Origin of the sequence: Sphingomonas crocodyli, assembly GCF_004005865.1 — a bacterium.
Taxonomy (GTDB): Bacteria; Pseudomonadota; Alphaproteobacteria; order Sphingomonadales; family Sphingomonadaceae; genus Rhizorhabdus; species Rhizorhabdus crocodyli.
In genome coordinates this window covers 448,707-506,377 of the sequence record NZ_SACN01000002.1, presented here as the reverse complement: position 1 = coordinate 506,377, position 57,671 = coordinate 448,707, and the positions used below count along the sequence as shown (strand labels likewise).

Annotated in this window: 53 protein-coding genes and 1 tRNA gene (1 of these 54 only partly in view); 24 read left to right on the top strand and 30 right to left on the bottom strand. The window is 65.6% G+C overall.

The genetic code is table 11. The annotated features are described in order from the left end of the window. On the bottom strand, positions 1–1,989 hold the 5' portion of the coding sequence (locus EOD43_RS17045) for a TonB-dependent receptor (RefSeq protein WP_164857288.1). 969 nt of this gene lie to the left of the window's left edge; the window shows 1,989 of its 2,958 coding nt (coding positions 1–1,989); the start codon lies at positions 1,987–1,989; the stop codon falls past the left edge of the window. 259 nt (positions 1,990–2,248) lie between these two features. On the opposite strand from EOD43_RS17045, the gene EOD43_RS17040 reads away from it, so the two are divergent. The 4 genes from EOD43_RS17040 (at position 2,249) to EOD43_RS17025 (ending at position 6,181) form a co-directional block, all read left to right on the top strand. Further along, entirely contained in the window at positions 2,249–3,391 is a 1,143-nt protein-coding gene (locus tag EOD43_RS17040) for a sensor histidine kinase (protein WP_164857287.1), read from the top strand. Continuing rightward, positions 3,391–4,188, top strand: coding sequence for a LytR/AlgR family response regulator transcription factor (locus EOD43_RS17035; protein ID WP_127745224.1), 798 nt, complete (start codon positions 3,391–3,393; stop codon positions 4,186–4,188). Before EOD43_RS17040 ends, EOD43_RS17035 begins: the two co-directional genes overlap by 1 nt. Positions 4,189–4,256: 68 nt before the next feature. Continuing rightward, positions 4,257–5,087: an SDR family NAD(P)-dependent oxidoreductase gene (locus tag EOD43_RS17030; protein WP_164857286.1), complete on the top strand. Its 831-nt coding sequence runs from the start codon at positions 4,257–4,259 to the stop codon at positions 5,085–5,087. A gap of 98 nt (positions 5,088–5,185) precedes the next feature. Further along, positions 5,186–6,181: a potassium channel family protein gene (locus EOD43_RS17025; RefSeq protein WP_127745222.1), complete on the top strand. Its 996-nt coding sequence runs from the start codon at positions 5,186–5,188 to the stop codon at positions 6,179–6,181. 15 nt (positions 6,182–6,196) lie between these two features. Here the strand turns inward: EOD43_RS17025 and EOD43_RS17020 are convergent, their stop codons facing one another. Then, positions 6,197–6,583, bottom strand: coding sequence for a MerR family transcriptional regulator (locus EOD43_RS17020; protein ID WP_240653288.1), 387 nt, complete (start codon positions 6,581–6,583; stop codon positions 6,197–6,199). 75 nt (positions 6,584–6,658) lie between these two features. On the opposite strand from EOD43_RS17020, the gene EOD43_RS17015 reads away from it, so the two are divergent. From EOD43_RS17015 to EOD43_RS16990, 6 genes are read left to right on the top strand one after another with little or no spacing between them, the layout of a single operon-like run. Further along, entirely contained in the window at positions 6,659–7,402 is a 744-nt protein-coding gene (locus tag EOD43_RS17015) for a MauE/DoxX family redox-associated membrane protein (protein WP_127745220.1), read from the top strand. Then, complete coding sequence (locus tag EOD43_RS17010; RefSeq protein ID WP_240653287.1) at positions 7,399–9,216, top strand: copper resistance system multicopper oxidase; 1,818 nt, start codon at positions 7,399–7,401, stop codon at positions 9,214–9,216. The genes EOD43_RS17015 and EOD43_RS17010 overlap by 4 nt, the downstream gene beginning before the upstream one ends. After that, entirely contained in the window at positions 9,213–10,184 is a 972-nt protein-coding gene (locus EOD43_RS17005; RefSeq protein WP_127745218.1) for a copper resistance protein B, read from the top strand. Before EOD43_RS17010 ends, EOD43_RS17005 begins: the two co-directional genes overlap by 4 nt. A 59-nt stretch (positions 10,185–10,243) precedes the next feature. Further along, positions 10,244–10,675, top strand: coding sequence for a hypothetical protein (locus EOD43_RS17000; RefSeq protein WP_240653286.1), 432 nt, complete (start codon positions 10,244–10,246; stop codon positions 10,673–10,675). Between the two features lie 42 nt (positions 10,676–10,717). Then, a complete protein-coding gene (locus tag EOD43_RS16995; protein ID WP_127745217.1) occupies positions 10,718–11,236 on the top strand; it encodes a hypothetical protein in 519 nt (172 codons plus the stop codon). Next, positions 11,233–11,553: a hypothetical protein gene (locus tag EOD43_RS16990; protein ID WP_127745216.1), complete on the top strand. Its 321-nt coding sequence runs from the start codon at positions 11,233–11,235 to the stop codon at positions 11,551–11,553. Before EOD43_RS16995 ends, EOD43_RS16990 begins: the two co-directional genes overlap by 4 nt. On the opposite strand, the gene EOD43_RS16985 is transcribed toward EOD43_RS16990, so the two are convergent. Together EOD43_RS16985 and EOD43_RS16980 are read right to left on the bottom strand one after the other, a co-directional pair. Continuing rightward, positions 11,525–12,130: a phosphatase PAP2 family protein gene (locus EOD43_RS16985; RefSeq protein ID WP_127745215.1), complete on the bottom strand. Its 606-nt coding sequence runs from the start codon at positions 12,128–12,130 to the stop codon at positions 11,525–11,527. The genes EOD43_RS16990 and EOD43_RS16985 overlap by 29 nt on opposite strands. 10 nt (positions 12,131–12,140) lie before the next feature. Next, positions 12,141–12,473 carry a DUF2322 family protein gene (locus EOD43_RS16980; protein ID WP_127745214.1) on the bottom strand — a complete coding sequence of 111 codons (333 nt, stop codon included), beginning with the start codon at positions 12,471–12,473 and terminating at the stop codon, positions 12,141–12,143. A gap of 207 nt (positions 12,474–12,680) precedes the next feature. Between EOD43_RS16980 and EOD43_RS16975 the strand changes: the two genes are divergently transcribed. Then, positions 12,681–13,601, top strand: coding sequence for a DUF808 domain-containing protein (locus tag EOD43_RS16975; RefSeq protein WP_127745213.1), 921 nt, complete (start codon positions 12,681–12,683; stop codon positions 13,599–13,601). A gap of 80 nt (positions 13,602–13,681) precedes the next feature. Continuing rightward, entirely contained in the window at positions 13,682–14,101 is a 420-nt protein-coding gene (locus tag EOD43_RS16970; RefSeq protein WP_127745212.1) for a hypothetical protein, read from the top strand. Between the two features lie 11 nt (positions 14,102–14,112). On the opposite strand, the gene EOD43_RS16965 is transcribed toward EOD43_RS16970, so the two are convergent. Further along, positions 14,113–14,703, bottom strand: coding sequence for a TetR/AcrR family transcriptional regulator (locus EOD43_RS16965; protein ID WP_164857285.1), 591 nt, complete (start codon positions 14,701–14,703; stop codon positions 14,113–14,115). 280 nt (positions 14,704–14,983) lie between these two features. On the opposite strand from EOD43_RS16965, the gene EOD43_RS16960 reads away from it, so the two are divergent. Further along, the gene (locus tag EOD43_RS16960) at positions 14,984–17,569 is read left to right on the top strand and encodes a TonB-dependent receptor (protein ID WP_127745210.1); all 2,586 of its coding nucleotides are present in this window, start codon (positions 14,984–14,986) and stop codon (positions 17,567–17,569) included. A 55-nt stretch (positions 17,570–17,624) separates the two neighbouring features. Further along, positions 17,625–18,587: a glycerophosphodiester phosphodiesterase family protein gene (locus EOD43_RS16955; RefSeq protein ID WP_164857284.1), complete on the top strand. Its 963-nt coding sequence runs from the start codon at positions 17,625–17,627 to the stop codon at positions 18,585–18,587. 7 nt (positions 18,588–18,594) lie between these two features. On the opposite strand, the gene EOD43_RS16950 is transcribed toward EOD43_RS16955, so the two are convergent. The 6 genes from EOD43_RS16950 to EOD43_RS16925 all read right to left on the bottom strand — a co-directional run bounded on the left by EOD43_RS16950 (position 18,595) and on the right by EOD43_RS16925 (position 23,928). Beyond that, the gene (locus tag EOD43_RS16950) at positions 18,595–19,938 is read right to left on the bottom strand and encodes an alginate export family protein (RefSeq protein WP_127745208.1); all 1,344 of its coding nucleotides are present in this window, start codon (positions 19,936–19,938) and stop codon (positions 18,595–18,597) included. After that, on the bottom strand, positions 19,935–20,615 hold the full coding sequence (locus EOD43_RS16945) for a YoaK family protein (RefSeq protein WP_127745207.1): 681 nt from the start codon (positions 20,613–20,615) through the stop codon (positions 19,935–19,937). The genes EOD43_RS16950 and EOD43_RS16945 overlap by 4 nt, the downstream gene beginning before the upstream one ends. Continuing rightward, positions 20,612–21,031, bottom strand: a complete 420-nt coding sequence (locus tag EOD43_RS16940) for a DoxX family protein (protein WP_127745206.1) — start codon at positions 21,029–21,031, stop codon at positions 20,612–20,614. The genes EOD43_RS16945 and EOD43_RS16940 overlap by 4 nt, the downstream gene beginning before the upstream one ends. Positions 21,032–21,034: 3 nt before the next feature. After that, entirely contained in the window at positions 21,035–22,969 is a 1,935-nt protein-coding gene (locus EOD43_RS16935; RefSeq protein ID WP_127745363.1) for an amidohydrolase, read from the bottom strand. Between the two features lie 2 nt (positions 22,970–22,971). Next, entirely contained in the window at positions 22,972–23,187 is a 216-nt protein-coding gene (locus EOD43_RS16930) for a DUF1427 family protein (protein WP_127745205.1), read from the bottom strand. 81 nt (positions 23,188–23,268) lie between these two features. Further along, positions 23,269–23,928 (bottom strand): hydrolase, encoded by a 660-nt coding sequence (locus tag EOD43_RS16925; protein WP_127745204.1) that lies wholly within the window; start codon positions 23,926–23,928, stop codon positions 23,269–23,271. 984 nt (positions 23,929–24,912) lie between these two features. Between EOD43_RS16925 and EOD43_RS16920 the strand changes: the two genes are divergently transcribed. After that, on the top strand, positions 24,913–28,725 hold the full coding sequence (locus EOD43_RS16920) for an autotransporter outer membrane beta-barrel domain-containing protein (protein WP_127745203.1): 3,813 nt from the start codon (positions 24,913–24,915) through the stop codon (positions 28,723–28,725). Between the two features lie 81 nt (positions 28,726–28,806). Then, positions 28,807–29,184: a response regulator gene (locus EOD43_RS16915; protein WP_127745202.1), complete on the top strand. Its 378-nt coding sequence runs from the start codon at positions 28,807–28,809 to the stop codon at positions 29,182–29,184. 134 nt (positions 29,185–29,318) lie between these two features. On the opposite strand, the gene EOD43_RS16910 is transcribed toward EOD43_RS16915, so the two are convergent. The 3 genes from EOD43_RS16910 to EOD43_RS16895 form a co-directional block, all read right to left on the bottom strand. Beyond that, positions 29,319–29,395, bottom strand: a tRNA-Pro gene (locus EOD43_RS16910). Between the two features lie 115 nt (positions 29,396–29,510). Next, complete coding sequence (locus EOD43_RS16905; protein ID WP_127745201.1) at positions 29,511–30,767, bottom strand: MFS transporter; 1,257 nt, start codon at positions 30,765–30,767, stop codon at positions 29,511–29,513. A 700-nt stretch (positions 30,768–31,467) separates the two neighbouring features. Continuing rightward, a complete protein-coding gene (locus EOD43_RS16895) occupies positions 31,468–32,874 on the bottom strand; it encodes a M20/M25/M40 family metallo-hydrolase (RefSeq protein WP_127745362.1) in 1,407 nt (468 codons plus the stop codon). 33 nt (positions 32,875–32,907) lie between these two features. Between EOD43_RS16895 and pnuC the strand changes: the two genes are divergently transcribed. Next, a complete protein-coding gene (gene pnuC, locus EOD43_RS16890; RefSeq protein WP_240653284.1) occupies positions 32,908–33,519 on the top strand; it encodes a nicotinamide riboside transporter PnuC in 612 nt (203 codons plus the stop codon). Positions 33,520–33,548: 29 nt separating this feature from the next. Continuing rightward, positions 33,549–34,070 (top strand): AAA family ATPase, encoded by a 522-nt coding sequence (locus EOD43_RS16885; RefSeq protein WP_240653283.1) that lies wholly within the window; start codon positions 33,549–33,551, stop codon positions 34,068–34,070. A 119-nt stretch (positions 34,071–34,189) separates the two neighbouring features. Here the strand turns inward: EOD43_RS16885 and EOD43_RS16880 are convergent, their stop codons facing one another. Then, positions 34,190–34,957: a CsgG/HfaB family protein gene (locus tag EOD43_RS16880; protein ID WP_127745199.1), complete on the bottom strand. Its 768-nt coding sequence runs from the start codon at positions 34,955–34,957 to the stop codon at positions 34,190–34,192. Between the two features lie 202 nt (positions 34,958–35,159). On the opposite strand from EOD43_RS16880, the gene lepA reads away from it, so the two are divergent. Further along, positions 35,160–36,953 (top strand): translation elongation factor 4, encoded by a 1,794-nt coding sequence (gene lepA, locus EOD43_RS16875; protein WP_127745198.1) that lies wholly within the window; start codon positions 35,160–35,162, stop codon positions 36,951–36,953. Between the two features lie 96 nt (positions 36,954–37,049). Here lepA and EOD43_RS16870 read toward each other — a convergent pair whose 3' ends face one another. From EOD43_RS16870 to EOD43_RS16860, 3 genes are read right to left on the bottom strand one after another with little or no spacing between them, the layout of a single operon-like run. Next, positions 37,050–37,451, bottom strand: a complete 402-nt coding sequence (locus EOD43_RS16870) for a DUF2314 domain-containing protein (RefSeq protein ID WP_127745197.1) — start codon at positions 37,449–37,451, stop codon at positions 37,050–37,052. 60 nt (positions 37,452–37,511) lie between these two features. Continuing rightward, positions 37,512–37,901: a type II toxin-antitoxin system death-on-curing family toxin gene (locus EOD43_RS16865; RefSeq protein WP_127745196.1), complete on the bottom strand. Its 390-nt coding sequence runs from the start codon at positions 37,899–37,901 to the stop codon at positions 37,512–37,514. Between the two features lie 4 nt (positions 37,902–37,905). Further along, positions 37,906–38,133, bottom strand: a complete 228-nt coding sequence (locus EOD43_RS16860) for an AbrB/MazE/SpoVT family DNA-binding domain-containing protein (RefSeq protein ID WP_127745195.1) — start codon at positions 38,131–38,133, stop codon at positions 37,906–37,908. A gap of 71 nt (positions 38,134–38,204) precedes the next feature. On the opposite strand from EOD43_RS16860, the gene EOD43_RS16855 reads away from it, so the two are divergent. Then, a complete protein-coding gene (locus EOD43_RS16855; protein WP_127745194.1) occupies positions 38,205–38,387 on the top strand; it encodes a hypothetical protein in 183 nt (60 codons plus the stop codon). Between the two features lie 147 nt (positions 38,388–38,534). Here EOD43_RS16855 and EOD43_RS16850 read toward each other — a convergent pair whose 3' ends face one another. The 3 genes from EOD43_RS16850 to EOD43_RS16840 form a co-directional block, all read right to left on the bottom strand. Next, on the bottom strand, positions 38,535–39,341 hold the full coding sequence (locus EOD43_RS16850; RefSeq protein WP_127745193.1) for a sugar phosphate isomerase/epimerase family protein: 807 nt from the start codon (positions 39,339–39,341) through the stop codon (positions 38,535–38,537). Positions 39,342–39,353: 12 nt separating this feature from the next. Beyond that, positions 39,354–40,307 (bottom strand): alpha/beta hydrolase, encoded by a 954-nt coding sequence (locus EOD43_RS16845; RefSeq protein WP_127745192.1) that lies wholly within the window; start codon positions 40,305–40,307, stop codon positions 39,354–39,356. A 71-nt stretch (positions 40,308–40,378) separates the two neighbouring features. Beyond that, complete coding sequence (locus EOD43_RS16840; RefSeq protein WP_127745191.1) at positions 40,379–41,245, bottom strand: hypothetical protein; 867 nt, start codon at positions 41,243–41,245, stop codon at positions 40,379–40,381. A 136-nt stretch (positions 41,246–41,381) separates the two neighbouring features. Here EOD43_RS16840 and EOD43_RS16835 point away from each other — a divergent pair, with 136 nt between their 5' ends. Together EOD43_RS16835 and EOD43_RS16830 are read left to right on the top strand one after the other, a co-directional pair. Continuing rightward, positions 41,382–42,188, top strand: coding sequence for a hypothetical protein (locus tag EOD43_RS16835; protein ID WP_127745190.1), 807 nt, complete (start codon positions 41,382–41,384; stop codon positions 42,186–42,188). 17 nt (positions 42,189–42,205) lie between these two features. Then, positions 42,206–43,177, top strand: coding sequence for an AraC family transcriptional regulator (locus EOD43_RS16830; protein ID WP_127745189.1), 972 nt, complete (start codon positions 42,206–42,208; stop codon positions 43,175–43,177). 128 nt (positions 43,178–43,305) lie between these two features. Here EOD43_RS16830 and EOD43_RS16825 read toward each other — a convergent pair whose 3' ends face one another. The 5 genes from EOD43_RS16825 to EOD43_RS16805 form a co-directional block, all read right to left on the bottom strand. Continuing rightward, a complete protein-coding gene (locus tag EOD43_RS16825; RefSeq protein ID WP_127745188.1) occupies positions 43,306–44,124 on the bottom strand; it encodes an SDR family NAD(P)-dependent oxidoreductase in 819 nt (272 codons plus the stop codon). 948 nt (positions 44,125–45,072) lie between these two features. Next, on the bottom strand, positions 45,073–46,050 hold the full coding sequence (locus EOD43_RS16820) for an adenosine kinase (protein ID WP_240653282.1): 978 nt from the start codon (positions 46,048–46,050) through the stop codon (positions 45,073–45,075). Positions 46,051–46,109: 59 nt separating this feature from the next. Next, positions 46,110–47,132: a phytanoyl-CoA dioxygenase family protein gene (locus tag EOD43_RS16815; protein ID WP_127745186.1), complete on the bottom strand. Its 1,023-nt coding sequence runs from the start codon at positions 47,130–47,132 to the stop codon at positions 46,110–46,112. Positions 47,133–47,135: 3 nt separating this feature from the next. Then, the gene (locus EOD43_RS16810) at positions 47,136–47,954 is read right to left on the bottom strand and encodes a 3-deoxy-manno-octulosonate cytidylyltransferase family protein (protein WP_127745185.1); all 819 of its coding nucleotides are present in this window, start codon (positions 47,952–47,954) and stop codon (positions 47,136–47,138) included. Positions 47,955–47,963: 9 nt separating this feature from the next. After that, the gene (locus EOD43_RS16805; protein WP_240653281.1) at positions 47,964–48,959 is read right to left on the bottom strand and encodes a KpsF/GutQ family sugar-phosphate isomerase; all 996 of its coding nucleotides are present in this window, start codon (positions 48,957–48,959) and stop codon (positions 47,964–47,966) included. A gap of 356 nt (positions 48,960–49,315) precedes the next feature. Here EOD43_RS16805 and EOD43_RS16800 point away from each other — a divergent pair, with 356 nt between their 5' ends. Together EOD43_RS16800 and EOD43_RS16795 are read left to right on the top strand one after the other, a co-directional pair. Beyond that, entirely contained in the window at positions 49,316–50,194 is an 879-nt protein-coding gene (locus tag EOD43_RS16800) for a metallophosphoesterase family protein (RefSeq protein WP_240653280.1), read from the top strand. A 37-nt stretch (positions 50,195–50,231) separates the two neighbouring features. Beyond that, positions 50,232–52,892 (top strand): EAL domain-containing protein, encoded by a 2,661-nt coding sequence (locus EOD43_RS16795; RefSeq protein ID WP_127745183.1) that lies wholly within the window; start codon positions 50,232–50,234, stop codon positions 52,890–52,892. Here EOD43_RS16795 and EOD43_RS16790 read toward each other — a convergent pair. The 4 genes from EOD43_RS16790 to purL all read right to left on the bottom strand — a co-directional run bounded on the left by EOD43_RS16790 (position 52,889) and on the right by purL (position 57,465). Then, complete coding sequence (locus EOD43_RS16790) at positions 52,889–53,539, bottom strand: hypothetical protein (RefSeq protein WP_127745182.1); 651 nt, start codon at positions 53,537–53,539, stop codon at positions 52,889–52,891. The genes EOD43_RS16795 and EOD43_RS16790 overlap by 4 nt on opposite strands. A 95-nt stretch (positions 53,540–53,634) precedes the next feature. Continuing rightward, positions 53,635–54,030 (bottom strand): GtrA family protein, encoded by a 396-nt coding sequence (locus EOD43_RS16785; protein ID WP_127745181.1) that lies wholly within the window; start codon positions 54,028–54,030, stop codon positions 53,635–53,637. Positions 54,031–54,038: 8 nt separating this feature from the next. Further along, the gene (locus EOD43_RS16780) at positions 54,039–55,070 is read right to left on the bottom strand and encodes a glycosyltransferase family 2 protein (RefSeq protein ID WP_206363579.1); all 1,032 of its coding nucleotides are present in this window, start codon (positions 55,068–55,070) and stop codon (positions 54,039–54,041) included. Between the two features lie 202 nt (positions 55,071–55,272). Beyond that, positions 55,273–57,465, bottom strand: a complete 2,193-nt coding sequence (purL, locus tag EOD43_RS16775) for a phosphoribosylformylglycinamidine synthase subunit PurL (protein ID WP_127745179.1) — start codon at positions 57,463–57,465, stop codon at positions 55,273–55,275. Positions 57,466–57,671 lie beyond the last annotated feature (206 nt).

Here is a 57,671-nt window from a genome sequence, read left to right as displayed (position 1 = left end):
CTGCGAGGTCAACGTGCGCGGATCGGCGCCCGCGCTGTCGGACAGCACCTGGAAGCTCACCTCGCGACCCAGAGTCGGCAGGCGCGTGACCGGATCGACCCCGTTCAGGATGTTGAACGCGCGCGTGAAATATTCGTTGCCCGCCATGCGGATGTTCGTGTTCGCGGCGACCGGCAGGTGGTAGCGCCCGAAGAAGCCCGACAGCTTGGTGCGCTTGTCTCCGAACAGATCATAGGTCGCGCCCAGGCGCGGTGCCCACTGGTTCTTGAGCTTGGTGAACACCTGACCCGAAGCGGTCCGGTTTTCGAACGTCTCGTTGCGGATGCCCAGGCTCAGGTTCACCCGGTCGTTCACGTCCCAATTGTCCTGCAGGTAGAAGGCGGTGTTCTGCGCCTTGAACGCGCCGGCGCGGTCCAGATACTGGACGCGGACATAATCGGTGTTCGCCGGGATCAGCCCGTTGAGCGCCCCCGTCGCCCCCGCCCGCAGATAGCGATAGGAGACGCCGCCCGAATAGGTGGTCGACACGCGCGACGACAGATCCTCCCGATCGAAGCCGAAGCGGATATGATGTTCGCCCATCAGATGCGCGAGCACGTCGACATCGGCGCGATAGAGCTCGCGGCGATCCGCACCGCTGTCGAGCGTCGCATCGGGGTGGCCCGCAATCTGCACCGCGGTGCCCGAACGCTGATCGACGATGTAGGGCTGCGTGCTCGAAGATGTCTGATCGGCATCGGTGCGGCCGTAGAGCGCCGAAATGGTCAGCCAGTCGGTGATGTGGCCGGTATATTTGCCGATATAATTGTCGCCGCCGACCGACACCTTGTACGGCGTCACCAAATCGGGCGCCGCGCCCGAAAGCACGCGCGTCGTGATCGTGCCTTCCTCGGCATTGCTGTTGTTGAAATAGGTGAATTCGAGGCGGTGATCCTCGGTCACGTCAAAATCGATGTTGCCGCCGTAGAACGGCTTCTTCGACTTGGCGAAGGTCTCCGTCACCGAACCGTTGATCGGCTGGGTCGCGTCAAACTCGCTGCGATAGCGCGGGTTGAAGAAGCCGAAGAAGTAGAGCCGATCCTTGATGATCGGACCCGAGGCCCAGAGGTTACCCTCATAATCCTGCCGTTTGTCGCGATCGTTGTTCGAAATGTATGTGTCGCGCGCCCGCGAACGCAGCCCGCTGGGCGACCAATAGGCGTTGAAGCCGCCGGCATATTCGTTGCTGCCCGATCGCGTCAGCGCGATCACCGCGCCGCCGGTCGCGCGGCCGAATTCGGCCTGATAGCCACCGGTCTTCACCTGCACCTGATCGTAGAACTGGAACGGTACCAGCCCGCCGCCCAGGAAGGTGCGGAAGTTGGTGATGTTCATGCCGTTCACATAATAGATGTTCTCGGCCACCGAACCGCCCGACAGCGCGACATTGGTGCCGCCGGTCAGGCTGTTGAACGCGCTGTCGCCCGCCGTCGTCTGCGGCGCGAGCAGCTGAAGCGCGGCCACATCGCGTGCGATCGGCACGCGATCGAACGTCTCCTTCACGTCGATGACGAGGCCGGTCGCCGATTGCGAGAAATCCAGCTCGCGCGCCTTGGCAGCGGTGACGATGATCGGTGCGCCATCGGTCTCGGCCAGCTTCACGACGAAACTCGATCCGCCCAGCGACAGGATCGCGCCGGTCATCTCGACCGCGCCGACGCCCGATTTCTCGGCCTTGATCGTATAGCTGCCGACCGGAAGCTGCACGACCGAGAAGGAGCCGTCCGGCCCGCTGGTGACGGTGCGGTTGAGCGCGCGCGCATCGGCGCTGACGGTGATCGTGGCGCCGCCCACGGGCGCGCCCGACGGATCGACCACCTGGCCGGTGATCGCCGCCGAACTGATATCCTGCGCGTGCGCCGGGCTGATCGGCGCCAGCGCCACGCAGGCGGACAGGACCGAACCGCCGCCCAGCAGCGCGCGGAGGATCACATTGCGAGATAATTTCATCTTCAAGCCCCAATGATGGCTGACGCGGCCCTCCCGGCCCGCGCGCATCCGTTCTGTTGTCGATTGTCCGGCGCACGCATTGTTCGCGATCCGCGCCGATCAAACTGGGGCGTTGCTAAGCTCGCGCCGAAGCAGCGGGTAAGTCGCGCCGCGACGAAAGGCCGCCGCACGCTTTCAACGGCGACGCTGATCGACGAACAGCAAGACGCGTCGACGAACGGCAATCGACTTGAACCGCCGCCAATGAGACATGGCCGGCATGGGCCAAGATGTTGTTCCCAATGTTGGAATCGATCGTATCGGGCGAAGCTTTTCGCCCGACAACGCCCTGCTGTTCGCGCTGATCGCGATCTACTGGGTCGCGTTCCAGTTCGTCTATTGCGTCTATTATCTGCTGTCCTATCCCGAATATCTCGGATTGAAGGCGCTCGAAGACTATACGCCGCTGGGCTTCGCGATCGATTTTGCGATCTTCTTCCTGCAACCGGTCGAGCTGCTGTGTTGCGCGTTCGGCGCGTTGATTTCCTTCGCCATCTACATGGCGATCCGCGCGGGGCGGCGCTGGCGGCTGCGCTGGCAATTGCCGTCCGCGATCGCGGCGATGGCGGCGGGCGCCTGCGCCTTCACTTTGCTCACCAACCTGTCGGTCAACCTGCTGCTCCATCCCGAACCGATGAACTGGCTGCGCTTCATGCGCGGATCGATCGTCTGGCTCGCGCCGATCGGGCTGTGGGCGGGGGCGGCGCTGGCCGTCGTCTATAATCGCGAGACGCGCGAGCGGGAGCGGCAGTTCGCCCTCCTCGAAAGCCAGGCGCATGTCGCGCAGATCCGCGCGCTGCGTTTCCAGGTCAATCCGCACTTCCTGTTCAATACGCTCAACTCGATCTCCGCCCTGATCCTCGACGGGCGCAGCGGCGACGCCGAACGGATGCTCCTCGCGCTCGCCACCTTCTTCCGCACCACATTGGACGGCGATCCGCTGCGCGACGTGCGGCTGGCGGACGAAATGGCGCTGCAGCGGCTCTACCTCCAGATCGAACAGGCGCGGTTCGGCAGCCGGCTGCACGTCGACATCGATCTGCCCGCCGCGCTCGACGAAGCCCGCCTGCCCGGCCTCCTCCTCCAGCCGCTCGTCGAAAATGCGATCCGCCACGGCATGTCGGACGGACGCCGACAGCTTCACCTCCACATCGGCGCACGGGAAAATATGGACGATCTGATCATCGAAGTGCGCGACGACGGCGCCGGCATGGATACGCAGGCGCCCGCCGGCACCGGCGTCGGCCTCGACAATGTCCGCCAGCGGCTGAGCGCGCGTTTCGGCGATCGGGCAAGGGTGCGCGCGATGGCGACGCCTCGCGGCTTCGGGGTCGAACTCACCATGCCGCTGGTGGCCGCCTGATGTCCGCCCCGCTGCGCGTCCTTGCGGTCGATGACGAGCCGCTGGCGCTCCGTCGCCTCGAAATCGCAGTCAATCATATGGACGAAGCGCGCCTGATCGGCACCGCGAGCGACGGGCCGGAGGCGCTCGATGCCATCGCCCGGCTCGATCCGGACGTCGTCCTGCTCGACATCCGCATGAACGGAATGACCGGCTTCGACGTGGTCGGCGCGCTTTCGGGCGATCGCGCGCCGCAGGTCGTGTTCGTCACCGCTTACGATGCCTTCGCCACCCGCGCGTTCGAGGTGAGCGCGGTCGATTATGTCCTCAAGCCCGTCGACTTCGATCGCCTGCGCGCCGCCTTTGCGCGCTGCCGCGAACGGATCAACGCCGCCGATGCCGAGGACCGCGAGGCCGAGTTGCGCGCGCTGATCGAAGCGTTGCGCGCGCCCAGCCGCGCGCTGGAGGTGCAGGATCGCTACGAGCGCGAGATCTGGGTCCAGCGGCGCGGCGAGTTCGTTCGCCTCGCCATCGACGACATCGAATGGGTCGGGGCCGAACGCGATTATGTGCGGCTCAACAGCGGCGATGGCGGCTTCCTGCTGCGCGAGACGATGGCGGGGATGATGGCGCGGCTCGATCCCGAACGCTTCCTGCGCGTCCACCGGTCGACGATCGTCCAGCGGCGGCGGATCGAAAGCCTGCTGCCCGCCGGCTATGGCCGCTTCCGCGTACGGCTGACCTCCGGCGTCGAACTCAATGTCGGCCGGCTCTACACCGCCGATATCAAGGCGATCCTGTCGCCCTCCGGAAAATAGCAATTCGCGCTTTGATGCGCGCAGAGACGGATGCGAAGCTCCCCGCAAAACAGATGAGGAGCAGGACCATGACCGACACCAACCCCACTCTTCTGGCCGGTCAGGTCGCGCTCGTCCTGGGCGCGAGCCGCAGCATCGGCCGGGGCATCGCGATCGAGCTAGGCGCGGCGGGCGCTTACGTGATCGCTGTCTCACGTACCACCGGCGCGAGCGAGGGCGCGCGCGGCGGATCGTCGCAGGAGACAATCGACATGATCCGCGACCTTGGCGGCGATGGTGAGGCGATCGCCTGCGACTGCGCCGATTATGACGCGGTCGGCCGCCTGATCGACGATATCCGCACGCGCCACGGCCGGATCGACATCCTGATCAACAGCGTGTTTCTTGCGGGCGAATTCTTCCCTTCGATCGGCCAGCGCATCTGGGAAACGTCGGCCGATCTGTTCGAACAGGTCGTCACCATCCCCACCCGCGCCGCTTATGCCGCGATCCGCCACGCGACGCCGCTGCTCGCCGATTCCGCCAAGGCCGGTCGCGCCGGGCTGATCGTCAACATCTCCGGCCGCGCGGGCACCGCCTATCGCTACAATGTCGCTTATGGCGTCGGCAAAGCCGCAATCGAGCGGCTGACCCGCGATGCCGCGCTCGATCTGCGCGAGTTGGGCGTGACGATCGCCTCGATCTGGCCCAACGGCCATGCCTTGCCCGGCCAGCCGCCCGAAACCCCGCGCTATACCGGCCGCGCCATCGCCCACCTCGCCGCCAGCCCCGATCGCGCGGCGCTGTCCGGCCAGCACCGCTGGTCCGCCGAACTCGGCGCCGATCATGGCTTCAGCGACGAATTCGGCCACTTCCACCCCGTCCCCCCGCTGATCGACGAATATAGTCTGGAGCGCTAATCCCCGCGTGGATCGATCGGCGTCGCGAGGCGTCTATCAGCGCGCGAGGGACGAAGGGACATCGGTTGACCAGAGGGCGGCTCAAGACATCGGCACCCTTGCGTCGCCGCAGCACCGTGCCCGTCTGGCTGTCGATCCTGTGGCGCATCGGGCTGGCGCTGGCGCTGGTCGGGATCGCGCTCGCAGGCCACTGGTTCGATCGCGACGGGCTGCGCGACAATGTCGATGGATCGGTCAGCTTCGTCGACGTCCTCTATTTCACGATGATCACGGTCACGACCGTCGGCTATGGCGATATCGTACCCGTCACCGAACAGGCGCGCCTGTTCGATACCTTTGTCGTCACCCCGATCCGCCTGTTCGTGTGGCTGATCTTCCTGGGGACGGCCTATGATTTCCTGCTCAAGGGCGTTTGGGAGCGGTGGCGCATGAAGCTGATACAGAACAGGCTCCACGATCATATCGTCGTCGTGGGCTATGGCACCTCGGGCACCGAAGCGGTCGCCGAACTCGTGCGCCGGGGCACCGATCCCGCCACGATCGTGGTCATCGATGCCAATGCCGACGCGATCGACGCGGCGGAGCATTGCGGGGTCAACGTCCTGCTGGGCGATGCGACCCGCAACGCCACGCTCGAAGCCGTGCAGATCGTCCGTGCCCGATCAATCATCATCGCCGCCGGACGCGACGACACCACCATCCTGATCGCGCTCACCGCGCGTGGCGTAGCGCCGGGCGTGCCCGTCAGCGTGATCATCCGGTCGCAGGACAATGAAGGGCTGGCGCGCGAGGCGGGGGCGACCACCGTGATCAATCCAGCGAGCTTCGCCGGGCTGCTGCTCGCCGGCTCGACGCAGAGCGAGCATCTGGCCGACTATCTGGCCGATCTGGCCAACCATAGCGGGCGGGTTTCGCTGCGCGAACGCGCGGTCGCGCCGGCCGAAATCGGCAAGCCGCTGTCGGCGATCGAGACGGGGCTTGGCGTCCGCATCTATCGCGGGCGCAGCGCGATCGGCTTCTGGGAGCCGGGTTCCGCCGCGCTCGAACCGGGCGATCGGATCATCGAGATCCGGCCGATGTCGGAGGCCAGCTGACGAAGCGCCTGCCCCTCAATGATCGAAGGCGGCGATGATCGGGCACGGCCCCGCCCCGCCCTTCGCGCAATCCTTCGCCAACCGCGACAGCGAGGCGCGCGCGGCCTGCAACTCCTCGATCTTCAGATCGATCGCCGCAATCCGCGCCTGCGCCAGTTCGCGCGCGCGTGCGCGATCGTCGATCGCGTCCAGCCCCAGCAGCTCGCCGATTTCCTCCAGCGTGAAGCCCGCCGACTGCGCCGACCGCACGAAACGCAGCCGCCGCACATCCTCATCGCCATAACGCCGCACGCCATCGCCGCGCGCAGGCTCGGTCAGCAGGCCGCGCCGCTGATAATAACGGATCGTCTCGACACCCACGCCGCCCTTCGCCGCCAGCTTTCCGATCGTCAGCCCGTTCACGCCTTGACTCCGTACTATGGTACGGCACCTATATGCGCCGGGTCCGATCCATCGCAAGGCCGACGAGACCCGCATATGACCGCCCAATCGCCCAGGCAGGCGACGCTTCACCGCATGGTGATGCCGACCCACATCTGCCCCTATGGCCTGAAGGCCAAACACCTGCTCGAAAGCCGGGGCTACACGGTCGACGATCGCTGGCTCACCACGCGCGCCGAAACCGACGCATTCAAGGCCGAACATGGGGTGAAGACCACGCCGCAGACCTTCATCGATGGACACCGGATCGGCGGCTATGACGATCTGCGCCGCTTCTTTGGCCTGCGCGTCGCCGATCCCGATGCCACCAGCTACGTCCCCGTCATCGCTTTGTTCGCGATGACCGCACTGATGGCGCTTGCGCTCAGCCAGGCGGTCTATGCGACCCCGCTGACGATGCGCGCGGGCGAATGGTTCATCTCGATCAGCATGTGCGTGCTGGCGCTGCTCAAGCTGCAGGATGTCGAGCGGTTCGCGACGATGTTCCTCAATTACGATCTGCTCGCGCGCCGCTGGGTGCCCTATTCCTATGTCTATCCCTTTGCCGAGGGCGCGGCGGGCGTGCTGATGACGGCGGGCGTGCTGACGTGGTTGTCCGCCCCGCTCGCGCTGCTGATCGGCGGGATCGGCGCGGTTTCGGTGTTCAAGGCGGTCTATATCGACAAACGCGAGATCAAATGCGCGTGCGTCGGCGGATCGAGCAAGGTGCCGCTGGGCTCCGTCTCGCTGACCGAAAATGTGATGATGGTGGCTATGGCAATCTGGATGCTCGCGAAGTGACCCCCTCGACGATCGATCGCCGCACCCTGCTGCGCGGTTCGCTCGCGCTCGGTGGGCTCGCCGCGTGGATGCCCGCCTGGGCGCAGCCGGTGTCCGAAGGGCTGCCCACGGTCTCGGGCGAGGACATCACCCTGCGCATCGCGCGGCAGGTGATGACGGTCGACGGCCGCCGATCGCCGGCAATCGGGATCAATGGCACCGTCCCCGCCCCGCTGATCCGCCTGCGCGAGGGGCAGAACGTTCGCCTCAACGTGATCAACGAACTCGACGAGGACAGCTCGCTCCACTGGCACGGCCTACTGCTGCCGCCCGAACAGGATGGCGTGCCCGGCGTCTCCTTCCCCGGTATCAAGCCGCGATCGAGCTACCTCTACCAATTCCCGGTGCGCCAGAACGGCACCTACTGGTATCACAGCCATTCGGGCTTTCAGGAACAGATCGGTCTCTACGGCCCGATCATCATCGACCCCGCCGGCGCCGATCCGGTCGTCGCCGATCGCGAGCATGTGATCCTGCTGTCCGATCACAGCCAGTTGTCGCCCGAGGCGATCTTCCACCGGATGAAGGTCAATCCCGGCCACTTCAACTTCCAGCGCCAGACCCTGTCCGGCCTGCTGGGCAAGCGCGACCAGACGGCGAAGGACCGCCTGAGCTGGGGCGCGATGCGGATGGACCCGGCGGACATTTCGGACGCGACGGGTGCGGCCTACACCTATCTGATCAACGGCCACGGCCCCGCCGACAACTGGACCGCTTTGTTCACGCCGGGTCAGCGCGTGCGCCTGCGCGTGATCAACGCATCGTCGATGACCAACTTCAACGTCCGTATCCCCGGCCTGCGGCTCACGGTGGTGCAGGCCGATGGGCAGAATGTGATGCCGGTCGAGGTCGACGAGTTTCAGATCGGCGTCGCCGAGACCTATGACGTCATCGTCACCCCGGCCGAGGATCGCGCCTTCACCTTCGTCGGCGAGGCGGTCGATCGCTCTGGCATGGCGCGCGCCACGCTCGCCCCACGCGCCGGCATGGTCGCCCCCGTCCCCGCGCTCCGCCCCCGCCCGCTCGCCACGATGCGGGACATGGGGATGGACATGGGCGGCGAGGCCGCGCCCCGCGCCGTCGATCCCAGCGCCGAACAAAATGCCTCGCGCAAGTTGGCAACGACCACCGAAGCCCCTTCACCCCACGCCGGCATGGATCATGGCGCGATGGGCCATGAAGGCCACGGCGGCCACGACATGGGCGGTATGGACCACGACATGGCGATGCGCGACTTCGCCAACGCCCCGCAGGTGAAGCGCGGGCCGGGCGTGCAGACCATATCGCCGATGCCGGTCGATCGCACCGGCGATCCGGGTCAGGGCCTCGCCGATGTCGGGCACAAGGTGCTGGTCTATCGCGACCTGATGGCGCTCGATCGCAACCCCGACGTCCGCGCGCCTTCGCGCAGCATCGACATCCACCTGACCGGCAATATGGAACGTTTCATGTGGTCGTTCGACGGCGGCAAGATGTCCGACGTCCACGAACCCATCCCCTTCGTCGAGGGGGAGCGGGTGCGCGTGAAGCTGATCAACGACAGCATGATGGCGCATCCCATCCACATTCATGGCCACTTCTTCGAACTGGTCGTCGGCCACGGCGATCATGCCCCGCGCAAGCATACCGTGATCGTCCAGCCGGGCGGGATCGTGACGTGGGATTTCACCGCCGATGCGGTGGGCGACTGGGCCTTCCACTGCCACCTGCTCTACCACATGGCCGCGGGCATGATGCGCGTCGTGAGCGTGCGTCCGAAGGGAGACGCGGCATGAAGCGCCTCCCCGCCCTCCTTTTTATAGCGATCGCTACACCTGCCGCGGCGCAGGATCATTCGAAGCATCACATGCCGGCGCCAGCCCAGCCTGCTCAGCCCGCGACAGGCCATGAAGGCCACGACATGAGCGACATGGATATGGGCGACATGGACATGTCCGCCGATCATGCGGGCCACGACATGTCGGCCATGTCGTCGGGCGCACCCGCCGGCACCGATCTGCCCGCCGGTAATGCCCCCGCCCCGGCCGCGCCGATGGATCATTATGCCGATCGCCAGTTCCCCGCCGCCGACATGGCCGCCGCCCGCAACGCAATGATGCGCGAAAGCGGCGGGCAGGCGATGGCGCTGATCATGGTCAACATCGCCGAAGTCCAGGCGCGCAAGGGCCGCGACGGTTATCGCTGGGATGCCGAAGGCTGGTTCGGCGGAGATATCAACCGGCTGACGATCAAGACCGAGGGCGAAGGCGCGCGGCGCGACGGCGTCGAGGCGGCCGAAATCCAAGCGCTCTACAGCCGCGCGGTCGGCCCCTATTTCAACCTGCAGGCGGGCGTCCGCCACGATATCAAACCCGGCCCCTCGCGCACCTATGCGACCGTCGGGGTCGAGGGGCTGGCGCCCTATTGGTTCGAGGTCGAGGCCGCCGCCTTCCTGTCGGACAAGGGCGACGTGATGGGCCGGCTGGAGGCTTATTACGACCAGCGTCTCACCCAGCGCCTCGTCCTCCAGCCGCGCGTCGAACTCAATCTGGCGGCGCAGGACGTGCGCGAAAACCGGATCGGCGCGGGCCTCAGCAGCGCCGAAATGGGCCTGCGCCTGCGCTATGAGATCGCCCGCCAGTTCGCGCCCTATGTCGGCATCTCCTATGAGGCGAAGATGGGGCAGACGGCGCGTTATGCCCGCGCCGATGGCGACGATCCTCGCACGACCAGCCTCGTCGCCGGGGTCCGTATCTGGTTCTAACTGGCGCGATCCGGCGGCCCCGCTATGAGGGCCGCCCCGCCCTCGCACCCGGATGCCACGTGACCGACCCGATCCTCCCCCCGAACCGTGAAGACCGCGCCCGTGCGCGTGAAGAAGCCCGCGAGCGCCGCTCCGCCGAACGCGCGGAAATGGCGCAGGCGAGAAGCGATCGCAGGGCGGTGGAACGTGAAGAGGCATCCCGTGAGCGCGAGGCCCGCCGCGCCACGCGGCTCGACGCCCTCCCCTCGCGCCGATCCGCAGAGGAAGGCGAACGCGAACCAGCGCCCAAGCGCCGCCCATCTGGATCGCTCCGCCGCACCGGCGAGATACGCGTCGAGCGCGACACCCGCCACTTCGCCACCGTCGTCGATACGCGCCGGATCCGCGAACTAGCGCGGCGCGGCGCGAAGGTCGACGGCCTCGCGACCGTGTTCAAGAAATCGGTCGAGGAAATCGAAGCCATCCTCGCCGGGGATGAGCCCACCACCTGATCCGGGGTGACAAGTGCCCACAGCGCCGCTTAGGCTGATCCCATGTCCCGGCTGTTCCTCCTCGGCGCATTGCTGCTTCTCACCGGCTGCTGGACCAGCGGCCCCTGGTACACATCATCGGACAACCGGCCGGCGATACCCGACGGGCGCTATCGCCTGATGGCCGCCGAGATGCCGGGCGAAGGCGATGTGTTGACGATCCGTCGCCGCCCCGACGGCGCCACTGCGATCGAGGGCGGCGATCAGGCGCTGAGCGCGATCATGCTCCCGCTCGGCAAGGCGCCGCACCGCCACATCCTGCAGCTTCAGCGCGAAGACGGCGTGGCGCGCGGCGCGCTCTACATGCTGCTCGATACGGACAAGGGCCGTTATCGGCTGGCTTTGCTCCCCTGTTCCGGCCCCTGGGCAAAGGCGGCCGAAGCCTCGGGCGGTTCGATCGTGCGCGATCCGCAATCCGCCGCCACCTGCACCTTCGCGACGCAGAAGGCGCTGCTGGCCGCGCTCACCGCCATTTCGAAGAATGCCCGTTTCGACTTCGATCTGATCCCCGAGGCTCCATGACCCGCACGCTCGCTCTCCTCGCCCTGATCTGCGCGACCCCGGCCAGCGCGGACGAGACGCCGAAGCTCACGCCCTCGACGGCGAAAATCTTCCCCTATGAGGCGGGCGTCATGGACCTGCTCGTCACCGGCCCGGCGGCGCAGAGCCTCTACGATGCGCTACCCGGCAAGGGCGTCGAGCAGGCGTGCGGGGCGACCGGGCTGCACAAGGGCGACGGCAAGATGAGCTGCGCGAAGAACGACGCCGATTATGCCTGCCACATCTGGATCGACACGAAGGCGCAGGCGCTCACCCTACCCGAAACCGACGATTGCTGAGCGTCGGCGGCGGAAACCGCATCGCCGCCAGCGCCGTCCACACCAAGGCAAAGCCCCAGCCCGCCAGCACGTCGCCCGGCCAGTGAACGCCCAGCAGCAGGCGCGAGACGCCGACCGCGATCGGCCACATCAGGCAAACGACCGCAAGCGCCGCCGACGGCCGGAACAGCACCAGCATCGCCGCCACGGTCAGCATCGATCCGGCCGCATGCGAACTCGGAAAGCTGGCGGAGGACACTTCGACCAGATGGCCCGTCACGTCGGGCCGCACGCGCCCGATCACCTCCTTGAGCAGTTCGACGACAATCCGCCCCGACGCGATCACCGCGAACAGCCACAGAGCCGCCGGCCGCGCGCCGCGCGCAAGGAGAAAACCGACCACCGCCAGCGCGAACGGGATCATCGCCGCCGCACCGCCCAGCCGCGTGACCGCAACGATCGCGGGCAGCAGGCGCGCATCGGGATGGGCATGGAGCAGCGCCGCCAACGGCACTTCCCACGGCTGATGCCCGCCCCACAGCGCCAGCCCGGCGAGGAGGAGCATCAGCCCCGGCCACAGAATGATCCGATGCATCATGCGCTACCGCTCAATCGGCGGCGGTGATGGCGATACGCAGCGGCGCGCCACCCGCGACGATCTCCAGCAGCCGATCGATATTGGGATGCGCGCCCGGCCGCGCGCGGGCATCGGGCGTATGTTCGGCGAACACCGCCAGGCCATGTTCCGCCGCCTGCGCATCCAGCGCGCCGAACGCCTGCTGAAGATATTGATAGACGGCGAGCGAGCCCTGCTTGCCCGGCTGGTTTTCGATGCTCGCGACCACGGCGCCCGCTTCGTCGATCAGGTCGATGCGCGCCACGCCGTCGATCGGCGGCAGCAGCTGCAGATTGTCTTTGAAGGTCGCACCCGGCTGGATCATCGTCGATTTCCGATCTTTGAAATGAAGCGATCGCGCTGATCGAACGAAACCCGCCGATAATCCAGACTTAGTTTGTGACCCCATAGCGCGCCTGCCCTTTCCCCGGCATAGACGCGTCCGGGGGCTGTCGCTCGATCCGCGTGGGAACTTCCCGCCGTTCGATCCATTCGCCCTACGAAGTTGTCGGTAAGGGGCAAAGACAGGAACATGGCGACCGGATTGATCGCGCTGCTCGATGATGTCGCGGCAATCGCAAAGCTGGCGGCGGCGTCGCTTGACGATGTCGCGGGCGCGGCGGGCAAGGCCGGGGCGAAGGCGGCGGGCGTCGTGGTCGACGATACTGCCGTGACGCCAAGCTATGTCGTCGGCCTCACCCCCGAACGCGAACTGCCGATCATCTGGAAGATCGCGCTGGGCTCCGCGCGCAACAAGCTGCTGCTCCTCCTGCCCGCCGCCCTGCTCCTCAGCGCCTTCGCGCCGTGGGCGATCACGCCGATCCTGATGTTGGGCGGCCTCTATCTGTGCTTCGAAGGTGCGGAGAAGGTGTTGGAAAAGCTGTCGGGCGGCTCGCACGAAGCCGATACCGCGTCGACCATCACTGATCCTGCCGCGCTGGAGAAGGAACGCGTCTCGGGCGCCATCCGCACCGATCTGATCCTGTCGGCGGAGATCATGGCGATCGCGTTGGCCGAAGTCGGCGATCTGCCGATCGTGACGCAGGCGGTCGCGCTGGCCGCCGTCGGCCTCGCGATCACCGTCGCGGTCTACGGCGTGGTCGGCATCCTCGTGAAGATGGACGATATCGGCCTGCACCTCGCGCGCGGCGGCGAACCGGCGCGCAGCATCGGCAACGGCCTGGTCAAGGCAATGCCGGTCGTGTTCAACGTCATCGCGGCGGTGGGCACGGCGGCGATGATCTGGGTCGGCGGCGGCATCCTCGTCCACGGCCTCGAACAGCTTGGCCTGCCCCAGCCCGAACATGTCATCCACGGAATCGCAACATCGCTGAGCGCAGGTCAGGCCGCGATCCAGTGGATCGTCACGGCCGCCGCATCGGGTGTGCTGGGTCTGGCGGCAGGCATGGTGCTGGCCGGCGGCGTCCACCTGATCGCCAAGGCCCGCCACTAAACGCGCCCGGCGCTGAACTTTAGTCTGAAGCGCCGCAGATGGTGAACCGTCCTTAACCCGCGCGCGGGCTTAAGGGCGACGTGCTCAACCGACTTCGCTCCTTCCACGCCGATGCGCTGGCCGCCACGGCCGACATCGATGCCCTGGTCCGAAACGGCCGGCCCGATTTCGCGCAGCTTTCGAGCGCGCGGCTTCGGCTGATGGCGGTGAGCCGCAACCGGCTGACCTTTCTGGAGAGCGACGTTTATCCGGCGCTGCTGAAGGATCGCGACGATCCCGCCGTCATCGCCCTGCGCGACGATGCCCGGATGCGGATGAGCGACGCGGCGGGCCATATCGCGCGCTGGAACACCCCCGAAATCGAGCGGCACTGGGACGAATATGTCCCCGCCGCCGCGCGCATCCGCTTCCAGCTGCGCCAGCGGGTTCAGAGCGAAATCACCGTCCTCTATCCCCTGCTCGACGCGCTCGACCGCGAACAACAGGCGCGCGCCGCCTGATCTGACCCGCTTCAGGCCTGCGCCATCGCAATCGCGGCGTCGGCCATCCGGACAATCTCCGCATCCGACAGAGTATCGCGACGCGTCGCGACGTGGTGCAGGATCGCGCCGATCAGGCCGTGCAGCGCCAGCTTGATCGCGCGATCGGATGCATTCGGTGCGAGCAAGGCCATCGGCTCGTAATAATGCGATTCGACCATCTGGCTGTGCGACCTGACAGCTTCGGCGATCCCAGGATCGGTGTGCGAAGCGGCGATGATCTGCGTCAGCGCGGCGCCCCGGCTTCCCGCATACATCCGTGCGCACGTGCCCGCATAAGCCAGCACCTTTTCACGGGGTGATGCATCGACATCGAACTGCGGCGCGAAATCTCGCACCGTCTGGTCGAGCAGGTGCGAGATCAATTCGGCCTTGGTCGCATAGCGGCGGTAGAGGGTCGAACGGCTGCACCCCACGCGCTGCGCGATCGCTTCGAAGGTGAGGCCGCCGCAACCCAGTTCAGCGATCAGCAGCCAGGCCGCATTGCGAATCTCCCGGTCACGGTCGGCGCTGCGCGGCCGCCCCCGCGCACGCACCGCATTGTCTGCAGCCTCTGAAGGCACCCCATTCTCCCCAATCTATCTTTTCCGGAACACGGTCCGAATTCTGTCACATAATTACGGTACATACTCGTATCGTAATTAGCAACCTGACCGAAGATCCAGCCGCCACTTTCCACGATCATTCCGGGATAACCAAGCGTTCCGATCGGGATCCGACCCCAGGATCCTGATTTGGCGACGCGCGGCCCGTCCACATCCACAGCACGTGACGCAACGGCGGGCAACGCGCCTCGCCGATCGGCGGCGTGCGCCTGCTTTTGACTGCAAAAGGGACTCGCCAATGACAAAAAATCTGAAAATCGCCGCGCTGGCCGGATCGGCCCTCGCCCTCACATGGTCCTCGCTCGCTTTCGCACAGACCACGCCAGTTCCCGAAGCCGATGCGGCGATCGACGGCGCCGAAATCCTCGTCACCGGCTATCAGCTGCAGAATCTGCGCTCGACCAAATCGAAGCGGGACGCCGTCACCATTTCCGAATTCGTCACCGCCGACGACGCCGGCCAGAACCCCGATTACAACATCGCCGATGCGCTGCGCCGCGTGCCCGGCGTCGCCGCCGTGTTCGACGAGGATGAGGGCCGCTACGTCGCCGTTCGCGGGCTCAACCCCGATTATACGCTGGTCACGTTCAACGGCCTGCAGCTGGCGTCGAGCGATCAGAACAGCCGCCGCGTCCTGATCGAACAGGTGCCCGCCAGCGCGGTCGGCCGCATGGAGGTGGTCAAGTCGCTGACCCCGGCGATGGACGGCAATGCGATCGGCGGCCTCGTCGATCTGCGCACACGCAGCGCCTTCGACGTCAACGACACCTATTTCTCCGCGCAGACCCTGCTCGGCTATTATGACAGCAACGCCGTGCCCGGTAAGGGCAAGCCGTCCTTCCGCGCGGACGCGACCCTGTCGACCCGCTTCGGCCCGGATGACTCCTTCGGCATCATGCTGACCGGCAGCTATATGGAGCGCACCCGCGATCAGGAACGCATCATCGTTCCCAGCATCGGTTACTATACCGCGTCGGGCGCGGTGGCGACCAACCCGCTGACGCAGGCCGCCACCGGCGTTCCCAACGGCGCGCTGTTCCTCAACTATGCGCTCACGTCGAAGCGGTGGGGCGGCGCCGGCACGCTCGAATATAAGCCGCACGACGATTTCTACGCCTCGCTCTACTACGGCCGCTACACGCAGGACGATGATGAAACGCGCTACGGCGTCACGCTGACGCCGACGGGCGTTCCCGCGATCACCAGCGCCACCACCGGCCGCGTCGCCGTCGCCAATGCCAGCGTCAGCACCAGCCAGTTCGTCATCTCCAAGCCCGTCGATACCGTCCAGTCGCGGATGATGTGGAAGAACGACCGCAGCAAGCTCGACCTCGCGGCCTCCTATTCGCAGGCGCGCTGGGACGAGATCGGGCCGGGCGCCACCTTCGTCAGCGGCAATCGCGCGGGGCTGGGCTACACCTATGACGCCGCTGGCGTGCCGCGCTTCACCTTCAACGATCCGGCCGCCTTCTCGAACACCGGCAACTATACCTTCACCTCGGCCAGCAGCACCGACTTCAACGTGCGCGAGCGGGTGAAGGCGCTGAAGGGCGATTTCCGCCAGCAGTTCGGCGACAGCATCTGGTCGCTGGGCCTGGGCGGCGCGTTCAAGAATGTCGAGCGCACCGTCGATCGCGAAACCCCGTCCTGGACCCGTGCGGGCACCCCGCTCACGCTCGACCAGTTCGATCGCACCGAAAACTACATCCCGCCTTATGCGACGGCGGCGATGCCGCTGCTCAACCGCACGGCCTTCTGGGATTTCCTCAACGGCACGCCGGGCGCCTTCAATCAGGCGCCGCGCGGCAATGGGGCGCTCTCGGGCGACTATCGCTTCCGCGAGAATGTGACCGCCGCTTATGCGCTGATCGAGGCGCGCGGCGACAATTTCCACCTCGTCGCCGGTGGCCGTTATGAAAAGACCGACGTGAAGGTCGGCCGCTTCGCGGTGGTCAACGGCGCGATCCTGCCGGTGGCCGAAAAGAACGACTATGACGACTTCCTGCCCTCGGCGGTCTTCTCCTACGATCTGACCGAAGGGCTGAAGCTGCGCGCGGCCTATGCCAAGTCGATCGGCCGCCCGAACCAGACCGATCTGGCGGGCGGCGAAGCCCGCACCGAAACCGCCGGCATCGTCACGATCTCACGCCCCAATCCGGCGCTGAAGCCCCGCCGCGCGGACAATTTCGATCTGTCGGCCGAATATTATTTCGACGGGAATAACGGCCTGATCTCGGCCGGCGTCTTCCACAAGAATGTGAAGGACGAAATCTTCCGCGGCACCACGCAGGTCGTCACCGGCGCGCTGACCACGATCATCTCGGAACCGCAGAACCTTTCGAGCGCGAAGCTGACGGGTCTCGAGTTCAACGCGGTGATGAACAGCCTGCCCTTCCTGCCCGATGCGCTGTCCGGCCTCGGTGCGTCACTCAACTACACTTACATCCACACCGATGCCTCGATCGTGATGGCCAACGGCACACTGCGCAAGGTCGATCAGCTGCTCGAACAGCCCAAGCGGATGCTCAACGCCTCGGTCTTCTACAAGGATCGCTGGTTCGAAGGCCGCCTGAGCTATTCGCGCCCCGGCGTCTCCTATCAGTCGATCAGCACGGCCTCGGCGGTGCAGGACATCAGCTACAAGCCGTTCAACCAGCTCGACGCGCAGGTCCGCATCAAGGTGACCGATCAGGTCCAGTTCGTCGCCGAAGGGCGCAACCTGCTCGGTGAAAGCCGCGACTCGATCTACAGCCAATTTGGTGAGGTGCGTGAGATCAACGCGCATGGCCGTGGCTTCTGGGCCGGCATCTCCTTCCGTTATTGATCCCCCCAGGGAGCGGCCGGCGACGGTCGCTCCCACCCTTTTCGGGAGCACTCCTATGTTCCGACCCATCGGCCTTTCGCTCTGCTCGCTGTTCGCCATGACCACAGCGACCGCCGCCGAACCGACCCGCGCGGTCAAGCCGGCCGCAACCACCACGCCCCAAACCCGCGCCCAGATGCTGGTGAAGCGGATGCGCGATCCCAACGGCCCGGCGATGATCGTCGCGCATCGCGGCTGCCATGTCGAAGCGCCCGAAAATTCGATCGCGGCGTTCAAGCGCTGCATCTACACCGGCATCGACATGGTCGAGACCGACGTGCAGCCGACCAAGGACGGCATCCTCGTCCTGATGCATGACGCCACCGTCGATCGCACCACCAACGGCACCGGCCGCGTATCGGACATGACGCTGGCCGAGTTGAAGAAGCTGCGCCTGCGCATGAACAAGGGCGGTGCCGACGCGCCCCTGACCGACGAGACGATCCCCACCTTCGAAGAGGCAATGGAGGTGATGCGCGGCAAGATCCTGGTCGATCTGGATGCCAAGGGTTCGGATCTGGAGCGCGTGTGGCGGGAATCGCTGCCCCTGCTCGAACGGATGGGCGTGCTCGATCAGATGACGGTGAAGATGACCGCGGGTCGCGACGATCATCTGATGGACAAGGTGCCCCTGCTCAAGCGCGTCACCTATCTCCAGCGCGTCGTCAGCTTCGGCCCGCCGCTTACCCAGGTCGTCCAAAGCCACCGCCAATACGACCCGGCGGCCTATACCGTCGTCTTCCTCAACCTGCCCTTCTTCGAGGAAGGCGCCGCGGCCGTGAAGGCCAGCGGCGCGCGCGCCTGGGCCGAGCCGTTCTGGGGCGCGACCGCCGGCGGCTATTCGGACGAACTGGCGATGCTCGATCCCGATGCGAACTGGGGCCGTCTGCTCGATGCGGGGGCGACCGTCTTCCTCACCGATCGGCCGGAATCGCTCGCCGTCTATCTCGCGGGCAAGGGACGGCGCCCCTTCAACTAAGCCTTGGTCACACTCTGAACATCGCTTCCACCCCGAGCATGTGGATGTCGCGCGCCGGCCCGCTGTCGCGCACGAAGCCGCCGGGGTGGAAGATCGAATAGGAGACCGCGTAGGACAGGGTCGGCGTTGCCTGCCAGCTGAGCAGCACTTCGCCCTGCGTGCCGATAAAGCGCCGGTCGGACGCATCGCCCCGGCGGACAAGCTGGCCGGGGACATCGTAAATGCCGTCGCCCTTGCTCTGCCGCCAATAGGCGATGCCCGCGACGCCCAGACCGAAACCCCGGCCAAGATCGAGATCGACGCTGGGGTGCAGGTTCATGATATTGATCGGGCCGATCGGCGAAAGCTCCCCGAAATATTTGCCCTTGGGAAACAGGGCGTTGAACGATCCGAGGCGGTTGTCGGCAGGGTTCCTGTCGCCGCTCGCCACGTTCGCGCGCAGGCGCAGCTGCGGCTTCAGCGGCAGCGCATCGAACGCGTAGCCCGTCTCGGTCGCGATCGACCACGCGCGGATCGTCGCCCCGCCGAAATGGCCGCGCTGGAGCATCGCCTCCCAATTCCACGACAGCGCGCCGCGTTGGCCATAAGCGCGGGCGCCATAGGTCTGCCGGCGCTCGTCACCGCGGCCCTGTTCGAACGTCGCCGTCTCGTTGCGATAATCGAGCCAATAAGCGTCGACCTTCACGCCGTCCGCGATCGCGAAGGTCGTGTAGATGCCGTCGAGCCTTTTGGTGTCCGACGTGCGGTCGTCGAAATCGCCGGGGCCGACCGCGACTGGGCGCATGTGAAAGGCGTCGATCCGGACCGCACCCGTCGACAGGATCGCGCGGACGCCGTCGAACGGCTGCGGGATATTGGGGCCGTAGCGTATGCCGACCAGCCGTTCGGAGCCGAGCGGCATCAGTTCGCGGCCCGCACGCAGCGTCAGCGTCGCATGATCGCCCAGCGGCAGCGCGATATCGCCGAAGCCCTGGAGCAGATCGACACCCGTCTCGTCCGCCGGCCCCGCCGCGGGCCTCACGCCGCGCGCCTCGCCCGCAATCGCCTGCACGAACACCCGCGCCGCGCCGACATGGACGTCGGCATGCGGCATCAGGCGCAGCCACAAATAGCCATCGTCGGGCGCCGGGGCCGAACCCCAGTAATTGCCGCTGAAGCTTTCCTGCCGCGCCCGCGCCTCGACACCCAGGCTGATCCAGCTGGTATCGTCGGCATCGATCGCGACGTGCTTGGCGCCGGCATCGCGCGCCTGCGACCAATCCTCGTCATAGCGCCAGTTGAGCTGAGCCGGCGCCCCCGCCTGCGCGGCGGCGGGGATCAGCGACAGTAGGGGGAGCAGCCGGCGGATCATTTGACGCGCACCGCGCACAAAGCCGAGCTGACGAAGATGATCGCGGCGGCGACCAGCAGCGGGATCGCCAGCCCCCAGTGCAGCAGCAGGAAAGCGCCGACGGCAGCGCCTGCGAAGATCATTACCACCGCCAGGATACGGCGCCCCCAATTGGCGTTGCCGCCCGCGCCCGCCGCGCTGTCCGCCGCCAGACCGGTCAGGGTCAGCGTCAACACCGTCGTCGTCAGATCGGGCACCTTGAGGCTGCGCACCGTCGCGTTGCGATAGCCCATTGCAAGCGCGGTCAGGCCGATGATCGCGTAGAGGTTCGGGCGCGGCGACAGGCTGGCAATGTCATAGCCGATCGCGAAGCCCGCCGCCGCGATCAGCAGGATCGCCTCGATCGTCGCCGATACCAGCAGCCAGCGGGCGAGCGGCCGATCCTGATGCATCCGCGCGCTCCGCCCGCCGATCGCCGCGCCCACCAGGAACAACCCCAGTGCGGTCAGCATCGGCGCGAAATAGAAACCCGGCGTCCCCGCCGCCGCAAAGCCCAGGAACGCGATGTTCCCGGTCATGTTGGCGGTGAAGACCTTGCCGAGGCCGATCACGCTGACCGCGTCGATCAGCCCCGTCGTCGCCGACAGCGCGAGCATCAGCGGCACCAGTCCTTCGGTTTTGGACGCGGGCGCGGTCATCGTGCCACCTCCCGCTCGGTCAGGATCGCCGCGAGCATGAAGCCGCCGATCAGCCCGACATGCTCAAGGAAGCTGTTGCGATCGTGGAAGCGCGCGACCGGATCGGCAATCTCCCAAAAGGGATGGCCGATCATCGTCGCCATCGCGGTGAAGACGCCCAGCGCGCCCGCCGCCAGCCAGCCGAACCGACCGAGGATCAGCAGCACCGATGCGCCGACCTGGACGAAGATGGTGGCCGCGACCACCAGCCCGGCCGGCTCCAGCCCGAAATGGGCCGCTTCCGCAAAGGCGCCGTCGAGGTCGGTCAGTTTGGCGAAGCCGCTGGACCAGTAAGGCAGCGTCAGGACGCCGCGGGCGAGGATACCGAAGCCGCGCGCATCGAGCAGCGCGGCGATGGGGCGGGGTGTGGTGCGCATCGATCAGACCGCCCAGCAGCCGCAGCCCATGACGCCCCAGAAGCTCTGGACGTCGGCGGCGGGAACATTGGCGCCCAATGCAGCGGCATGATCGTGGCCGTGGACGTTGCACGACGATGCGCAGCCGCAGGCCGCCGCCATCTTCTGCGCAGCGCCATCGCGCCGCCAATGGCCGCCGAAGGTCGCGACCGGGGACCAGGTCGGCATCGCCTGGGGCAGAGCGGGGGCGAGCGGGCCGAAATCCCCCTCCCCATGCACCACCTTGCCGCCCAGCATGGTCAGCACAGACCGCAGGTGGACGATCTCATCCTCGGGCACGCTGAAATAATCGTCGGACAGGATCGCGAGATCGGCGAGCTGGCCTGCCTTGATCTGCCCCTTCTTGCCCTGTTCGTTGGAAAACCAGGTGTTCGCCTCGGTCCACAACCGCAGCGCGGTTTCGCGGTCGAGCCGGTTGGCGACCGGATAGAGGCGCAGGCCACCGACCGTCTTCGACGTGACGAGCCAGCTGAGCGACACCCACGGATTGTAGCTCGCGACGCGGGTCGCGTCGGTGCCCGCGCCCACCGGAATGCCCGCCGCCATCATTCGCTTGATCGGCGGGGTCCGTTCGGCCGCCTTCGCGCCGTAACGCTCGACGAAATATTCGCCCTGGAACGCCATGCGATGCTGGACGGCGATACCGCCGCCAAGGGCTGCAATCCGATCGATGTTCCGCTCGCTGATCGTCTCGGCATGGTCGAAGAACCAGTTCAGGCCCTGCAACGGTACGTCGCGATTGACCTTTTCGAACACGTCGAGCGCGCGGCCGATCGTCTCGTCATAGGTGGCGTGCAGCCGCCACGGCCAGCGCCGCTCGGCCAGCAGGCGGACGACGGGCTCCAGATCGCCTTCCATATTCGCCGGCATATCGGGCCGCGCGACGCGGAAATCCTCGAAATCCGCCGCCGAATAGACGAGCATCTCGCCCGCGCCATTGTGGCGATAGGTGTCGTCGCCGTCGCCCGGCTTCACCTTGGTCGACCAGGTCGCGAAGTCCTTCAGCTCCTCCTTCGGCTTCTGCGTGAAGAGGTTGTAGGCGATGCGCAGGGTCAGATCGCCGTCCTGATGCAGCTTCTCGATGATCTGATAATCATCCGGATAATTCTGATAGCCGCCGCCCGCATCGATCACGCTGGTGACGCCGAGCGAGTTCAATTCGCGCATGAAATGCTTGGTCGAATTGAGCTGATAATCCTCGGGCAGCTTCGGCCCCTTGGCGAGGGTCGCGTAGAGGATCGTCGCATTGGGCTGGGCCAGCAGCAGCCCGGTCGGATTGCCGGCCGCGTCGCGCACGATCTCCCCGCCCGGCGGGTTCGGCGTGTCCTTCGTATAGCCCACCGCGCGCAACGCCGCGGCGTTGAGCAAGGCGCGATCGTAGAGGTGGAGGATGAACACCGGCGTTTCGGGCGCGGCGGCGTTGATCTCGTCGATCGTCGGCAGGCGCTTCTCCGCGAACTGATGTTCGGTGAAGCCGCCGACGACGCGCACCCATTGCGGCGGCGGAGTGTTTTCGGCCTGCTTCTTCAGCATCGCCATCGCGTCGGCCAAAGTCGGCACGCCTTCCCAGCGCAGCTCCATATTATAGTTCAGCCCGCCGCGGATAACGTGGATGTGGCTGTCGATCAGGCCGGGGATCAGGCGGCGGCCCTTGGCGTCGATCACCTGCGCGTTCGGGCCGGCGGCGGCGCGAACCTCCTGTTCCGATCCCACCGCCAGGAACTTGCCGTCGCGGATCGCGACCGCCTGCGCATTGGGGTTGGCGCGATCGAGGGTGGTGATCCGGGCGTTGGTGACGATCATGTCCACGGGCGGTCTCCGGGTGGCGGCAAGGATGGGGGTGGCGAAGGCGGCGGTCGCAGCGCCGGTCATCGCCTGGCGGCGGGTCAGGGAGGTCATCGTCACGGGCGCGGCTCCTTGGGATCGATGATGGTTGGTTCGGTGGCAGAATGATGTGCCAGCAGGCTCTTGGCCATCGGCATGATCTGTTCGCCCAGCAGGATGCCGAGCAGGCCGATCAGCGCGATGACGGGCGGCGCGGGGGAACGCACGCCCATCAGGCTATAGGCGATACCGACGATCAGGCCGGCACCCGCCGAAAGCAGATAGGGTTTCATGGGGGTGGGATCCCTTCGTCGCGGGAATGCAGGGCGAAGGTTGGCGGAGGCCGGAAGGGGAACCGGCCTCCGCCCTTGCGATCAGTGACCGCCTTCGGAAGCGCCGAACATCGACTTGGCGTAGGTGATGCCGATGCCATAGGCGCCGCCCCACTTCTTCGCGATGCCGGTGGTCATGTCATAGGTTTCGGTCCGCGCCCAATCGCGCTGCATTTCGAGGAGGTATTGGAGCGAGGTGATCGGGCGGACGCCCGCCTGCACCATGCGCTGCACCGCGCGCTCATGCGCCTCGTCCGAAATGTCGCCGCTGGCGTCGGTGATCACATAGACTTCGAAGCCCTGCTCGATCGCCGACAGCGCGGGGCCGACGATGCAGACCGAAGTCCACAGGCCCGCGAAGACCAGGCGCTGCTTGCCGATGCGGTTGACCTCGTCGATCACGGCGGCGTCTTCCCAGGTGTTCATCGACGTGCGGTCGAGCAGCTTCTGGCCGGGGAAGGGATCGGTGATTTCCGAGAACATCGGGCCGGAAAAGCTCTTTTCGGCGACCGTGGTCAGGATGGTGGGGACGTTGAAGCCGGCGGCGGCATTGGCGACCAAAGCGGCATTGTTGCGGAGCATTTCGGGCGAAATCGACTTGGTGGCGAACGCCATCTGCGACTGGAAATCGATGAGGATCAGGGCGTGGTCGGTCGGCGAGAGCAGGGTCTTGCCGGGGGTCGGCGTGGCGGTGATGGTCATGATCTAATCCCTTTTTGCTGGTGTCCGTCGCCGGATCGTTCCGGCTGAGAAGCGGTCTAGAGGGATCGGATTTTTCTATGCAGCCCGATAAAATCGTTCTGATCATTCTATACAATTGAAATGTTTTGTCGCTCAATGCCTTCCGCCGCGCCTGTTTGCGCTGCAATCTCGCCCCGCAAGTGAAGCGAGATGCGCGCGCACGCAGAGGCGCGCACCCAAATCCTTCGTGAAATCAGGATTTTATCGCATAAAAATGCCCGGAAGAGGCGGATATCCGCCAATTCACGTTTATTCACTTTCGCCCAGGAAGCACCTGCACCCTTCGGAAATTCGATTGTTCTTCCATAAACTTAGCACCACCCGCGCAAATGCGATCGATGCAGGCGATGTTCGGAAGATCTGCGACGCGAGCCCAGGCGCGCATTGTTAAGTGCCCAACTAAAGCCATCCGGCACCTTGGCGATGCTCCGCCCATCGCGTTCCCGGCTCACGCCATATTGCGTCAGCCGCCACATCAAATTCGGATAAACACAAAAACACTGTCGATGGAATGGTTATTATTTTAATGTAACTTCCATTATATAAGAATAACCTCATTATTCCGCATTAGAAATAAATATATAAACCAACTTTCCAATGAAATGTCGGTTTTATAATAGATTATCTGAACAGATAAATTCCGCTCTACATCACGGCGCGCAACGATCGAATTCGATCGATCTGGCGACCCAATTTTCCTCTTACGAAATCGATTTCGTAAATGCCTTAAAACTTTACGCATGCAATTCAATTCGTTAGACGGCGATTCGCTTGCACTCTCGGGGGCTCCTTGGGCGCAGCCGGGGGATTTGACGTGCCAATTCCAGCCGAGGTGCGCTCGCGCGCCACGCTGCCGTTCGCCTTATATTTTGGCGAAGAATCTCTCCGAATATTTGAAATTTCTTTGGCGATATTTGCCAATTTTATAATTTCGGAGTGCGCCCAATGACGAAGTCCATGCTGCTACGCCTTGCCCTCCTCTCAGGCGCGGCATGCGTCGGTATCGCAGCAACCCCCGTTGTCGTTCAGGCGCAATCTCTGCCGACGTTCACGCTGGACTCGTCCAATTCGACGGTCGGCACCTGGAGCTTGAGCACAACCAACTTGAGCACCTCTGTGCTGAGCAACCCGTCCACGCTCACGGTGGGCAGCAACGTTTTCAATTATGCGGCGATTTTCTTCAATCCGGCCGAAACTGCCCGCTACACCTTCAACCAGACATCCGCGCCGGTGGACACCGTGATGATCCTTTACCAGGGCATCTTTGATCCGACCCGGCCAGGCTTAAACGCCATCATCGGTAACGATGATACGGATCCCGAAGATCATCAGACTTTTCCGACGCTCGGGACGCCCCTCTGCGGTGGTCAGGAATCCTATTGCCCGCAGGTCGAGGCGCTGCTGACCAGCAATCAGCCCATCACCCTGGTCATTTCGACCTATTCGCCCAATTCTCCGCTGAATCTTCCGCTCACTTTCTACGCGAGCGGCGCCGGCAACTTCACGGCGGATCCGGGTGACCTGCCCGATCCCGTCGACCCCGCCGTCACCACCCCGACGCCGGGATCGAGCCTGCCCAGCGGCGCCTATCTGGATGGCGGCACGCTGGAAATGGATGGCGAAGTCACCGCGGATATCGCGATTTCCGACAATGGCGGCACGATCGACACCGCGCAGGGCAATTTTGCCATCAGCGGCGATCTCACCGATCGGCCTGACGCGACCGGCAATGGCGGCCTGATCGTTACGGGCGGGAACACCCTGTCGCTGACCGGCGACAACAGCTTCAGCGGCAGCACCACCTTGAACGGCGGCTCGACGCTCTCCGTCGCCGGCACGAACTCGCTCGGCACCGGCGGCGTCACGCTTGACAGTGGCACGCTGACCACGACTGCCGCCCTCGACACCAACGCGGCGATCACTCTGGCAGGCGCGGGCAACGTCATCGACACCGGCAACAACGCGCTGGGCCTGGGCGGCGGCCTCACCGGCACCGGCGACCTGACCATCACCGGCGGTAATGTCGTCAACGTCACCGGCACGAGCAACAATAGCGGTATGGTCACCCTGACCGGCGGCACCACCCTGTCGGTCGCGGGCACCAATTCGCTTGGGTCCGGTGGCCTCACCCTCAATGGCGGCACACTGACCACAACGGCCGCGCTCGACACCAGCGCCGCGATCACCGTCACCGGCACGAGCAACGTCATCGACACCGGCAATAACACGCTGGGCCTTGGCGGCGGCCTCTCCGGCACCGGCAATGTGACCATCACCGGCGGCAACATCGTCAACGTCACCGGCGCCAGCACCAATAGCGGCATGGTCACGCTGATCGGCGGCACCACCCTGTCGGTCGCAAGCACCAACTCGCTCGGATCGGGCGGCCTCACCCTCAATGGCGGCACGCTAACGACGACGGCGGCACTCGACACCAGCGCTGCGATCACCGTCACCGGCACGAGCAACATCATCGACACTGGCAACAACGCGCTCGGCCTGGGCGGCGGCCTCACCGGCACCGGCAACGTGACCATCATCGGCGGCAACATCGTCAACGTCACCGGCGCCAGCAACAACAGCGGTATGGTCACGCTCACCGGCGGAACCACCCTGTCGGTAGCAGGCACCAACTCGCTCGGATCGGGCGGCCTCACCCTCAATGGCGGCACGCTAACGACGACAGCAGCGCTCGACACCGGCGCTGCGATCACGCTGACCGGCGCAAGCAACGTCATCGACACCGGCAACAACGTGCTGGGCCTCGGCGGCGGCCTCACCGGCACCGGCGACCTCACCATCCTCGGCGGCAACGTCGTCAACGTCACCGGCGCCAGCAATAACAGCGGCATGGTCACGCTGACCGGTAGCACCACCCTGTCGGTCGCTGGCACCAACGCGCTCGGCTCGGGCGGCCTCACCCTGAACGGCGGCACGCTCACCACGACGGCCGCACTGGGCACCGGCACGGCGATCACCGCCGCCGGATCGAACAACGTCATCGATACCCGCAACAACGTCGTCATGCTGGGCGGCGGCCTGGCCGGCAGCGGCGCGCTTACGATCACCGGCGGCAATACGGTGGCGCTGGCGGGCGCGAGCGGTGGCTTCACCGGCGCGGTCTCGCTGACCGGCGGGACCAACCTCGTCGTCGGTTCCCCCACGCTGGCCGGCGGCCTTTCGGCCTGCAGCGGCATCACCGTCGGCGGCAATGCGATCCTCAGCGGCAACGGCACCGTCTGCACCACCACGGTGAACAGCACCGGCATCCTGGCGCCGGGTAATTCGCCAGGCACCCTCACCGTCGCCGGCAATCTGACGCTCAACACCGGCTCGATCCTGCTCAGCGAGGTCGACGGACGCACCTATGCCGTGGCCGGCGGCGCGGGCAGCTATGACCGTGTCGTCGTGACCGGTGCCTTCGTCGGCAACGGCACGATCGCCCCCGTCCTGCGCGGGATTTCGGGCGCGGCCAACAACAGCTTCACGCCGGTCCTGGGCGATGTCTTCACCATCGTCACCGCCGACACCGTCAGCGGCAATTTCCAGTCGATCGTTCAGCCGACGTCGGGCATGTCCGCCAACACCCGCTTCGACGTCCGCTACACGCCCAACAGCGTGCAGCTCGTCGTCACACCGGCCAGCTTCGCAACACTGGCGAACAGTGGCGGCTGGGTGCGCAATGCGCGCAACGCCGCGGCCGCGCTCGATACGGTCCGCCCCGATGCGGCGAACCTCACCGGCCCGCTCGCGCCCGTCTTCGCCGGCCTCTACGGCCTCGACGCGAACGGCCTGAACCGCAGCGTCCAGCAGATTTCGGGCGAGATCCACGCCCAGGCGCTACAGGCGAGCATCGGCGTGTCGCGCGCCGGCTTCCAGGTCGTCCGCGAAGCCGCGGGCGACGGGTTCGGCGGCTTCGGCGCGCAGGCTCCGGAACATGGCCGCATGTGGGGCCAGTATATCCGCTACACCAGCAAGCATCCGGGCGACGCCAATGCCGGCGGCTATCGCAGCACGAACAACGGCTTCGCAATGGGCGTGTCGCTCGCCGCGGGCGACAAGGGCTGGATCGGGCTGGCGGGCAGCTATGTGCGCAACAAGGTGAGCACCGACATCGGCGCATCGGCGCGATCGAACGTCGGCGCCGGCTATGTGTACGGCTTCTTCCGCCCGAGCGATGCGGCGCAGTTGACCGGCGTTCTGGGCGTCTCGCTCGCCAGCGTGAAGACGCGGCGGACGATCGACACGATCGGCGCCCCCGCCACAGCGACGTCGAACAAGCTTAATTCCAGCGTGATGATGAGCATCGACGGCCGCTACCGGATCGTCGGCCGCGACGGCCTCTCGCTCTGGGGCACGGCGGGCGTCGACTATAGCAACACGTCGATGGGCCGCGTCGGCGAACGGGCCGCGACGCCCGCTTACGGGCTGCTGGTCGATCGCGACACCTGGCGCACCGCAGAGGCGCGGCTGGGCGCGCAGGCGCAGTACGGCATCGGGCCGGCGCTGCTGTCGCTGTCGGGCAACTGGCTGCACCATATCGGCGATCTGCCGTTGGCGCAGCGCACCGTCCATCTGGGCGCCGCCTCGTGGCAGGTGCAGGGCGTGGGCATGGACCGCAACGGCTTCAACTATGGCGCCGCGATCCGCACCGCGCTGGGCGAACGCATCACCGCGCAGGTCAGCTACGAGCGGACCGATCATGGTCGCAGCTTCAAGACCGATCGTGTCGCCGGCGGTCTCTCGCTTGCCTTCTGATCCGAACCTGATCGCCCCTGCACCGCAAGGCCGCAGGGGCGATCGCCTCGCGCAAAGGCAACTCCCGATACGGAGCGCGTGATGCGTATCGTCTGCCTGGACGACAATTCGTTGATCGTGGACATCACCACGGCGCTGCTCGAAGAACTCGGGCACGACGTGCTGCCGTCGCTGCACCCCGATCACGCGCTCGATCTGCTCCGCACCTCGCCCGCCCCGATCGACCTGCTGATCACCGACGTCCATCTGGGCGGCGGCGTGGACGGGCGCGAAATCGCCCGGTCGGCGCAGCGCATCATCCCCGGCATCCGCATCATCTGCTTCACCGGCGATACCGAGCTTTCGCAGTTCGACGATGGCTGGGTGGTGCTGCGCAAGCCGTGCACATTGGGCCTGCTGGAACAGGCGATCGATCAGACAGCGCCGTGCAGAAGGCCATTTCCGCTCCGGGCGAGATAATCGGCCGGATTGCGGCCACCATCCTGAACGACGAACATTCTTAGCGCGCGTTCTGCCCTGACGGGATGATTGCGCTGCCCATCGGCCTCGCCTTTCGGCGATGATCTGTTCGATATCGTAGCGGCGTCAAAAAATGGTCGGGGAGAGAGGATTCGAACCTCCGGCCCCTGCCTCCCGAAGACAGTGCTCTACCAGGCTGAGCTACTCCCCGACGGAGCAACCGGTCTTGTCAGTGGGCCTCGGGAGCCGACCGGTTCGCGCTAGGTCGTGGCGCTATAAGAGCGACTTTCGGGTTGCGCAAGGGATTCGAGCGGGAAATTTTCACCCTAAGCAACAAGCGGTTCCGAACGGCGCGCAAAGCCGATCGCGGCGAAGGCGGCCAGCACCCCGAATGCGCCCGCCAGGATGAAGGCGGACTGGTAACTGCCCGTCTCGCTGCGGATCAGGCCCGCGCCGAACGCCGCCACCGCCGCACCCATCTGATGCCCGGTCAGCGCCCAGCCGAAGATGATCGGCCCGCGCGCCTCGCCGAAATGCTTGTTGGCCAGCGCCACCGTCGGCGGCACCGTCGCGATCCAGTCGAGCCCATAGATCACCGCGAACACGATCAGCCCCGTCGCGCTGAAATCGAGGAAGGGCAGCACGATCAGCGAAAGCCCGCGAAAGGCATAATAAGCGAACAGCAATTTGCGCGGATCATAGCGATCGGTGAGCCAGCCCGATGCCGTCGTCCCGATCAGGTCGAACAGCCCCATCAGCGACAGCAGCCCCGCCGCCTGCACCGCCGGAATGCCATTGTCGCCGCAATAGGCGATCAGGTGCGTACCGACGAGGCCGTTGGTCGTGAGCCCACACACGAAGAAAGTGCCGAACAGCATCCAGAACATCGACGATCGGCTCGCATCCACCAGCGCCTCGATCGCAAAGCCGATCCCGCGTGCGGGGCCGGCCGGCGGCACCTCGCCGGGCGCCGCGCCATAACGGGTCGCCCCGATCGATGCGGGCGTCTCAGGCATCAGCAGCCACACGATCGGGATCATCGCCGCCGCGCCGATGCCGACGAACAACGCCACGGGTTCCCAAGCCCCCGTCCGCGTCAGCCACGCCATGAAGGGCAGGAAGATCAGCGATCCCGTCGCCGTGCTGGCGGTCAGCAGGCCCATCATCAGCCCGCGCCGCGTCGCGAACCAGCGGTTGACGATCGTCGCCCCCAGCACGCCCGCAATCGCGCCGCTGCCCACGCCCGATACGACGCCCCACAGCAGCACATAATGCCACGGCTGGCGCATCCACAGGCTGGCCAGCACGGACACCGCCATCAGCGTCAGCCCGCCCAGCATCGTGCGGCGGATGCCGATGCTCTGCATCATCGCGCCCGCAAAGGGGCCAACGAGACCGTAGAGGAAGATGCCGGTCGCCGCCGCAAAGCTCGTCGTCGCGCGATCCCATCCGAAACCGAGTTCGAGCGGCCGCAACAGCACGCTCGGCGCGGATCGCAGCCCCGCCGCGATCAGCAGCGCGAAAAAGGTGACGCCAACGACGACGAAGGCATAATTCTGGCCGGAAGCTTTGCGGTGCAACATGTCCGCTTGATTGCGCGAAACGCCGCCCGCCTCCAATCAAACTTTTCTGCGCTTCCCCAAGCCCGGCTTATCAGGCGGGAGGCCCCCTCCCCTCGGCATTGCGATGAGGCGCAGGCGACGCGGCAATCCACTCCGAACTGCGGAATGGATTGCTTCGCTACGCTCGCAATGACGAGTTTGGTGCGGCAGCCCCCCTCCCCACCGTCACCCCGGACTTGATCCGGGGTCCAGCTTCTTCTTTCCCTTCCAGCACCAGACAAGGCAGCTGGACCCCGGATCAAGTCCGGGGTGATGACGTAGGCTTGTCCAAGATGGGGTGATTAACTGCCATTCGGCACTACCGTCGCCTCTCCGATGACCCGACCTTCCCAAAGATAGAAGCGGCCCGCTCGCGTGATGGCCGCTATGGCTTCGTCCCGCGACAAAAATACAAATCCCAAACGTCGGCTTTCGCCGGGTCGAAGCGGATCATCGCGTAGCAGTGGAAGTGCGTCCCAACCCGATATCGGTTGGCTTTTCGACACGATCAGAGGACAACCCCAACCGGGAAGGGCAGGAGTAGCCCTGCCACCATCGGACGTTTCATACATCCGAACGTCGGCTACAATCTGAGGCGCCGCTTCACGCTGGATGTTCCTTCTGCTCACCAGCGCAGATTGAGCTGCTGAGCCAATGTCTGCAAGTGCGGCGTCAGCCGCCCCTACATCTGGCTCGCATACGCCTTCACCAGATCGTGCAGGAAATCGCGCGCAACGTAAGCCGACTGCACCGAATGACGCTCGTTCAGGCCGTGGGTGCCGTTCCCATCGGGGTCGCCCCAAGGGCCGGGCACGCCGTAGGTCGGGATGCCCACGGGTGCCAGATAGGTCGCGTCGGTCGCGCCGGTCGACATGGTGGGGATCAGCGGTACGCCCGGAAAATACTGGGCGACCAGCTTTTCCGCCGGCGCCATGATCTTCAGGTCGAGCGGCGGCACCACCGCGATCGGGCGCAGCCGGCCGACCAGAGTGACCGCGACCTTGGGATCGCCGATCGCCTGCGCCAGCGCGGCGCGGGTCGTATCCTGATCCTCGCCCGGAATGATGCGGCAGTTGATCACTGCCTTCGCCCGCTGCGGCAGCGCGTTCACCGCATGGCCGGCCTCGAGCATCGTCGCGACGCAGGTGGTGCGCAGCATCGAATTGAAGCTGCGGTCGGACGACACCAGCGTCTCGGCATCCTTATCCGCCGGATTGTCGGCCAGCCGGATCATCGCGCGGCCCAGATCGTCGCCGCGCTGCGCCCCCGCCTTCCGGAAATAAGCGCGCGTCGTATCATTGAAGCGCACCGGGAACCTGAACGTGCGCACCTTCTCCACCGCGTCGGCCAGCTGGTAGATCGCATTGTCGTCGACGGGGATCGAGCTGTGCCCGCCCGGATTGGTCGTCATCAGTTCGAAGCTGCGGTTCGATTTCTCGCCGATCTGCATCGTCTGGCTGATCAGTTTGCCCTTGCCGTCGGTATCGCCGCCACCGCCTTCGTTGAGCGCATACTCGGCGGCGATCAGATCGGGCTTATTCTCGGCCAGCCATTGCGCGCCGTTCATCCGCGCCCCCGATTCCTCGCCGCAGGTGAGCGCGAGCTTGATGGTGCGCTTGGGAACGAAGCCCTCCGCCTTGAAGCGGATCAGCGTGTCGATCCAGATCGCGTCGAGCACCTTCATGTCGGATGATCCGCGGCCGTAGAAATAGCCGCCCTCCTCGATGAACTTGTACGGATCGCGCTGCCAATCCTCGCGCCGCGCATTCACGACGTCGATATGGCCGAGCAGCAGCATCGGCTTCGCGCCCTTCGCACTGCCCGGCACGGTGACGACCAGCCCGCCGTCGAGCGGAAACTCCTTCACCGTGAACGGCGTCAGCTGGCTGTCGGCGAAACCCGCCGCCTTGAAGCGCGCGGCGATCTTTTCGGCGAGCGCGGTGCAGCTTCCGGTCGCGACCGACGTGTCGGTCTCCACCAGCTCCCTGTAGAGATCGCGGAACGCCGCCTGTCCCGGTGTTGGCGTCGGCGGAGCCGCGACGGCCAGCGACGGGAGCGAAGTGGCGAGCGCGACGGCGGCGGCGAGCATCCGGTTCAATGCGGGTCTCCGAAAAGAGTGTGGATGCAGGCTAGGAAGTCACTGGCCCGCCGTCCACCGCCTTGCTATCGCAACACAGTGAACACAGCCGAAACAATCGCCGCGTTGCTGGGTGTGGCCAACGTCGCGCTCGTCGCCAGGCGGAGCGTCTGGAATTATCCGTTCGCGCTGGCGATGGTCTCGCTCTACGGCGTGATCTTCTTCGAAGAGAAGCTGTATAGCGACGCGCTGCTGCAGATCTTTTTCTTCATTATCAACATCTACGGCTGGATCATGTGGCGTCGCGCTCAGGGCGAGACAGGTGAAGTCCAGGCGCGAACAATGTCAGGAAGGCTGCGTTTCGGCTGGTTTGTAGTAACGTTGGCCGCGACCCTGATCTGGAGCGGCGCGATGGCGCATTATACCGATGCCGCGCTGCCGTGGATCGACGGGCCGATCGCGATGACCAGCATCGTTGCACAGATATTACTGTCGCGACGCTATTGGGAAAACTGGATTTTGTGGATCGTGGTGGATATCGCCTCGATCGGCATGTATTGGGTTAAGGACCTGCACGTCACGACGGCACTTTATGTGCTGTTCCTGGGGCTGTCGGTTTGGGGGCTGATGGGCTGGCGTCGGAGCATGGCGAAGTGAAGCTGGAAAGGGTTGGCAAGCCCGTTATCGTGGCTCTGCACGGACCCGAAAGTACCGGAAAATCCACGCTGGCGGCCGCGCTGGCGCGTCGCTTCGGTACTGTCTGGGTTCCCGAATATGGCCGTACCTATTGCGAGGAACACGGCACCGATCTGACGATGGCGGACATGATCGCCATTGCGGAGGGGCATCGCGCCGTCATGCGCACCATGATCCCGCAGGCGCGCAACGGCATCATGTTTACGGATACCGATCCGCTGATGACGTCGGTGTGGTGCGATATGATGCTGGGGCAGCGCGATCCGTGGTTCGATCGCGACTGGGAACTGGCCGATCTCTATCTGGTGCCCGGCATCGATCTGCCGTTCGTGCAGGATGAGGTGCGCGTCTATGGCGACGATGGCGCACGCCAGCGTTTCTACGATCTGTGCGTCGCCGAACTCGATCGGCGCGGCGTGCGCTGGATGAAGGTCGATGGCCCGCCCGCGGACCGTTTCGATATCGCGCTGACCGCGCTCACCGCCGCCGGGATCATGCCCACGGCGCGATAAGGGCGCGCCCTCTCCCCAAACTTCGTCATTGCGAGGAGCCGCTTGCGGCGACGCGGCAATCCACTCCGAACTGCGGAATGGATTGCTTCGCTACGCTCGCAATGACGAGGGAGAAGGGCTTACTTCGCGACCGGGGCCGCTGCCGCCGCGTTGGTCGGCAGGCCGCCCAACTGGCTGACCAGCTTGGTATAGGCGTCGAGATAGGCGAGCACGATCACCTGGCCGATCGCGGTGTTCTGATAACCGCCGCCACCGACGCCCGCGAAGGTGCCGCCGCCGAACAGGCCGCCACCGCCGCCGCCGAAGCTCAGGTCCGATTTGCGGGCATAGCCTTCGACCAGCGCCTCTTCCTCGGTGGTGCGCGCATTGACGACCGACAGGGTGACGTTGGCTTCGGACTTCTTGACGTTGATGCCGCCCGCGATCGCGCCGAACGCGCCCAGCGCGCCGCCGAAGCCGCCGAGCACGCCGCCCAGCCCGCCGCCGCCGCTATTCTTGTTCGAGCTGACGATGTCCGGCTGCAGGAAATAATCCGCCGCCTTCACCTGGCCCTTGCCCAGGTTCGATCCGGCCTGCAGTTCGCCCGCATCGGCCATCGCGCGTTCCATGTTGCGGCTGGCCATGCTGGCGCCGCGATTGACCAGGCCGAAGCAGCCCGACTTCTGGACGAAGATCTTGATGATCGCCTCGGGGCTGCCGACGTTCAGCTCGCGCCACCACTGATTGTCGGGCTCGACGATCGCGATCGTGCCCAGCTTCTTGGTGCAGATCGGGATTTCCTGCGTGCCCTTGGTCTGCTGCTTGCGGCCCGAACTGTCGGCGGCGAACGCCGGCTGGGCGAGCGCGCCGAGCGCGCACAGAGAAACGACGGTCATCAACTTACGCATGTCGGGAACCCCCTGCAGATTTTCGGATGGATGGTAACGCACCGCGATGACCGTGCAAGATCATCGTCTCGACTACCCGCTCTATTCATCGCAATCGTTACAGACTGTGAGATAGCGCACAGCCCGGTCGCTTTTGTTCCAGCTTTTTGCACCCGCGCCTCATGCCTGCTATCGCGCGCCCGATCCTGATTAAGAGAACCCCGTGACCCCCATCGACCGCATCCGCAATTTTTCGATCATCGCCCATATCGATCATGGCAAGTCGACGCTCGCCGACCGCCTGATTCAGCGGACCGGCGGCCTTTCCGATCGCGAGATGTCCGCCCAGGTTCTCGACAATATGGATATCGAGAAGGAACGCGGCATCACCATCAAGGCGCAGACCGTGCGCCTGGAATGGAAGGGGCACATCCTCAACCTGATGGACACGCCGGGCCACGTCGACTTCGCCTATGAAGTGTCGCGCAGCCTCGCCGCCTGCGAAGGCGCGCTGCTGGTCGTCGATGCGGCGCAGGGGGTCGAGGCGCAGACGCTCGCCAACGTCTATCAGTCGATCGAGCATGATCATGAGATCATCCCCGTCATCAACAAGATCGATCTTCCCTCCGCCGAACCCGAAAAGGTGAAGGCGGAGATCGAGGAGATCATCGGCCTCGACGCGTCGAACGCCGTCCTCTCCAGCGCCAAGTCCGGCATCGGTATCGAGGAAATCCTCGACGCGGTGGTCGAACGCATCCCGGCGCCCAAGGGCGATCCCGATGCGCCGTTGAAGGCGATGCTCGTCGACAGCTGGTACGATCCCTATCTGGGCGTCGTCATCCTCGTCCGCGTGATCGACGGCACGATCAGGAAGGGCCAGCAGGTCAAGTTCATGGCCACCGGCACCACCCACCTGATCGACCGCGTCGGCGCCTTCACCCCCAAGATCGAAAATCTGCCCGATCTCGGCCCCGGCGAGATCGGCTTCATCACCGCACAGATCAAGGAAGTCGCGCAGGCGCGCGTCGGCGATACGCTGACCGATGCGAAGAAGCCCGCCGCCGCCCCGCTGCCGGGCTTCAAGGAAGTCCAGCCGGTCGTCTTCTGCGGCCTCTTCCCGGTCGACGCCGCCGATTTCGAAAAGCTGCGCGAAAGCATCTCCAAGCTGCGCCTGAACGACGCGTCGTTCAGCTTCGAGATGGAGACCAGCGCCGCGCTCGGCTTCGGCTTCCGCTGCGGCTTCCTGGGCCTCCTCCATCTGGAGATCATTCAGGAACGGCTGATCCGCGAATATGATCTCGACCTGATCACCACCGCGCCGTCGGTCGTCTATCAGATCGAACTGACCCACGGCGGCGGCCATGTCGAGCTGCACAACCCCGCCGACATGCCCGAACCGAACAAGATCGCGACGATCGCCGAACCGTGGATTCAGGCGATCATCTACGTGCCCGACGAATATCTGGGTTCGGTGCTCAAGCTGTGTCAGGATCGTCGCGGCATCCAGAAGAACCTCACCTATGTCGGCGGCCGCGCGCAGGCGACCTACGAACTGCCGCTCAACGAAGTCGTGTTCGATTTCTACGATCGCCTGAAATCGCTGTCGAAGGGCTATGCCAGCTTCGATTACGAACAGATCGGCTATCGCGAGGGCGACCTCGTCAAGATGGGCATTCTCGTCAACGAAGAACCCGTCGACGCGCTCAGCATGATCGTCCACCGCTCGACCGCCGAAGTGCGCGGGCGCGGCATGGTCGAACGGCTCAAGGAACTCATCCCCCGCCACCTGTTCAAGATCCCGATCCAGGCCGCGATCGGCGGCAAGGTGATCGCGCGCGAAACGATCAGCGCGATGCGCAAGGACGTCACCGCCAAATGCTATGGCGGCGACGCCAGCCGCAAACGCAAGCTCCTCGACAAGCAGAAGAAGGGCAAGGCGAAGATGCGCGAATACGGATCGGTCAGCATCCCGCAGGAAGCCTTCATCGCGGCGCTGCGGATGGGGGATGAGAACTAAGCCCACGCACCGCCCACCCCACCACGTCACCCCGGGCTTGACCCGGGGTCCCGCTTCTTCTTTCCGACGCCTCGCCCAGCGTGCGGAAGAGTAAGGCTAATGCTCCGCTTGCGGCCAGCGTCGTTTGGGTTGTTGAGCAGCGAGCGCGATCGAGCTTTCGTCCCGCTCTTCCACGTTGATAACGTGATGCGGTTCGAACGGAAGTTCGATGCCGCTCCAAAACTCATCATTCTCGGCCAAGGCATCGGGATCATTGTCCAGAATGCCGAGATAGCCACCCGAGATACGTTCGCGGACGAGCACCCACATACGCTCGACAGCAACCGGCTCCTCTGGATCATCGACGCAGATCCTGAAGATCAGCTTGGCGAAATCGCCCGGCTGCAGGGTTTCCCGAACTTCCCTCGCAGGTATCCAGAATGTGGTCGGTGCAGCTCTATGATATTCTTCGCCATCATCCAGGCACCATCCGTCGATGTCGAAATCGGGCTTTCGCATGATGGCGTGATATAGCGGCAGGAAGGTCCGTAGAACTAACTTCCATCAGCCTTGGGTGATTTACACCGCAACAACATGCCCGCGGAACCAGTCCGCCAGCGCTTCCTCGCTCAACTCACCCGCAGCGAGCACCAAGAAGGCGACCACCAATTCCGCATCGGTTGCCGTCAACGCATAGCCGTTCAGCACGAGAAAGGTTTCGCTGACCACCGCCGCGGTCCGCTTGTTCCCATCCACGAACGGGTGGTTGCGCGCGATGCCATAAGCATAAGCGGCCGCCAGCGCCGCCGCATCGGGATCGCCATAGGCCGCGAGATTAGGCGCACGCGCCATCGCGCTTTCGAGCAGCCCATCATCGCGCCCGCCCTCACCGCCGCCATGTTCGGCAAGCTGCTCGGCATGCGCCGCGCGCGCCACATCGGCCGCGATCCAGACCCAATCCTGGGACATGGCTTTATTTCGCGAGTTCGCGTAGTGCGCGCTTACGCCGCGCCATCACCTCGCGCGCGGCCGCCATCTGCGCCTCGAAATCCTCGTCAGGCGCGCTCAGTTCGATCCCGCGCGGCGTGCGCGACACCGACAGGCTCTGCCCTGGCGCCACGTCGAGATGCGCCATCAGCTCCTTCGGCAGGATCACCGCCGAGGAATTGCCGACCTTGATGATCTTGAGGCTCATGTTCATACGCGCGTTATAACATCGGCGCGGTGTATCGACAAGCTTGACCCCCGGCGCCTGCTGCGCGACGAGGGCGCATGTCCGCCGATCGTTTCGAACGCCACCGCCAGCCCTGGACCGCTGACGAGATTCAGAAGCTCCACACCCTCGCCAAGAAGGGCATGGCGTTGAAGGCGATCGCCAAGGCGCTCAAGCGGTCCGAGGAATCGACCAAGGATCGCGCCAAGGCCGACGGCCTCAACATCGCGAAGCTGCGCTAAAGAGCGCCTTTCTCCCCACCCCGCTCGTGTCGAGCGAAGTCGAGACACGTTCCGTCAAGCCGACATCCCTCGACTACGCTCGGGACGAACGGAGTGAGGAGAGTAGGTGGACTCACCTGCTGACTTGGAAATCGCGGCCCACGAAATCTAAACGCCCCACTTCACAAAACGCTCGGTCAGCCATTCGATCGAGCGATCCACAGCCGACTCATAGCCCTCCGCCTCGATCGCCGGGCCCAGCAGCTCGACGTCGAAATAGCCGGCATAGCCCGCGTCGAGCAGGTGGCCGATGATCCATTCGAGCGGGATCGATCCGTCGCCCGGCACGCGGCGGTTAAACTTGGTGGGTTCGCCGACCACGAAGTCGCTCACCTGCACGCAGGTGAACAGGTCGACATGGTCGCGGAACAGCGCGGGCAGGCCCGGCTCGTACCAGCAATTCTGCAGTTCGAGGCAGATGCCGACATCGGCCGCGCGCGCCACGTCCGCCGCCGAGGCGAGCGTGTGGAGGAAGCCGGTATCGCGCGTCGTGATGCTGTTATTCTCGATCGCGATACGCACGCCGCGCTCAGCCGCATAGACGTTCGCCTTGCCGATGCACTTCGCGAAGGCGGCGCAGGCATCGTCGGTCGGCATGCGCGCCGGGGTCGGCCCGCTGACGACGTAGATCGAGGGCGCGCCCAGGGCATGCGCCGCATCGATATAGGGCCTCAGCCCCGCCAACGTCACATCCTCGCTTTCGATGAAGCTTTCGGTCCCCCCGCCCGCGAGCGAGCAGCTTTTGAGGCCCGCCGCGAGGATGTCCGCAATGCCGGCATCGACGTCATCCTGAAACTTCAGGAAGGTCGCGTTGATGACGTCGATGCCGCGCGATTTGCAGAAGGCGATGTCCTGATCGAGCGTCCAGTTCCACGTCGATATCGGGTTGAAGGATATGCGCGGATGGATGCTCATCAGAATCCCCGATCAGGCGCCGAAGAAGCGCGCGAGCGCCCCGTGGCCCTCCGCCACCGCACGTCCCGACACCACCGATCCGGGGATCGAATAGAAGCCGTGGATCGCGCCCGGATAGCAGTGGAAATCGGTCGGCACGCCGGCACGGAGCAGGCGGCGCGCATATTCGAAATTCTCCTCGACGAAGAGGTCGAGCGCCGCCGTCATGATGAAGGTTGGCGGCAGGCCGCTCAGATCCTCCGCGCGCGCCGGCGCGGCATAAGGCGACACGCCGTCCTTGCCCGGCTCATGCCCCAGCAGCGCCGACCAACCGAAGCGGTTGGAGTTGTTGTTCCAGCCGACCTCGCCCGCATAAGGATGCGGGTCGCTGCTCGTGCAGGTGCGATCGTCCAGCATCGGATAGACGAGGTACTGGAAGGCCAGCTTATACTCGCCCTTGTCGCGCGCCAGCAGCGCCATTGCGGCGGCCAGGCCGCCGCCCGCGCTGTCGCCCATCACGCCGATCCGGGTCGCATCGACACCCAGATCGGCGGCATTTTCGAACAGCCATTTGAGCGCGGCATAACCGTCGTTGATCTGCGCGGGATAGGGATTTTCGGGCGCGAGCCGATAGTCGACATTGACGATCAGGCAGTCGAGCTTCTGCGCGATCGGGCGCTGCGACGCCTCGCTCATTTCCGCGCGACCGATCAGGTAGCCGCCGCCGTGGAAGTTGAGCACCGCCGGCGCATTGGCGGGCAGGGTCTTCGGGCGGATCAGGACGAGGCGGACGTCGGGCTCGCCATCGAGGCCGGGGATGGTCCGTTCCTCCAGCGTGGTCGCGGCGAGCAGTTCCTCGGGCAACGGCATCGCCGGGAAGGGCTGGCGCAGCGCATCCAGATTGTCGGCGGTGAATTCCTTGGGAAGGATGCCGAGCAGCGGCACAAGCTGCGGATCGACGAGATGGCTGCCACGAAAATCGCTCACGCGAATCTCTCCTTTTGAGTTAACTCTATTCGCCGTTGGTCGCAGAAACCCACGGGAGGGCGCAAGTCCGTTCAGCCGCGATAGGCCCCTACCACGCGCATCACCGCCGATGCCGAGGTCAGCCGCGCATCGCCCGCGCCCTCGTCCACCAATGTCAGCCGCACGCCGATCTTGCCCGCCGTGCCGCGCACCGCCTCGCCCTCGACGCGAAACGGCCCCACCTTGCCGCGCGCCAGGAACATGACGTGCCACGATTCCATCTGGAGCAGGTTTGTGCCCGCCAGTTCCGCCGCCAGTTCGATCGCCGCCGTCTCCAGCACCACATGCTGCGGCCCGATGTGGAGCGCGCCGTCGGGCGATGCGAGTTCGGAGGCCAGCGCGGGCAGCATCCAGCGCCCGTCATCACGCCGCTCCGCGCCGAACGCCTGCCAGAGCGGCGGCAGATCGGGGCCGTCGACGATGTCGAGCTTGTCCTCGGGGATCTTCTCCAGCCCCTCGGGCGGGATGCCGATGATCGCCCCCTGCCCTTCGACGAAGGCGATGACGCGGCGGTGATCGTCGGCGTCGACGATCTTCGACCGGCTGTAGCACATGCGCGATCCGGTCTTCAGATCCTCGGTCTGGATGATTTCGATCCGCTTCACGTCGGGCGCGGGATCGAGGATCTGGCAGCTGTGGATCACCGGGTTCGGCACGGTGGTCAGATCGGTCATAACCCCGCCTTCGGGCGCGGTGATGGAGATCGGCGCGACCATCAGCCCGCCCGCCGCATTGCGCATGTCGCGGCGCAGGGTGACGGTGTTATCCTCCGGCCCCTCATTCATCGAAAAATGGCTGCGGCCGATGTAGCGATAGCTGAGCAGGCCGGTCCACCGCCGCTGCAGTTCGGCGGCATAAGCGGCCGGATCGCCCTTCAGTTCGCGAATATCCTTCAGCATCCCTCACTCCCTGGGTTCTTTTGCCGAACCTCCGTGCGGAAAGCCTAACGTCGCAAGGCGCAAAATTGCGGCTCCGATCCCGCTTTTCCGAAAGGGCGGTAGCCGGGCTGCAACATGAGCCATATAGTCGGGGCCGATGCGCATCATCGCCCTCGCCTTCGCCCTCCTCTCCGCCACCCCCGCCATCGCGGCCGACACGCCCCCGGCGGTTACCGAGACGTTCCGCATGAAGGCGGAGGAGGCGCATCAGGGCGTCGTTGCGGACAAGCGCTACATCTACGCCATCTCCAACGCCGAAATCGGCAAATATGACCGCAAGACGGGGCAGCGCGTCGCGCGGTGGCAGGGCGATCCCAAGCTGTTCGTCCACATGAACAGCTGCATCCTCGATCGTGCGATGCTGATCTGCGCCGCCTCCAACTATCCGCAGGTGCCGCAGGCCAGCTCGATCGAATGGTTCGACACGCGCAAGATGGCGCATGTGAAGACGCGCAGCCTGGGGCCGCAGCGCGGATCGCTCACCTGGCTCGATTGGCATGACGGCAGCTGGTGGGCCGCCTTCGCCAATTACGACAATAAGGGTGGTGAGCCGGCGCGCGATCACAAATTGACCACGCTGGTTCGCTACACGCCCGATTTCACCGAACAGGGCGCCTGGCTGTTCCCCCCGGCGGTCCTCGATCGCTTCGCCCCCTACAGCACGTCGGGCGGCGCGTGGGGGGAGGATGGCCTGCTCTACGTCACCGGCCATGACCGGCCGGAGCTTTATGCCGTGCGCCTGCCCGAAGCCGGATCCACCCTGATCCACGTCGCCACGATCGGTCTCGTCACCAACGGACAGGCGATTGCGTGGGAAAAGGGCGGCGCGAAGCGCACCCTCTGGTCGATCTCCCGTGCGGGCAGCGAGGTCGTCGCCGCGACGGTTCCGGGCGTCACCCGATAGCCCGCCCGATCGACACGATGCGCTTCGACAGCGCCGAGCATGATCCGCTCGACCGTGTCGATCTTTACGCGCGTTTCAACGGTCCGCCCTCGCGGATCGAGGAAGCCGGCCCCGCTTTCGCGATGCGCGTCACGCGCTGGCGGCTCGATCGCATCGTCCTGCACGAACGGCGCGCGCACGATATCGTCCATGCGCGGGGCGAGGCCGAGATTGCCGACGGCCTCGATCATCTGATGCTCCACCTGCTCGTGTCGGGCATCTATCGCATCGACACAGGCGACGGCTTTCGCGACGTGCCCGAAGGCGCGCTCCTCCTCCTCGATCTCCAGCGGCCGATGCGCACCCGCGCAGAAGATGCGCATGTGATCACGATCAGCCTCGCGCGCGATCTGGCCATCGCGGCGGCGGGCGCGGTCGGCAATCTGCACGGCCGCATCGTCGACGGCGGATCGGTGCTGCCGCTCTCGCATTATCTGCAGGCCCTGTGCCGCCACGCGCCGCTGATTCCGGAGACGGCGGCGAACGCGCTCGCGCAGGCGATCGTCCCGCTCGTCACCGTCGCGGTCGGCCCGCCCGCGCGCCCGGACGAAGCGATCGGCTATCGCGATGCCGGCGCGCTCGATCGCACGAAGCGGTTGATCGACGCCGGGCTGGGCAATGCCCGTTTGGACGCAACGCTACTCGCGGAACAGACTGGGCTGTCCCGCGCCACCCTCTACCGTCTGTTCCAGGCCAGCGGCGGGCTAATGGCCTATATTCGGAACCGACGGTTAGAACGCATACGCAACGCCCTCTCCAACCCTGAGGACGATCGCCCGCTTGGCACGATCGCGGCCGAAGCGGGCTATGCGAGCGAACGACAATTCGCCCGGCAATTCGAACAGGCCTATGGGACGCGGCCCGCGGCCTTTCGCCGCGCGGTCGTCGCCCATCAAGGCGAGGGGCGATCAAACCCCCGCCTCGACCTGTGGATATCGGAACTGGAATGACGCCACGCGGCCGCGTGCGCCTGCCCTCCCCCTGCAATCGATCTATAATCGAGCGGAAAGCGCGATCAACAACGCATCTGTCTCATATTTGAGACAGATGCGTCATCATCAGTAAATCGGCGGAAATCCTAGAACTTCTTGCCGTTATCCATGACCATGCCCTGCGTGCTGCGCTGGGCATTGAAGTAATTGCCCGCGGTCCAGCCGCCATCGACCGGCAAGGTCTGCCCGGTGACATAGCTCGACAGGTCCGACGACAGGAACAGCAGCGCGCCGGCAATCTCACTGGGCTGGCCCGATCGGCGCAGCGGGATCATCGAATTGTGCATCACCTGCTGGCGCGCCTCCGAATCCGGCACGCGCGGCGTCACGATCGCGCCCGGCGCGACGCAGTTCACGCGGATGCCATGATCGGCCCATTCGGTCGCCGCCGACTTGATGTAGCTGATCAGCCCCGCCTTGGCGAAACCGTAGGCCGCGTGGACGGGCGATCCGAAGATGCCGTCGACCGAGGATAGGCCAGCGATCGTCCCGCCCTTGCCCGCCGCGATCAACGCACGGGCGAACGCCTGCGACGCATAGACGAAGAAGCGCAGGTTGATGTCCAGATCGCGCTCGATATCCTCCTGCGTCAGATCGAGGATCGGCTTCATCGTCGCCTGGCCGATGATCGTGATCAGGCAATCGGGCACCGACAGATGCCGCGCCGTCTCCTCCATCAGCCGCGCACATTCGGCCGGCTGGCGCACGTCGCCGGTCAGCGCGACGGCCTTCACCCCGCGCGACCGCACGTCCGCCGCCACCTTTTCGGCCAGCCCGATATCGAGGTCGACGATCGCGACATTGGCGCCCGCATCGGCGAAGCGGATGCACGTCGCCTCGCCATTGCCCTGCCCGCCACCGAGCACGAGCACCGTCTTGCCCGCAAGCCCGAGCTGATCCTTCATGATGTTCCCTCTCCGCTTCGTTTCGAATCGTGCCTTCACTCTAGGCACCCCGCGCGCCGAGGAAACCGCAAATATCGCTGAACCAAAACCGATATTGCAATGGCGATACACCCAGTCCTCCCCGGCACGGGGAGGGGGACCATGCGGAGCATGGTGGAGGGGGCAGGAGACCGGGCGCAGCGCCTTGCCTCTTGCCCCCTCCGTCGCCTTCGGCGCCACCTCCCCGTCTCGGGGAGGATCTTTGGACTTGACAAAACGAACCATTTGGGTTAGTCGCTCCACCATCCTCTCGCCCGATCAGCGTGGGGATGCAGGACCGGCCCGGAGCAGAGCTCGCTCCGCATCCGGGCCGTGACAGGTCGGCGCGAAGTCATCCGGTTTCAGAAGCGGATGCGCATCGCTTCTCGCCGGCATGTGCTGGACGAACCCGCCGGCAGGCGGAGGCGACTTGCGGTTTCGAAGGAAAGACAGGGCCGATCCACTGCGGGAAGTCAGAGTCCCGCATCCCGGGTAGCCCCGACCGGACAGACCGCGCTTCGCCCCCAATCGCCGGGGCCGCTCTATCGAGGAGCGGCAGCAGCCAATCGCAGGACCGCATCCCCTGGCCTGGTGACAGCAGGCAAAGCATGTCGGTTCGGTCGGCCCCAGCCATGCCCGCACCACTGACCAACGTTACCCAACGTCCGGGTGCCCTTTTGGCAGGACGCGCCGACCTTCACCTGTCCTGACTTTACGCCACGAATCCGCCCACCAAAGATCCTCCCCGGGACGGGGAGGTGTCAGCGCAGCTGACGGAGGGGGCGGGAGGCCAGACGCATCGCCTGTGGCCAACCCCCTCCACCGCTTCGCGGTCCCCCTCCCCGTACCGGGGAGGATTGCGACGCCCTCCCAAACCAAAAAGGCCGGACGTTTCCGCCCGGCCCTTTCGCTCTCGATCGGTCCGACCGATCAGATCAGTTCGCGCAGCGGCGTTTCCGGGCGCGGGCCGAAGTGGGAGATGACCTCGGCCGCCGCGATCCCCGCCAGACGGCCGCATTCGGCGAGCGGCAGCCCGCGCGCGACGCCGAAGAGGAAGCCGGCGGCGAACAGATCGCCAGCACCCGTCGTATCGATCACCTGGTTCGCCTTGGCGGCGGGCACGCGGATCGTCTCACCATTGCCGACGATCAGGCAGCCTTCGGCGCCCAAAGTGATCGCGGCGATATCGACCGACTTGGCGACCTTCGCCGCCGCCGCTTCGATATCGTCGGTCTGGTAGAGCGAGCGGATCTCGTCATCATTGGCGAACAGGATGTCGATGTCGGTGTCGATCAGCGCGAGGAAATCGTCGCGGTGGCGATCGACGCAGAAGCTGTCGGACAGCGTCAGCGAAACCTTGCGGCTCGCCTTGTGCGCGGCTGCCGCCGCCTTGCGGAACGCGGCCTTGGCCAGATCCTTGTCGAACAGATAGCCTTCCAGATAGACGATCGACGCTTCGGCGATCAGCGCCTCGTCGATATCGTCCGGACCCAGGTTCACGCACGCGCCCAGATAGGTGTTCATCGTGCGCTGCGCGTCGGATGTGACGAGGATCAGGCAGCGTGCGGTCGCCGGGCCATCGGTCGCCGCCGGCGTGTCGAACGCCACGCCGATGCCGCGCATGTCGTGGCGATAGACGTCGCCCAGCACGTCCTGCTTCACCTTGCCGATATAGGCCGCGGTGCCGCCCAGCGATGCGACGCCCGCAATCGTGTTGCCGGCCGAACCGCCCGACACCTGCACGCCCGCGCCCATCGCCTGATAGATCGCCTCGGCCCGATCCTCGTCGATCAGCGTCATCGCCGCCTTGGGCATGTTGTGGGCTTCGAGAAAGGCTTCGTCGGCATGCGCGATCACGTCGACGATCGCATTGCCGATACCGAGAACGTCGTAGCGGGTGGTGGTCAAGGACAGCTCCATCAGATGATTGCGCCCGGCCTAGGGGCGTATATCGGGCGTGGGAAGGCTTATTCGTCGCCGGGCCGTTTGCGGCCCACCTTGCGCCACGACTGGCCGATCAGGCGCTTGAGGATGTCATGCGTCATCCAGCGCGCGCCGATGCGGCGTTCGGCCAACCCCTTGATGCTGCCGGGATCGAAGCCGGCATAGGGGGTGAACGGGTTGCGGCGATTATAGGCCCACAGCTCGATCCGGGTCGACGGCTCGCGCGTTTCGCCGCGCGCGTGGAAACCGAAGGTGTCGGCGACGACCAACGTGTTCGCGGGCACCGCCAGCGTCATCGGCTGCGGCAGGCCCAGTTCGGCCAGATGCTGCCGCTCGATCCGGAACGATCCGCGCGCCGACAGCCGATCGCCCTCGTCGCGCACCGAAAGGCTGCGCTTCTTCTCCCATTCGAGCCGCGCCGGGGTCAGCCGATGCGATCCGGGCACATAGGTGAAGGGGCCGTCATCCTCGCCTACGTCCTGCAGGAAGAACCACGCCTTCATCGTCGGGTGGAAGGTATCGGCATGCAGGTTGATCTGCGGATCGGGCGGCGCATCGAACCGATGCGTCAGGATCGACTGGATGTAGAGCAGCGGCTTCACGTCGAAGCTCGCGCCGTACCGCGCCAGCGCCTGGAAGCGCGGATGATCGGCGAAGGCCGTCACCGCCGGGATCGCGCGGATCGCCTCCGGATCGATCGCGTAGCGGCGCGTGATCGTATGCCCCTGGATCATCTCGCGCGCCGGGCCTTCGAAGGCGAGAATCTGGTCGCGCAGCTGCGCGAAGGTCTCGGGCGGCAGGAAGTTCTGGACCGCGACGAAGCCGTTCTCCGTAAAACTCGCCAGATCCTCGGGCGATAGCGCCTTGGCCAGTTTCGCGCGCCGCCGCGCGGCCATTGCATGCGCGGTCGCGACCCGCCAGCCGTGCAGCCCGCGCGCGTTCAGCCGCTGCGATCCGATGATCGGGTTGTCGAGGAACGATTTGGCGCCGGTCAGCAGTTCGGCGGCCCACCACGGCGCGAGCAGGGATCGCATCATCGACGTCATCGGTCAGGCGATCCCGCGCGCCGCCAGCACCGCTTCGATCGGCGCGACATCGGTAGGATTGTTGAGTTCGATCGCATCCCAGCCGATCGGATCGAACGGGACGACGCCCACGGGCACACCGCCGTCCAGGAAGCGCAATTGCTCCAGCCCTTCGAGGTCTTCGAGCTGCGATACATCGAGCGTCTTATAGCGGCGCAAGGCGTCGGGGCGATAGGCATAGACGCCCAGATGCAGGTGGACCGGCGGAAAATCGCGCGCCGCCGCCTCGGGCGGCAGATGCGGGATCACCCGCTTCGAAAAATAGAGCGCGCGCTGGTCCGCCCCGAACACCACCGTCGTCCCGCCGACGCGGCCCTGCGCCTGATCCTCGACCAGATGGGCGTAGGTGCTCTGGGCGCAGCGGACCGCCGGCGTCGTCATCGCGACATCGGGGCGCGCCTTCAGCGCATCGACCAGCCCGGTCACGACATAAGCGGGGGTCAGGGGCGCATCGCCCTGCAGGTTGACGACCACCGAGGGTTCGATCCCCAGCCGGTCGATCGCATCGGCGCAGCGTTCGGTGCCGTTACGGCAATCGGCCGACGTCATCACCACCTGCCCGCCAAAGCCGGCCACGGCCTGAGCAATGCGATCGTCGTCGGTCGCGACCCACACGGCGGCCGGATCGACGATCCCCGCCGCGCATTCCCAGCTGCGCCGGATCAGCGGCTTGGCTTCCCCGGTCGCCCCCCGCAGCATCGCCAGCGGCTTCGCCGGATAGCGGCTCGACTGGTAGCGCGCAGGGATGATGATGATGGTGTCGGTTGGCGCCGCACCGGACATGGGAAAGCCTCAGCTCAGGCCGTAGCGAACGAAGTCGTGCATGTGGACGATGCCGACCGGCTTTTCTTCGCCCTCGGCCATCACGAACACCGTGGTGATCTTGGCATCGTTCATGATCATCAGCGCGTCTTCGGCCAGGATCGTCGCCGGGACGGTCTTGGGATGATGCGTCATCACGTCGACGGCGGTGCGATCGAGCAGGTCGCCGATATGCCGGCGAAGATCGCCATCGGTGATCACGCCGATCAGCTTTTCGTCCGCGTCCAGCACGCCCGCGACGCCGAAGCCCATCGACGTCATCGTCATGATCACGTCGCGCATCGGCGTGTCGGTGTGGACCAGCGGGATGCGCTTGCCGATGTGCATCATCTGGCTGACCGGCATCAGGCGCAGCCCGATCGATCCGCCCGGATGCAGTTCCTTCAGGCTGTCCTTGCTGATCCCGCGCACGTCCATCAGCGCCATCGCCAGCGCGTCGCCCAGCGCGAGCATCACGGCGGTCGACGATGTCGGCGCGATATTGGCGGGGCACGCTTCGCGGACCTGCGGGATCGCCAGCGGCACGTCGGCATGCTGCATGACGGGCGAATCTTCACGCGCCGACACGCCGATGATGCGGACGCCGATCGCGCGGCAATGCTGCATCACGGCCCGCAATTCGGTGGTCAGCCCCGAATTGGACAGCATCATCACGGTATCGCCGCGCTTGATCATGCCCAGGTCGCCATGCGCGGCTTCGGCCGGGTGGACGAAGACGGCGGCGGTGCCGGTGGCGCACATCGTCGCGGTGATCTTGCGGCCGACATGGCCCGATTTGCCCATGCCGGTGATCACGACGCGGCCGGTGGTCGAGGCGAGGAGTTTCGTTGCGGCAACGAAATGGTAATCCAGTGCGGCGGACAGGGATTCCAGCGCGCTTGCCTCGATCTCGATAACCTCGCGGCCGCGGGAGAGAATGTCGCTGTCTGAAATATGAGCCAGCTCAAGCAGTTGATTACTATTCACACCTGGCCCCTTCAGTGTTTTCTTTTCGCGATATTGGCTCGCCACTGCTTCACTCCCCATATACCCGAATGCAAAAGGTGCAATAGCGATGTTGCGGTGCGAAATTCTTTATCCGCTACACCGTTACCCACTTTCCACACTCGGTTAGGTGGTTAAGCCTTTCGGCCCTGTGTCCTTCGACACAGCTATAACGTTGCCGTTTCGGTTCGGCCTTGGAAGCTGAACGCCGGACGAACAAAAAAGCCGCAACGGGACGAACCGAAACGACGATGCGTCGGCCGCCCCCATTTGCGTTGCGCGCGGGCATCGCCATATAGTGCGAACCGGAACGACGGACGCGCGAAGGAAGCCGGATTTTGGACGCAGGCGGGCATGGTGATGGCGGTGGCGTAGGCCGGATCGGCGATCGCGCCTGGCTGAACCGCATGAACAGCCTCACCGCGCGCAAGGCCGAGCCGCAGCGCGTCGCCAACGATCAGCCGCGCGTTCCCGAAGGCACGCGCGTCTATGCGATCGGCGACATTCACGGGCGGCTCGATCTGCTGCTGCCCCTCCTCGCGCATATCAAGGCGGACAATGGCGCGCGCCAGCCCGCCGACGCCCATGTCGTGCTGCTGGGCGATCTGGTCGATCGCGGCCCTTATTCGGCCGAAACGGTCGAATTCATCATCAGCGCACTGCCCAGCTTCGCGACCTTCCACATCCTGATGGGCAATCACGAGGAATCGATGCTGCGCGCGCTCGATCCCGCCGATGATCAGACGGGCAATCTCTGGCTCAAGTTCGGCGGCTACGAGACGCTGGCGAGCTATGGCGTCCCGGTCGCCCTGCTAGGGGGTGAGGAGCTTCCGGGTGCGGACATACTCGCCCAATATGTCCCGGCGCGGCACAAGGATTATCTGAAGGGCCTCGCCGATACGGTGCGCTTCGGCGACTATCTGTTCGTCCATGCGGGCATTCGCCCCGGCATCCCGATCGACGCGCAGGACCAGGTCGACATGCACTGGATCCGCCGCGACTTCCTCGATCACAAGGGCGATCTGGGCGCCTATGTCGTCCACGGCCATACGATCAGCACCACGCCCGATATGCAGGCGAACCGCATCGGCATCGATACCGGCGCCTATCGTTCGGGCACGCTGACCGCGCTCGGCCTCGAAGGCGACAGCCGCTGGCTGATCAAGGCGAGCGTCGTCGAAGGCGAAGTTCAAACGAAATTAAGCACCGTGGGTTAAGCCGGTCCCGACTCGGTGTCGGGATAAGGATGCTTGCATGCGGCGTGTTCGTGGCCGCCCAGCCAATTCAATGGAAGGCCAGACGGGCGACAGGGGCGTTCGCGGCCTGCGTTTCCTGCGCGGCCTGATGCCCGCCGGCACCACGCATGATCGTTCGTCCGTGTCGAATCGCGTGCGGATGACGGCCGATGCGCTGCCGCTGGTGCTCCTTGCCGAACTGACTGTCGCGGGCGCGCTGGCGCTGGTGCGCGCGGACAATTTCGATGCCGCCGGGATCGCGATGATCGCCGGTCCGCTGGTCGCGATGCTGCTGGCGGGCGGTTTCGTCTGCCTGATCATCGCGCGCGGGCTGCAACGGCGGATCCGCGCCGAAGACATGCACGGCGTGATCGCCGGGGTCGCGCTGGTCCACGGGCTCGGCTGGGCGTGCTGGATGTTCGGTTTCCACGACGACATGGCCTCCCCGCTCTGGCCGATCGCCGCGATCGCGCATTGCGGCCTGCTGATCCTCGCGACGATGACGTTCGTGCCCGTGCCAATCGCCGCGCTCGCTTTGTGGCTGCCGCTCACCGGCATGGCCGTGTGGATGTTCGGCAGCCTCACCGCTTTCGTCATCACCCTGCCGATGGCGGGGCTGATCATCGTCGCGCTGGGCGGCATTTCCGAACGATCCTATGTCGCCTCGCACCGCTGGCTCGACAAATCCTCGGCCGCGCTGAAGGCCGGTGTGCTGCTGCGCGAGTTCGAGGAAACGCATCGCGGCTGGTTCTGGGAAACCGATGCGCGCGGCTATCTGACCTATATCTCGCCGCAGCTCGCGGCGGCGCTCGGCCGCTCGGTCGAACAGCTGCTGGGCACCCCCTTCACCGAACTCGTTCAGCACGAGCGCGAGGAATCGACCTTCACCGGGCAGGGCGAGCGCACCCTGGGCTTCCACCTGTCGACCCGCCTGGCCTTTACCGAAATCGCGGTGCGCGCCGCCGGCATCGGCGATGCGCGCTGGTGGTCGCTCTCCGGTCGCCCGGCCTTCGACGAAGGCGGCAACTTCCTGGGCTTCCGCGGTTCGGGCACCGACCTGACCGAGATGCGCAAGTCGGAGGCCGAGGTGAAGCGCCTCGCCAGCTACGATCCGCTCACCGGCCTGCCCAACCGCATCATGATGCGCCGCACGCTCGACGAATCTTTGCGCGACGTCGCCGGCAAGCCCAAGCGCGCGGCGCTGCTGTTGCTCGATCTCGATCGCTTCAAGTCGGTCAACGACACGCTCGGCCACCCGGTCGGCGACGTGCTGCTGGGTCAGGTCGCCGAACGGCTGACGCGCATCGTCCACACCGACGGCCAGGTCGGCCGTCTGGGCGGCGACGAATTCCAGGTCGTGCTGCCCGGCATTGCCGAACGCATCCACCTCGCAAATCTGGCCGATGCGATCATCGCCGAACTGTCCAAGCCCTACCGTATCGAAGGATCGGTCGTGTCGATCGGCGCCTCGGTCGGCATCGCGATCGCGCCCGATGACGGCGCGGCCGCCGACGCGCTGATCCGCAACGCCGATCTCGCGCTCTACGCCGCCAAGGCCGACGGCAAGGGCGTCCACCGCTTCTACGAACCGGAGATGCACGCGTCGGCCAAGGACAAGCGCCTGCTGGAAATGGACCTGCGCAAGGTGATGAGCGAAAATGGGCTCAGCCTGGTCTATCAGCCGGTCGTCGACGCCGTGACCGAAGCGATCGTGGGGTTCGAGGCGCTTGCGCGCTGGAACCACCCGACCCGCGGCCTCGTCTCCCCCGCATCGTTCATCCCGGTGGCGGAGGAAATCGGCCTGATCCCGCAGATCGGCGAATGGGTTCTCCGCACCGCCTGCCTCGAAGCCGCCAAGTGGCCCGACAATGTGCGCGTCGCGGTGAACATCTCGCCGATCCAGTTCGCGTCGCCGGCCCTTCCCGGCATCGTCCTGTCCGCGCTCGCCGCCGCGCAGCTGCCGCCGCACCGGCTGGAGCTGGAGATCACCGAGGGCGTGTTCCTGGGCGAAGGCGAGGATACCGACGCGATGTTCGCGCGGCTGAAGGCGATCGGCGTCCGCTTCGCGCTCGACGATTTCGGCACCGGCTATTCGTCGCTCGGCTATCTGAAGAAGGCGCCGTTCGACAAGATCAAGGTCGACCAGAGTTTTGTGCGCGGCGCCGCCGTGCCCGGAAGCCGCAATGCGGCGATCGTCCGTGCGATCGTGACGCTGGCCGAAAGCCTCGGCATGGAGACAACGGCCGAAGGCGCGGAGACGCCCGAGGAACTGGCGCTGATCCGCTCGCTCGGTTGCAGCCACATTCAGGGCTACATCTTCGGCAAGCCGATGTCGTCGGACGAGGCGCGCGCCCGCGTCGCGCAGCACGGCAAGTTCGCGATGCCCGGCCTGCTCGTCAGCCGCGATCCGCGCGTCGCGGTGCTGCGGTCGGCGATGGTGCGATCGAACCTGGGCAACATGCAGGGCCGCGTGCGCAACCTCTCACGCACCGGCGCGATGATCGAATGCATGACGCCCCTGCCCGCCGAAACGCAGGTGGTGCTCGAGTTCGGCGACGGCGGCCGCGTCGGCGGCACGGTCCGCTGGTCGGGCGAAGACCGCTTCGGCATGATGTTCGACGAACCGATCGAACTCGAACAGCTCGCCTCGGGCCGCATGACGAAGGCAAGCGCGGCTTAAAACCCCGTCGCCAAAGTGAGCGCGATCGTCTGGCGGTCGCGGCGGGTGGCGGCCATTGCCTGCGCGTCGTCGGCGGTCATGCGGCCGTGGCGCGCCTCGATCCCGATCCGCATCGCATGAGCCTGCCCGAAATCGGGGCTGTAGGCGATCGCGGCGATCATGTTGCGACCACTCGGGCGGCCGCCGCTCGCCAGCTCGATCCCGCGCTGCATCCCGGCCCATTTGCTGTCATCGAAATTCAGCTGATAATGCGCACTCAGCTGCCAGCGATCGTCCTGCACCCAGCCCGCGCCGATGCTCGCCGTGCCGCTTACCAGCTTGCGCCCGCCCGCCATCGGCACCGCGCGGCGGCGACTTTCGCCGATCATCCCGGCGGACAGCCATAGCCGTCCGCTCTCGCTCGCGTCCACGCCATAACCGATCATCACCGAGGATCGCGACAGGTTCGCCTGCTTCTTCTCGCCGGCCTGCCGCCCGCCCAGCTTGCGCCCCTTCACCTTGTCGATCGCGATCGTGAAAGGCCGTTCGCCCTCCGCAATCGGCAGCGCCAGAGGCTCCTCGGGCGTCGCGCCATAAGTGGCTTGCAGGGTCGCGACGGGCAAGGCGCACGTCGCGCAGTCGATCAGGATCGCAGGTGGCATCATCACGGCAGGCGCTCCCCAAAAGCGTCGTCGGATGATCGCCCTCTACAGGCGTTGCGCGAACCGGGTGAGTCAGAGCGATGAAGGGATCGTGACAGCGATCACCGCGCCTCGCGAAACACCACGAATTTCGAGACGATGAAGAAATAGACCGCCAGCGACAGCGTGGTCAGCACCTTGGCGATCCACGGATTGAGCAGCAGCGAATAGAGCGAGATCAAAGCGGTCGACACGCCGATGCCAAGGATGTTGGCGATCACGAAGGCCGCGATCTGCCGCACATGCCGCCCGTCGTCGAGCCGCTGCCCGAAGGTCCACGTCTTGTTGAGCAGGTAGGAGATCGTCGTCCCCACCAAATAGCCGGCGGCATTCGCGATCTGAATCGGCACGCCGATCAGCCCATAGAGCAGGCCGAAGATCGCATAATCGGTGCCGTTGTTCAGCACGCTGACCGTCAGGTAACGGACCGCCTGCGATCGGCCGAGGCGCGCGATCATGGGCGCTCTCAGACGCTTTCGGGCGGGCGGCCCAGCGATATGTCGGTCGCGGGCGTGTGGACGCTCGGCCGATCGATGAAGCCCATGCCGGGCACGCCGACCTGCCCGATCTCATGCTGGGTCTTCACCTCGCGGATCAGGAACAGGGGTCGCCCCTTCGACTGCATGTAGAGCCGACCGAGATATTCGCCGAGCATTCCCGCGATCAGCATCTGGCCGGAGCCGAGCAGCACCACGATCACCATCAGCGACGCCCAGCCGGGTACGACCTGCCCGTTCGCCCAGCGGAACAGGGTATAGCCGAGCAGCAGCATACCGACCGCCGCGAGGATCAGCCCCAGATAGCTCGCCATGCGCAGCGGCAGGATCGAGAAGCCGGTGGTGGCGTCGATCGTCAGCTTGATCATCTTCTTGAGCGGATAATGCGTCTCGCCCGCCAGCCGCGCGTCGCGATGATAGCGATAGGCGACCTGCTTGAACCCGATCCACGCGACCATGCCGCGGATGAAGCGGCTCTGTTCGGGCATCGCCATCAGGGCGGCGAGCGCCCGCCTGCTCATCAGGCGGAAATCGCCGGTGTCGAGCGGAAGGTCGACGTCCGACAGCCGCTTGAGCATCCGGTAGAACAATTTGGCGGTGATCTGCTTGCCGAACGTCTCGCCCGCGCGGGTCAGGCGCTGGCCATAGACGACGTCGGCCTGCTCATCGCGCATCATGTCGAGCATCGGCCGCAGCGCCTCGGGCGGGTCCTGCAGATCGGCGTCGATGATCAGGATATAGTCGCCCCGCGCGAGCGAGAGGCCCGCGGTCAGCGCGAGTTGATGCCCATGATTGCGCGACAGATCGACCCCCACGACGCGATCGTCCTGCGCCGCCAGATCGGCAATGATCGGCCAGGTGCGGTCCTTCGATCCGTCATTGACCAGGATCAGTTCGTAATCGTCGGTAACGGCCTTCGCAGCATCGGTGACGCGGCGGTGGAGCGTATCGAGGCACAGCTCCTCATTATAGCAGGGCACCACGATCGATAGATAAGTCACCCGGCCCTCCGCGCCCAACCGGACGGCACCAAACCACGCTAACGATGGCGGGGCAAGGTTGGGTTATGCAAACTATCCTCCCCCGCCAGGGGGAGGTGGCGCCGAAGGCGACGGAGGGGGAGGACACGACTCAAACGAGTTGGTCGCCGTCCTCCCCCTCCGTCAGCTGCGCTGACACCTCCCCCTGGCGGGGGAGGATGAATCAGACAGCAGCGCCCATCAGCGCGGGGAAGAATTCCTCGTGGGCGCTGCGCAGGTCGGCCAGCGGCACGCCCGCGACCTCGGTGCCGCCGGTGGTGCCCAGACGGTGCGCGGGGATGCCGGCGGTGAGCGCGGCGGCCATCACGGCGTCGCTGTTCGCGGTGGTGACGATGTAGCGGCCCTGATCTTCACCGAAGGCGCGCGTGTGGCTCATTTCGCCCAGCTTCGCGCCGATGCCGCCGGCCAGCGCCATTTCGGTGACCGCGACGATCATGCCGCCGTCGGAGATGTCGTGGCAGGCGGTGACGGTGCCCGACAGGATCAGGTCGCGCACGAAATCGCCGTTGCGGCGCTCGGCAGCCAGATCGACCGGCGGCGGCGGGCCGTCTTCGCGATCGTAGATGTAACGCAGCCAAAGCGACTGGCCGAGATGACCGTCACGGTCGCCCGCCTCGGTGCCGATCAGGACGATATGCTCGCCCTCCGCCTTGAAGGCGATCGTCGCGGACTTCGACCAGTCCTGCAGCAGGCCGACGCCGCCGATCGCCGGGGTCGGCAGGATGGCAGAGCCGCCGCCGGTCGCCTTGCTCTCATTGTATAGGCTGACGTTGCCCGACACGATCGGGAAGTCGAGCGCGATGCACGCTTCCGACATGCCCTCCAGGCACCCGACGATCTGGCCCATGATTTCGGGGCGCTGCGGATTGGCGAAGTTGAGGCAGTTTGTGACGGCGAGCGGGGTCGCGCCCACCGCGGTCAGGTTGCGCCATGCCTCGGCGACCGCCTGACGCCCGCCCTCGACCGGATCGGCGAAGCAATAGCGCGGGGTGCAATCGGTGCTGATCGCCAGCGCCTTGTCCGTATCGTGGACGCGCACGACGGCGGCGTCGCCGCCGGGGCGCTGGACGGTGTCTGCGCCGACCATGTGGTCATACTGCTCCCAGATCCAGCGGCGCGAGGCGATGTCGGGCGAACCCATCAGGGTCAGCAGATTTTCGCCGATCTCGCCCTTCGGCGCGATCGCGCCCAGCGGCTCGCGCTTGGGCGTCGGCACCCAGGGGCGATCGTAGAGCGGGGCTTCGTCGGCCAGCGGACCGAGCGGAATGTCGCACACCGTCTCGCCGTTGAACTTCAGGACCATGCGGCCCGTCTCGGTGACGTGGCCGATGACGGCGAAATCGAGTTCCCATTTGCGGAAGATCGCTTCGGCGAAATCCTCGCGGCCGGGCTTGAGGACCATGAGCATCCGCTCCTGGCTCTCGCTCAGCATCATCTCATATGGGGTCATGCCGGTTTCGCGCTGCGGAACCTTGTTCATGTCCAGCTCGATGCCGACGCCGCCCTTGCTGGCCATTTCGACCGAGGAGGAGGTGAGGCCGGCGGCGCCCATATCCTGAATCGCGACGATCGCGTCGGAGGCCATGAGTTCGAGGCACGCCTCGATCAGCAGCTTTTCGGTGAAGGGATCGCCGACCTGCACGGTCGGGCGCTTGGCGTCCGAATCCTCGCCGAAGTCGGCCGAAGCCATCGTCGCGCCGTGGATGCCGTCACGCCCGGTCTTGGATCCCACATAGACGATCGGATTGCCGACGCCCGAGGCGGCCGAATAGAAGATCTTGTCCTGATCGGCGATGCCCACGGTCATCGCGTTGACCAGGATATTGCCGTCATAGGCCGGGTGGAAGTTCACCTCGCCACCCACGGTCGGCACGCCGACGCAATTGCCATAGCCGCCGATGCCGTGGACCACGCCCGCGATCAGGTGCCGCATCTTGGGATGATCGGGCCGGCCGAAGCGCAGCGCGTTCATGTTCGCCACCGGACGCGCGCCCATCGTGAAGACGTCGCGCAGGATGCCGCCCACGCCGGTCGCCGCGCCCTGATAGGGTTCGATGTAGGACGGGTGGTTGTGACTCTCCATCTTGAAGATGGCGGCCTGGCCGTCGCCGATGTCGATGACGCCGGCATTCTCGCCGGGGCCGCAGATCACCTGCGGGCCGGTGGTCGGCAGCTTCTTCAGGTGGATGCGGCTCGATTTGTAGCTGCAATGCTCCGACCACATGACCGAGAAGATGCCGAGCTCGACCATGTTCGGCTCGCGGCCGAGCGCGTGGAGCAGGCGATCATACTCCTCCGGCGACAGGCCATGTTCGGCGACGATTTCGGGCGTGATGGCAGCAGCGTTCTGGGTCATGCGCGCGCCGATAGCGAAACGCGGGCGGGGTGGGAATGCCTGATTGTGCCGCGATCGATTGCCGGTGCGTTTCCGGTGCCGTGAAGCGCGCCCGATCGGGGTCATCAGAAGGGCCTTGGGGATGGGCCGATTGTGCGCGGCCCGATTCGCAGCTTAGCCTCCGTCCCAACGCGGCCCGCCAGAGGCGCGCGACGCCGATAGGGCCG

Excerpts from the sequence above, each read along its gene's own strand:
- EOD43_RS16810 (WP_127745185.1), bottom strand. The coding sequence starts at position 47,954 with ATGTCCGGTGCGGCGCCAACCGACACCATCATCATCATCCCTGCGCGC.
- EOD43_RS16925 (WP_127745204.1), bottom strand. The coding sequence starts at position 23,928 with ATGACCATCACCGCCACGCCGACCCCCGGCAAGACCCTGCTCTCGCCG.
- EOD43_RS16865 (WP_127745196.1), bottom strand. The coding sequence starts at position 37,901 with ATGTCCCAGGATTGGGTCTGGATCGCGGCCGATGTGGCGCGCGCGGCG.
- EOD43_RS17015 (WP_127745220.1), top strand. The coding sequence starts at position 6,659 with ATGACCGCCCAATCGCCCAGGCAGGCGACGCTTCACCGCATGGTGATG.
- EOD43_RS16975 (WP_127745213.1), top strand. The coding sequence starts at position 12,681 with ATGGCGACCGGATTGATCGCGCTGCTCGATGATGTCGCGGCAATCGCA.
- EOD43_RS16955 (WP_164857284.1), top strand. The coding sequence starts at position 17,625 with ATGTTCCGACCCATCGGCCTTTCGCTCTGCTCGCTGTTCGCCATGACC.
- EOD43_RS16855 (WP_127745194.1), top strand. The coding sequence starts at position 38,205 with ATGTCCGCCGATCGTTTCGAACGCCACCGCCAGCCCTGGACCGCTGAC.
- EOD43_RS16850 (WP_127745193.1), bottom strand. The coding sequence starts at position 39,341 with ATGAGCATCCATCCGCGCATATCCTTCAACCCGATATCGACGTGGAAC.
- EOD43_RS16985 (WP_127745215.1), bottom strand. The coding sequence starts at position 12,130 with ATGATGCATCGGATCATTCTGTGGCCGGGGCTGATGCTCCTCCTCGCC.
- EOD43_RS16960 (WP_127745210.1), top strand. The coding sequence starts at position 14,984 with ATGACAAAAAATCTGAAAATCGCCGCGCTGGCCGGATCGGCCCTCGCC.
- EOD43_RS16860 (WP_127745195.1), bottom strand. The coding sequence starts at position 38,133 with ATGAACATGAGCCTCAAGATCATCAAGGTCGGCAATTCCTCGGCGGTG.
- EOD43_RS17035 (WP_127745224.1), top strand. The coding sequence starts at position 3,391 with ATGTCCGCCCCGCTGCGCGTCCTTGCGGTCGATGACGAGCCGCTGGCG.
- pnuC (WP_240653284.1), top strand. The coding sequence starts at position 32,908 with ATGCAGGCTAGGAAGTCACTGGCCCGCCGTCCACCGCCTTGCTATCGC.
- EOD43_RS16905 (WP_127745201.1), bottom strand. The coding sequence starts at position 30,767 with ATGTTGCACCGCAAAGCTTCCGGCCAGAATTATGCCTTCGTCGTCGTT.
- EOD43_RS16785 (WP_127745181.1), bottom strand. The coding sequence starts at position 54,030 with ATGATCGCGCGCCTCGGCCGATCGCAGGCGGTCCGTTACCTGACGGTC.
- EOD43_RS16945 (WP_127745207.1), bottom strand. The coding sequence starts at position 20,615 with ATGACCGCGCCCGCGTCCAAAACCGAAGGACTGGTGCCGCTGATGCTC.
- EOD43_RS16815 (WP_127745186.1), bottom strand. The coding sequence starts at position 47,132 with ATGACGTCGATGATGCGATCCCTGCTCGCGCCGTGGTGGGCCGCCGAA.
- EOD43_RS17040 (WP_164857287.1), top strand. The coding sequence starts at position 2,249 with ATGGGCCAAGATGTTGTTCCCAATGTTGGAATCGATCGTATCGGGCGA.
- purL (WP_127745179.1), bottom strand. The coding sequence starts at position 57,465 with ATGACCCAGAACGCTGCTGCCATCACGCCCGAAATCGTCGCCGAACAT.
- EOD43_RS16895 (WP_127745362.1), bottom strand. The coding sequence starts at position 32,874 with ATGCTCGCCGCCGCCGTCGCGCTCGCCACTTCGCTCCCGTCGCTGGCC.
- EOD43_RS16840 (WP_127745191.1), bottom strand. The coding sequence starts at position 41,245 with ATGCTGAAGGATATTCGCGAACTGAAGGGCGATCCGGCCGCTTATGCC.
- EOD43_RS16980 (WP_127745214.1), bottom strand. The coding sequence starts at position 12,473 with ATGATCCAGCCGGGTGCGACCTTCAAAGACAATCTGCAGCTGCTGCCG.
- EOD43_RS16830 (WP_127745189.1), top strand. The coding sequence starts at position 42,206 with ATGCGCTTCGACAGCGCCGAGCATGATCCGCTCGACCGTGTCGATCTT.
- EOD43_RS16940 (WP_127745206.1), bottom strand. The coding sequence starts at position 21,031 with ATGCGCACCACACCCCGCCCCATCGCCGCGCTGCTCGATGCGCGCGGC.
- EOD43_RS16930 (WP_127745205.1), bottom strand. The coding sequence starts at position 23,187 with ATGAAACCCTATCTGCTTTCGGCGGGTGCCGGCCTGATCGTCGGTATC.
- EOD43_RS16995 (WP_127745217.1), top strand. The coding sequence starts at position 10,718 with ATGTCCCGGCTGTTCCTCCTCGGCGCATTGCTGCTTCTCACCGGCTGC.
- EOD43_RS16835 (WP_127745190.1), top strand. The coding sequence starts at position 41,382 with ATGCGCATCATCGCCCTCGCCTTCGCCCTCCTCTCCGCCACCCCCGCC.
- EOD43_RS16950 (WP_127745208.1), bottom strand. The coding sequence starts at position 19,938 with ATGATCCGCCGGCTGCTCCCCCTACTGTCGCTGATCCCCGCCGCCGCG.
- EOD43_RS17005 (WP_127745218.1), top strand. The coding sequence starts at position 9,213 with ATGAAGCGCCTCCCCGCCCTCCTTTTTATAGCGATCGCTACACCTGCC.
- EOD43_RS16920 (WP_127745203.1), top strand. The coding sequence starts at position 24,913 with ATGACGAAGTCCATGCTGCTACGCCTTGCCCTCCTCTCAGGCGCGGCA.
- EOD43_RS16870 (WP_127745197.1), bottom strand. The coding sequence starts at position 37,451 with ATGCGAAAGCCCGATTTCGACATCGACGGATGGTGCCTGGATGATGGC.
- EOD43_RS16935 (WP_127745363.1), bottom strand. The coding sequence starts at position 22,969 with ATGACCTCCCTGACCCGCCGCCAGGCGATGACCGGCGCTGCGACCGCC.
- EOD43_RS17030 (WP_164857286.1), top strand. The coding sequence starts at position 4,257 with ATGACCGACACCAACCCCACTCTTCTGGCCGGTCAGGTCGCGCTCGTC.
- EOD43_RS16880 (WP_127745199.1), bottom strand. The coding sequence starts at position 34,957 with ATGCGTAAGTTGATGACCGTCGTTTCTCTGTGCGCGCTCGGCGCGCTC.
- EOD43_RS16990 (WP_127745216.1), top strand. The coding sequence starts at position 11,233 with ATGACCCGCACGCTCGCTCTCCTCGCCCTGATCTGCGCGACCCCGGCC.
- EOD43_RS16795 (WP_127745183.1), top strand. The coding sequence starts at position 50,232 with ATGCGGCGTGTTCGTGGCCGCCCAGCCAATTCAATGGAAGGCCAGACG.
- EOD43_RS16915 (WP_127745202.1), top strand. The coding sequence starts at position 28,807 with ATGCGTATCGTCTGCCTGGACGACAATTCGTTGATCGTGGACATCACC.
- EOD43_RS16825 (WP_127745188.1), bottom strand. The coding sequence starts at position 44,124 with ATGAAGGATCAGCTCGGGCTTGCGGGCAAGACGGTGCTCGTGCTCGGT.